Origin of the sequence: Streptomyces erythrochromogenes, from assembly GCF_040684695.1 — a bacterium.
Lineage (GTDB): Bacteria > Actinomycetota > Actinomycetes > Streptomycetales > Streptomycetaceae > Streptomyces > Streptomyces erythrochromogenes_C.
Map to the genome: position 1 here is coordinate 224,501 of NZ_JBFBGM010000004.1, position 54,737 is coordinate 279,237.

General features: G+C 72.0%; 57 protein-coding genes and 1 riboswitch (2 of these 58 running past the window's edge). Of the genes, 28 read left to right on the top strand and 29 right to left on the bottom strand.

Annotation, left to right across the window (positions count from 1 at the left end; all coding sequences use genetic code 11):
* A protein-coding gene (hisN, locus tag AB0O53_RS09965) for a histidinol-phosphatase (RefSeq protein WP_350987985.1) crosses the window boundary here: on the bottom strand, positions 1-638 show its 5' portion. Its footprint begins 166 nt before the window's first position; only the first 638 of its 804 coding nucleotides appear in the window; its start codon is at positions 636-638; the stop codon falls past the left edge of the window.
* Between the two features lie 156 nt (positions 639-794).
* Between hisN and AB0O53_RS09970 the strand changes: the two genes are divergently transcribed.
* Positions 795-1,337 carry a TetR/AcrR family transcriptional regulator gene (locus tag AB0O53_RS09970; protein WP_350987984.1) on the top strand — a complete coding sequence of 181 codons (543 nt, stop codon included), beginning with the start codon at positions 795-797 and terminating at the stop codon, positions 1,335-1,337.
* On the opposite strand, the gene AB0O53_RS09975 is transcribed toward AB0O53_RS09970, so the two are convergent.
* The 4 genes from AB0O53_RS09975 to AB0O53_RS09990 form a co-directional block, all read right to left on the bottom strand.
* On the bottom strand, positions 1,303-1,626 hold the full coding sequence (locus tag AB0O53_RS09975; protein ID WP_030658800.1) for a DMT family transporter: 324 nt from the start codon (positions 1,624-1,626) through the stop codon (positions 1,303-1,305). The two genes, AB0O53_RS09970 and AB0O53_RS09975, sit on opposite strands and share 35 nt — an antisense overlap.
* 101 nt (positions 1,627-1,727) lie before the next feature.
* Positions 1,728-2,738: a ribosome small subunit-dependent GTPase A gene (gene rsgA / locus AB0O53_RS09980; RefSeq protein ID WP_350987983.1), complete on the bottom strand. Its 1,011-nt coding sequence runs from the start codon at positions 2,736-2,738 to the stop codon at positions 1,728-1,730.
* Positions 2,739-2,746: 8 nt separating this feature from the next.
* Positions 2,747-4,105: a 3-phosphoshikimate 1-carboxyvinyltransferase gene (gene aroA / locus AB0O53_RS09985; RefSeq protein ID WP_350987982.1), complete on the bottom strand. Its 1,359-nt coding sequence runs from the start codon at positions 4,103-4,105 to the stop codon at positions 2,747-2,749.
* Positions 4,106-4,169: 64 nt separating this feature from the next.
* Positions 4,170-4,883, bottom strand: coding sequence for a M50 family metallopeptidase (locus AB0O53_RS09990; RefSeq protein WP_365194405.1), 714 nt, complete (start codon positions 4,881-4,883; stop codon positions 4,170-4,172).
* Between the two features lie 53 nt (positions 4,884-4,936).
* Here AB0O53_RS09990 and AB0O53_RS09995 point away from each other — a divergent pair, with 53 nt between their 5' ends.
* The 8 genes from AB0O53_RS09995 (at position 4,937) to def (ending at position 12,456) form a co-directional block, all read left to right on the top strand.
* On the top strand, positions 4,937-5,755 hold the full coding sequence (locus AB0O53_RS09995; RefSeq protein ID WP_350987980.1) for an SOS response-associated peptidase: 819 nt from the start codon (positions 4,937-4,939) through the stop codon (positions 5,753-5,755).
* A gap of 25 nt (positions 5,756-5,780) precedes the next feature.
* Positions 5,781-6,431: an alpha/beta hydrolase family protein gene (locus tag AB0O53_RS10000; protein WP_350987979.1), complete on the top strand. Its 651-nt coding sequence runs from the start codon at positions 5,781-5,783 to the stop codon at positions 6,429-6,431.
* Positions 6,432-6,725: 294 nt separating this feature from the next.
* Positions 6,726-7,370: a sigma-70 family RNA polymerase sigma factor gene (locus tag AB0O53_RS10005; RefSeq protein ID WP_030032333.1), complete on the top strand. Its 645-nt coding sequence runs from the start codon at positions 6,726-6,728 to the stop codon at positions 7,368-7,370.
* Positions 7,367-7,672, top strand: a complete 306-nt coding sequence (gene rsrA, locus AB0O53_RS10010) for a mycothiol system anti-sigma-R factor (protein WP_030032336.1) — start codon at positions 7,367-7,369, stop codon at positions 7,670-7,672. The genes AB0O53_RS10005 and rsrA overlap by 4 nt, the downstream gene beginning before the upstream one ends.
* Before the next feature lie 205 nt (positions 7,673-7,877).
* Positions 7,878-9,359, top strand: coding sequence for an HD-GYP domain-containing protein (locus tag AB0O53_RS10015; protein WP_365194409.1), 1,482 nt, complete (start codon positions 7,878-7,880; stop codon positions 9,357-9,359).
* Complete coding sequence (locus AB0O53_RS10020) at positions 9,356-10,615, top strand: HD-GYP domain-containing protein (RefSeq protein WP_365194412.1); 1,260 nt, start codon at positions 9,356-9,358, stop codon at positions 10,613-10,615. The genes AB0O53_RS10015 and AB0O53_RS10020 overlap by 4 nt, the downstream gene beginning before the upstream one ends.
* 120 nt (positions 10,616-10,735) lie before the next feature.
* Positions 10,736-11,728: a tetratricopeptide repeat protein gene (locus AB0O53_RS10025; protein ID WP_350987976.1), complete on the top strand. Its 993-nt coding sequence runs from the start codon at positions 10,736-10,738 to the stop codon at positions 11,726-11,728.
* Between the two features lie 83 nt (positions 11,729-11,811).
* On the top strand, positions 11,812-12,456 hold the full coding sequence (gene def, locus AB0O53_RS10030) for a peptide deformylase (protein WP_350987975.1): 645 nt from the start codon (positions 11,812-11,814) through the stop codon (positions 12,454-12,456).
* Here the strand turns inward: def and AB0O53_RS10035 are convergent.
* The gene (locus AB0O53_RS10035) at positions 12,432-13,433 is read right to left on the bottom strand and encodes a helix-turn-helix domain-containing protein (protein WP_350987974.1); all 1,002 of its coding nucleotides are present in this window, start codon (positions 13,431-13,433) and stop codon (positions 12,432-12,434) included. The genes def and AB0O53_RS10035 overlap by 25 nt on opposite strands.
* An 81-nt stretch (positions 13,434-13,514) precedes the next feature.
* Here AB0O53_RS10035 and AB0O53_RS10040 point away from each other — a divergent pair, with 81 nt between their 5' ends.
* The gene (locus AB0O53_RS10040) at positions 13,515-13,739 is read left to right on the top strand and encodes a hypothetical protein (protein ID WP_350987973.1); all 225 of its coding nucleotides are present in this window, start codon (positions 13,515-13,517) and stop codon (positions 13,737-13,739) included.
* A gap of 111 nt (positions 13,740-13,850) precedes the next feature.
* Here the strand turns inward: AB0O53_RS10040 and AB0O53_RS10045 are convergent, their stop codons facing one another.
* The 3 genes from AB0O53_RS10045 to AB0O53_RS10055 form a co-directional block, all read right to left on the bottom strand.
* Entirely contained in the window at positions 13,851-14,867 is a 1,017-nt protein-coding gene (locus AB0O53_RS10045) for a ribonucleotide-diphosphate reductase subunit beta (RefSeq protein WP_031151615.1), read from the bottom strand.
* On the bottom strand, positions 14,867-17,254 hold the full coding sequence (locus tag AB0O53_RS10050) for a ribonucleoside-diphosphate reductase subunit alpha (protein ID WP_365194416.1): 2,388 nt from the start codon (positions 17,252-17,254) through the stop codon (positions 14,867-14,869). The genes AB0O53_RS10045 and AB0O53_RS10050 overlap by 1 nt, the downstream gene beginning before the upstream one ends.
* Positions 17,255-17,389: 135 nt before the next feature.
* A riboswitch (cobalamin riboswitch) is annotated at positions 17,390-17,511 on the bottom strand.
* 51 nt (positions 17,512-17,562) lie between these two features.
* The gene (locus AB0O53_RS10055; RefSeq protein WP_365194419.1) at positions 17,563-18,060 is read right to left on the bottom strand and encodes a GNAT family N-acetyltransferase; all 498 of its coding nucleotides are present in this window, start codon (positions 18,058-18,060) and stop codon (positions 17,563-17,565) included.
* A gap of 78 nt (positions 18,061-18,138) precedes the next feature.
* On the opposite strand from AB0O53_RS10055, the gene AB0O53_RS10060 reads away from it, so the two are divergent.
* On the top strand, positions 18,139-18,723 hold the full coding sequence (locus tag AB0O53_RS10060; RefSeq protein ID WP_365194422.1) for a Uma2 family endonuclease: 585 nt from the start codon (positions 18,139-18,141) through the stop codon (positions 18,721-18,723).
* Positions 18,724-18,773: 50 nt separating this feature from the next.
* On the opposite strand, the gene AB0O53_RS10065 is transcribed toward AB0O53_RS10060, so the two are convergent.
* The 3 genes from AB0O53_RS10065 to AB0O53_RS10075 all read right to left on the bottom strand — a co-directional run bounded on the left by AB0O53_RS10065 (position 18,774) and on the right by AB0O53_RS10075 (position 22,121).
* Positions 18,774-18,971, bottom strand: a complete 198-nt coding sequence (locus AB0O53_RS10065; protein WP_350987970.1) for a YbdD/YjiX family protein — start codon at positions 18,969-18,971, stop codon at positions 18,774-18,776.
* Complete coding sequence (locus tag AB0O53_RS10070; protein WP_350987969.1) at positions 18,968-21,214, bottom strand: carbon starvation CstA family protein; 2,247 nt, start codon at positions 21,212-21,214, stop codon at positions 18,968-18,970. The genes AB0O53_RS10065 and AB0O53_RS10070 overlap by 4 nt, the downstream gene beginning before the upstream one ends.
* A gap of 142 nt (positions 21,215-21,356) precedes the next feature.
* Positions 21,357-22,121: a GntR family transcriptional regulator gene (locus tag AB0O53_RS10075; RefSeq protein ID WP_350988427.1), complete on the bottom strand. Its 765-nt coding sequence runs from the start codon at positions 22,119-22,121 to the stop codon at positions 21,357-21,359.
* A gap of 289 nt (positions 22,122-22,410) precedes the next feature.
* Here AB0O53_RS10075 and AB0O53_RS10080 point away from each other — a divergent pair, with 289 nt between their 5' ends.
* The 4 genes from AB0O53_RS10080 (at position 22,411) to AB0O53_RS10095 (ending at position 27,274) form a co-directional block, all read left to right on the top strand.
* Positions 22,411-23,691, top strand: coding sequence for an extracellular solute-binding protein (locus AB0O53_RS10080; RefSeq protein WP_350987968.1), 1,281 nt, complete (start codon positions 22,411-22,413; stop codon positions 23,689-23,691).
* 154 nt (positions 23,692-23,845) lie between these two features.
* Positions 23,846-24,865, top strand: coding sequence for a carbohydrate ABC transporter permease (locus AB0O53_RS10085; protein WP_350987967.1), 1,020 nt, complete (start codon positions 23,846-23,848; stop codon positions 24,863-24,865).
* 80 nt (positions 24,866-24,945) lie between these two features.
* Positions 24,946-25,764 carry a carbohydrate ABC transporter permease gene (locus AB0O53_RS10090; protein ID WP_350988426.1) on the top strand — a complete coding sequence of 273 codons (819 nt, stop codon included), beginning with the start codon at positions 24,946-24,948 and terminating at the stop codon, positions 25,762-25,764.
* A gap of 7 nt (positions 25,765-25,771) precedes the next feature.
* The gene (locus AB0O53_RS10095) at positions 25,772-27,274 is read left to right on the top strand and encodes a glycoside hydrolase family 3 protein (protein WP_350987966.1); all 1,503 of its coding nucleotides are present in this window, start codon (positions 25,772-25,774) and stop codon (positions 27,272-27,274) included.
* A 127-nt stretch (positions 27,275-27,401) separates the two neighbouring features.
* Here the strand turns inward: AB0O53_RS10095 and nagB are convergent, their stop codons facing one another.
* Entirely contained in the window at positions 27,402-28,187 is a 786-nt protein-coding gene (gene nagB, locus AB0O53_RS10100; protein ID WP_365194428.1) for a glucosamine-6-phosphate deaminase, read from the bottom strand.
* A 192-nt stretch (positions 28,188-28,379) separates the two neighbouring features.
* Positions 28,380-29,141 (bottom strand): SDR family oxidoreductase, encoded by a 762-nt coding sequence (locus tag AB0O53_RS10105; RefSeq protein WP_365194430.1) that lies wholly within the window; start codon positions 29,139-29,141, stop codon positions 28,380-28,382.
* A gap of 83 nt (positions 29,142-29,224) precedes the next feature.
* On the opposite strand from AB0O53_RS10105, the gene AB0O53_RS10110 reads away from it, so the two are divergent.
* A complete protein-coding gene (locus AB0O53_RS10110) occupies positions 29,225-29,815 on the top strand; it encodes a TetR/AcrR family transcriptional regulator (RefSeq protein ID WP_350987963.1) in 591 nt (196 codons plus the stop codon).
* Positions 29,816-30,171: 356 nt separating this feature from the next.
* Positions 30,172-31,641 (top strand): sensor histidine kinase, encoded by a 1,470-nt coding sequence (locus tag AB0O53_RS10115; protein WP_350988424.1) that lies wholly within the window; start codon positions 30,172-30,174, stop codon positions 31,639-31,641.
* 171 nt (positions 31,642-31,812) lie between these two features.
* On the opposite strand, the gene AB0O53_RS10120 is transcribed toward AB0O53_RS10115, so the two are convergent.
* The gene (locus tag AB0O53_RS10120) at positions 31,813-32,070 is read right to left on the bottom strand and encodes a WhiB family transcriptional regulator (RefSeq protein WP_003953983.1); all 258 of its coding nucleotides are present in this window, start codon (positions 32,068-32,070) and stop codon (positions 31,813-31,815) included.
* Between the two features lie 323 nt (positions 32,071-32,393).
* Positions 32,394-33,359, bottom strand: coding sequence for a diacylglycerol/lipid kinase family protein (locus AB0O53_RS10125; protein ID WP_030829342.1), 966 nt, complete (start codon positions 33,357-33,359; stop codon positions 32,394-32,396).
* An 84-nt stretch (positions 33,360-33,443) separates the two neighbouring features.
* On the opposite strand from AB0O53_RS10125, the gene AB0O53_RS10130 reads away from it, so the two are divergent.
* The gene (locus AB0O53_RS10130; protein ID WP_350987962.1) at positions 33,444-33,890 is read left to right on the top strand and encodes a hypothetical protein; all 447 of its coding nucleotides are present in this window, start codon (positions 33,444-33,446) and stop codon (positions 33,888-33,890) included.
* Positions 33,891-33,917: 27 nt separating this feature from the next.
* Here AB0O53_RS10130 and AB0O53_RS10135 read toward each other — a convergent pair whose 3' ends face one another.
* The 3 genes from AB0O53_RS10135 to AB0O53_RS10145 form a co-directional block, all read right to left on the bottom strand.
* On the bottom strand, positions 33,918-34,928 hold the full coding sequence (locus tag AB0O53_RS10135; RefSeq protein WP_350988422.1) for an RNA polymerase sigma factor SigF: 1,011 nt from the start codon (positions 34,926-34,928) through the stop codon (positions 33,918-33,920).
* A gap of 11 nt (positions 34,929-34,939) precedes the next feature.
* Entirely contained in the window at positions 34,940-35,353 is a 414-nt protein-coding gene (locus tag AB0O53_RS10140) for an ATP-binding protein (RefSeq protein WP_030012703.1), read from the bottom strand.
* Positions 35,354-35,558: 205 nt separating this feature from the next.
* Positions 35,559-35,819 (bottom strand): UBP-type zinc finger domain-containing protein, encoded by a 261-nt coding sequence (locus tag AB0O53_RS10145; protein ID WP_350987961.1) that lies wholly within the window; start codon positions 35,817-35,819, stop codon positions 35,559-35,561.
* A gap of 56 nt (positions 35,820-35,875) precedes the next feature.
* Between AB0O53_RS10145 and AB0O53_RS10150 the strand changes: the two genes are divergently transcribed.
* Positions 35,876-37,456, top strand: a complete 1,581-nt coding sequence (locus AB0O53_RS10150; RefSeq protein WP_350987960.1) for a Na+/H+ antiporter — start codon at positions 35,876-35,878, stop codon at positions 37,454-37,456.
* 68 nt (positions 37,457-37,524) lie between these two features.
* Here the strand turns inward: AB0O53_RS10150 and AB0O53_RS10155 are convergent, their stop codons facing one another.
* The 4 genes from AB0O53_RS10155 to AB0O53_RS10170 form a co-directional block, all read right to left on the bottom strand.
* Positions 37,525-38,418 carry a 1-aminocyclopropane-1-carboxylate deaminase/D-cysteine desulfhydrase gene (locus tag AB0O53_RS10155; protein WP_350987959.1) on the bottom strand — a complete coding sequence of 298 codons (894 nt, stop codon included), beginning with the start codon at positions 38,416-38,418 and terminating at the stop codon, positions 37,525-37,527.
* A gap of 95 nt (positions 38,419-38,513) precedes the next feature.
* Positions 38,514-39,104, bottom strand: a complete 591-nt coding sequence (locus AB0O53_RS10160) for an N-acetylmuramoyl-L-alanine amidase (protein ID WP_350987958.1) — start codon at positions 39,102-39,104, stop codon at positions 38,514-38,516.
* Positions 39,105-39,232: 128 nt separating this feature from the next.
* A complete protein-coding gene (locus AB0O53_RS10165) occupies positions 39,233-40,429 on the bottom strand; it encodes a globin domain-containing protein (RefSeq protein WP_350988420.1) in 1,197 nt (398 codons plus the stop codon).
* Positions 40,430-40,587: 158 nt separating this feature from the next.
* Positions 40,588-41,043 (bottom strand): RrF2 family transcriptional regulator, encoded by a 456-nt coding sequence (locus AB0O53_RS10170; RefSeq protein ID WP_350987957.1) that lies wholly within the window; start codon positions 41,041-41,043, stop codon positions 40,588-40,590.
* A gap of 237 nt (positions 41,044-41,280) precedes the next feature.
* Here AB0O53_RS10170 and AB0O53_RS10175 point away from each other — a divergent pair, with 237 nt between their 5' ends.
* From AB0O53_RS10175 to AB0O53_RS10195, 5 genes are all read left to right on the top strand, one after another.
* The gene (locus tag AB0O53_RS10175) at positions 41,281-42,687 is read left to right on the top strand and encodes a family 2B encapsulin nanocompartment shell protein (protein ID WP_350987956.1); all 1,407 of its coding nucleotides are present in this window, start codon (positions 41,281-41,283) and stop codon (positions 42,685-42,687) included.
* The gene (locus tag AB0O53_RS10180; RefSeq protein ID WP_350987955.1) at positions 42,678-43,736 is read left to right on the top strand and encodes a family 2 encapsulin nanocompartment cargo protein polyprenyl transferase; all 1,059 of its coding nucleotides are present in this window, start codon (positions 42,678-42,680) and stop codon (positions 43,734-43,736) included. Before AB0O53_RS10175 ends, AB0O53_RS10180 begins: the two co-directional genes overlap by 10 nt.
* 126 nt (positions 43,737-43,862) lie before the next feature.
* On the top strand, positions 43,863-44,456 hold the full coding sequence (locus AB0O53_RS10185) for a GNAT family N-acetyltransferase (protein WP_350987954.1): 594 nt from the start codon (positions 43,863-43,865) through the stop codon (positions 44,454-44,456).
* A gap of 99 nt (positions 44,457-44,555) precedes the next feature.
* Complete coding sequence (locus tag AB0O53_RS10190; RefSeq protein WP_350987953.1) at positions 44,556-45,140, top strand: dihydrofolate reductase family protein; 585 nt, start codon at positions 44,556-44,558, stop codon at positions 45,138-45,140.
* 36 nt (positions 45,141-45,176) lie between these two features.
* Positions 45,177-45,377 carry a hypothetical protein gene (locus AB0O53_RS10195; RefSeq protein ID WP_350987952.1) on the top strand — a complete coding sequence of 67 codons (201 nt, stop codon included), beginning with the start codon at positions 45,177-45,179 and terminating at the stop codon, positions 45,375-45,377.
* A 1-nt stretch (position 45,378) separates the two neighbouring features.
* Here AB0O53_RS10195 and snpA read toward each other — a convergent pair whose 3' ends face one another.
* The gene (gene snpA / locus AB0O53_RS10200; RefSeq protein ID WP_350987951.1) at positions 45,379-46,047 is read right to left on the bottom strand and encodes a snapalysin; all 669 of its coding nucleotides are present in this window, start codon (positions 46,045-46,047) and stop codon (positions 45,379-45,381) included.
* 210 nt (positions 46,048-46,257) lie between these two features.
* Between snpA and AB0O53_RS10205 the strand changes: the two genes are divergently transcribed.
* Positions 46,258-47,193 (top strand): LysR family transcriptional regulator, encoded by a 936-nt coding sequence (locus AB0O53_RS10205; RefSeq protein WP_350987950.1) that lies wholly within the window; start codon positions 46,258-46,260, stop codon positions 47,191-47,193.
* Between the two features lie 60 nt (positions 47,194-47,253).
* Here the strand turns inward: AB0O53_RS10205 and AB0O53_RS10210 are convergent, their stop codons facing one another.
* Positions 47,254-48,099 (bottom strand): hypothetical protein, encoded by an 846-nt coding sequence (locus AB0O53_RS10210; protein WP_365194439.1) that lies wholly within the window; start codon positions 48,097-48,099, stop codon positions 47,254-47,256.
* 147 nt (positions 48,100-48,246) lie between these two features.
* On the opposite strand from AB0O53_RS10210, the gene AB0O53_RS10215 reads away from it, so the two are divergent.
* Entirely contained in the window at positions 48,247-49,188 is a 942-nt protein-coding gene (locus AB0O53_RS10215; protein WP_031151651.1) for a DUF4097 family beta strand repeat-containing protein, read from the top strand.
* 1 nt (position 49,189) lies between these two features.
* On the top strand, positions 49,190-50,107 hold the full coding sequence (locus AB0O53_RS10220) for a PadR family transcriptional regulator (protein ID WP_365194442.1): 918 nt from the start codon (positions 49,190-49,192) through the stop codon (positions 50,105-50,107).
* 91 nt (positions 50,108-50,198) lie between these two features.
* Here the strand turns inward: AB0O53_RS10220 and AB0O53_RS10225 are convergent, their stop codons facing one another.
* From AB0O53_RS10225 to AB0O53_RS10240, 4 genes are all read right to left on the bottom strand, one after another.
* Positions 50,199-50,765, bottom strand: coding sequence for a Clp protease N-terminal domain-containing protein (locus AB0O53_RS10225; protein ID WP_365194445.1), 567 nt, complete (start codon positions 50,763-50,765; stop codon positions 50,199-50,201).
* On the bottom strand, positions 50,765-50,974 hold the full coding sequence (locus AB0O53_RS10230; protein ID WP_030013034.1) for a helix-turn-helix domain-containing protein: 210 nt from the start codon (positions 50,972-50,974) through the stop codon (positions 50,765-50,767). The genes AB0O53_RS10225 and AB0O53_RS10230 overlap by 1 nt, the downstream gene beginning before the upstream one ends.
* Positions 50,975-51,032: 58 nt before the next feature.
* Positions 51,033-51,995 carry a zinc-binding dehydrogenase gene (locus AB0O53_RS10235; protein WP_350987947.1) on the bottom strand — a complete coding sequence of 321 codons (963 nt, stop codon included), beginning with the start codon at positions 51,993-51,995 and terminating at the stop codon, positions 51,033-51,035.
* A 166-nt stretch (positions 51,996-52,161) separates the two neighbouring features.
* Positions 52,162-53,364 (bottom strand): NAD(P)-dependent malic enzyme, encoded by a 1,203-nt coding sequence (locus AB0O53_RS10240; RefSeq protein WP_031151655.1) that lies wholly within the window; start codon positions 53,362-53,364, stop codon positions 52,162-52,164.
* 526 nt (positions 53,365-53,890) lie between these two features.
* Here AB0O53_RS10240 and AB0O53_RS10245 point away from each other — a divergent pair.
* On the top strand, positions 53,891-54,737 hold the 5' portion of the coding sequence (locus AB0O53_RS10245; RefSeq protein WP_350987946.1) for an ABC transporter substrate-binding protein. It continues 116 nt past the right edge of the window; the window shows 847 of its 963 coding nt (coding positions 1-847); its start codon is at positions 53,891-53,893; the stop codon falls past the right edge of the window.

Genomic DNA, 54,737 nt, shown 5'->3' on the forward strand with positions numbered 1-54,737 from the left:
GGCTCGGCACACAGGTCCAGGGAGCCCTCCGCGACCATCATGTACGGCCAGAAGTCGCCGTAGCCGCGGGTGCGCCAGCACGCCCGGGTCAGGTCCAGGAAGCCGGGCAGCCGCCCCTGCTCCTCCCAGCCGCTCAGCGAGGAGTACGCGAACGAGGCGTCGCCCAGCCCGCCCACCCGGGACACGCCGATCGGGGTGGGCTCGCCGAGCGCGCCGCCCGAGTACGCGCCGGCGCCCTGCGCGGCCCACCAGCGGCGGCCCAGCGCCGGCGCGGACACCACGCCGACCACGGGGCGGAACACGCCGTCCTCGCCCTCCGCCATGAGGGAGATCAGGGTCGCCCAGACGGGTACCCCGCGCACGTAGTTCTTCGTACCGTCGATCGGGTCCACGACCCAGCGGCGCGGGCCGCTGCCCTGGAGCCCGTACTCCTCGCCCAGGATGGCGTCGTCGGGCCGGGCCGCCGTGATGCCGGCGCGGACGACCTCCTCCGCGGCCTTGTCCGCCTCGCTCACCGGGGTCATGTCCGGCTTCGTCTCGACCTTCAGGTCGAGGGCGCGGAACCGCTCCATCGTGGCGACGTCCGCCGCGTCGGCGAGTTCGAGGGCAAGGCGCAGGTCATCGTCATACTCGGGCATGCCCGAACAGTAGCGAGACTCCCCGACCCCGGCCAACGAGGTCCACAGTGCGGCCGGGCGGGAGCGGCCGGACGCGCCCCTTGACAGCCGGTGCGCCCTTGACAGGGTCTGGCGCCCCGTCAACTCTGGCCGGAGAACCGAGGCGGGGAGGCACGGATGCCGGCAGCCCGGGAGTCCTTGCTGGACGCGGCGGCAGCGGCGCTCTCGGCGCGCCCCTGGCCCGACGTCCGGATGGTCGACGTGGCCGCCGCGGCCGGGGTGTCGCGGCAGACCCTCTACAACGAGTTCGGCGGCAAGGCGGGCCTGGGCCGCGCCCTGGTCCGGCGCGAGGCCGACCGGTACCTGGACGGGGTGGACCGGGTCCTGTCCAGCCCGGTCCGGGCCCCCGAGCGGCTCGCCGCGGTCGCGGAGTGGACCGTACGGGCGGCCCGCGCGCACCCCCTCGTACGGGCCCTGCTCACCGGCAGCTGGGAGCCGGGCCTGCCCGCGGCGGGCCGGCGCGAACCGGGGCCCGGCGAACTCGCCCGGACGGTGCGCGACCGGGCGGCCGCCGCGCTCACGCCGGGGGAGGGCCCGCAGCGGTGCGAGCTCGCGGTGCGGCTCGCCCTCTCCTACGTGATCGCGCCGGGCGAGGAGCCGGGGCCGGGGGAGCTGATCGGGCTGCTCAGTGCGCCGACCCGGACAGCTGGAGCCCGATGACCCCCAGGATGACCAGCGTGATCGAGACGAGTTTGAGGGTGGAGACCAGGTCGCCGAGGAAGACCATGCCGTAGATCGCGGTACCGGCCGCGCCGATGCCCGTCCACACCGCGTACGCCGGACCCACGTCCAGCTTCTTCAGGGCCAGCGTCAGCAGGCCGAAGCTGCCGAGCGCGAAGCACGCGAAGGCGACGGTCGGCCAGAGCCGGGTGAATCCGTGGGAGAGCTTGAGGCAGACCGCGAAACCGGTCTCCAGGAGTCCGGCGACGACGACCAGCAGCCACGCCATGGCGAATGCCTCCCCGCGTCATGTGACATCGCGTCACTTGGTGCGATTATGCACTTATCCAGACACGTCCTCCGACAAACACGGCGCACCCGCCGGGTCGGTCAGTCGCCCTCGCGGCGCTCCCGCGTCGCCAGCAGCCGCCGCAGCGAATAGAGCCGCGCCGGATCCGCGTGGCCGTCCTCCACCCACTTGTCGAGCGCGCAGTCCTGCTCGTCGTGGCTGCACGCGCGCGGACACTCCTCCGTACCGGGGACCAGGTCCGGGAAGGCCAGGATCACCCGGGAGGGGTCCACGTGGTGCAGGCCGAAGGAACGCACGCCCGGGGTGTCGATGACCCAGCCGTCGCCCGAGGGCAGCGGCAGCGCGAGCGCCGAGGTGGTCGTGTGCCGGCCGCGGCCGGTGACCGCGTTGACGTGCCCGGTGGCGCGCTGGCGGCCCTCGGCGACCAGCGAGTTCACCAGGGTGGTCTTGCCGACGCCGGAGTGGCCGACGAAGGCGGTGATCCGGCCGGTCAGACGCTCGCGGACCCGTTCGGCCGCGCTGCCGGCGGCCAGCTCCTCGCGGTTGGTGACCACGTAGTTCAGGCCGAACGTCGAGTAGATCTCCAGGATCTTGTCCGCGGAGGTCAGGTCGGACTTGGTCAGCACCAGCAGCGGCTCCAGCCCGGCGTCGTACGCCGCCACCAGGCAGCGGTCGATCATCCGCGGCCGCGGCTCCGGATCGGCCAGGGCGGTGACGATCGCCAGCTGGTCGGCGTTGGCGACGACGACCCGCTCGTACGGGTCGTCGTCGTCCGCGGTGCGCCGCAGGACGGACTTGCGCTCCTCGATCCGCACGATGCGGGCCAGGGTGTCCTTCTTGCCGGACAGGTCACCGACGATCCAGACCAGGTCGCCCACGACCGCTGCCTTGCGGCCCAGCTCCCGGGACTTCATCGCGGTGATCGTGCGCCCGTCGACCAGGCAGGTCAGCCGGCCCCGGTCGACGGTCAGGACGAAGCCCTCGGAGGCGTCCTCGTGCTTGGGGCGGATGCTCGTCCTCGGCCGGTTGCCCTTGGGGTTCGGGCGCTGGCGGATGTCGTCCTCGTCGGTGTGCTTGCCGTACCTGCGCATGACGTGCCCTACGCTCCCGCACCCGCTTCGGGTCCCGCGTCCCCGGCCAGCATGTCCGTCCACATCTTCGGGAAGTCCGGCAGGGTCTTCGCGGTCGTGGCCACGTTCTCGATCTGCACGCCCTCCACGGCCAGGCCGATCACCGCGCCCGCGGTGGCCATCCGGTGGTCCTCGTAGGTGTGGAACACTCCGCCGTGCATCCGGCGCGGCCGGATGCGCAGGCCGTCCTCGGTCTCGGTGACGTCGCCGCCGAGCGCGTTGATCTCCTTGGTCAGCGCGGCCAGCCGGTCCGTCTCGTGCAGCCGCAGGTGGGCGACCCCGCGCAGCACCGACTCGGAATCGGCCAGGGCCGCCACCGCGGCGATGCCCGGGGTGAGCTCGCCGACCTCGCTCAGGTCCACGTCGATGCCGTGGATCTTGCCGGTGCCGGTGAAGACCAGGCCCGCGTCCGTCAGTTCGCAGGAGCCGCCCATCTCGGTGAAGATCCGGCGCAGCGCGTCACCGGGCTGGGTGGTGCGGCGCGGCCAGTCGGGAACGGTGACCGTGCCGCCCGTGATCAGGGCCGCGGCCAGGAACGGCTGGGCGTTGGACAGGTCCGGCTCCACCACCATGTCGCGGCCCAGCAGGGCGCCGGGGGAGACCCGCCACACGTCCTTCTCGCCGCCGGCCTCGGGGGTGTCCACCTGGGCGCCCGCCGCGCGCAGCATCTCCACGGTCATCCGGATGTGCGGCATCGACGGCAGCTTGCCGCCCACGTGCCGGACCTCGACGCCCTGGTTGAACCGCGGGGCGGACAGCAGCAGGGCGGAGACGAACTGCGAGGAGTTGCTGGCGTCGATCTCGACCGTGCCGCCCTCCAGGGCCCCGCCGCCCTGGACGGTCATGGGCAGCGCGCCCCGGCCGTCGTCGTCGATCCGGGCGCCGAGCGTGCGCAGGGCGGTGATGACCTGGCCGAGCGGGCGCTCGTAGGAGCGGGGGTCGCCGTCGAAGCGGATGTCGCCGTCGGCGAGGGTGGCGACGGGCGGCAGGAAGCGCATGACCGTGCCGGCGTTGCCGACGTCCACCGTCGTCGGGCCGTGCAGGGCCGCCGGGATGACCCGCCAGGCCTCGCCGCTCGCGCCGGCGCCGGCGGAGCTGGAGGAGACGGTCTCCTCGATGCCCACGCCCATCGCGCGCAGCGCGTCCGACATCAGCTGGGAGTCGCGCGAGCGCAGCGGGCGGCGCACCCAGCCCGGCTCGGAGGCGAGGGCGGCGAGCACGAGGGCGCGGTTGGTGACCGATTTGGACCCCGGCACCGTGACGGTGGCGTGGACGGTCCCATCGGCGAGCGGAGCGGGCCAGAGGGCAGGGGCGGGGGTCTCGGTCATGGCCCCCACTTTAGTGGCTTCCTCCGGGCCCGGATCTTGATCGCCTTCCGGTCTCAGAGGGTGGTCACAGGCCGAGCAGCCAGCGGCCGCCGCCGACCAGCGAGCACAGCGCGACGACGTGGAAGAACAGCAGCCACACCACCGGGTGCAAGTGGGTGAGGCGCCCCAGCTGGTCGGCGTCGGAATCGGGCGCCCCGCCGCCCCGCCGCTTGGCGCCGAGCTCGAAGACCGGCCGGACCCCGCCCAGCAGCAGGAACCAGACGACGAGGTAGGCGAAGCCCGCCTGCACCTCGGCCGGAGCCAGCCAGGACACCAGCAGGAAGGTTCCGCCGGTCAGCACCACCGTCAGCGCCCCGTACGCGTTGCGGATCATCACGAGCATGACCACCAGCAGGGCCGTGGCCGCCCACAGCAGCAGTGTGATCCGGTGCGCCGACAGCAGGGCCGCCCCGCCGAGGCCGAGCAGCGAGGGCGCGGTGTAGCCGCCGGCCGCGGTCAGGATCATCCCCAGACCCGTCGGCCTGCCCCGGCTGACGGTGACCCCGCTGGTGTCGGAGTGCAGGCGTATCCCGCTCAGCCGGCGCCCGGTCAGCAGTGCCAGCAGGCCGTGCCCGCCCTCGTGGGCGATGGTGATGGCGTTGCGCGACAGCCGCCAGAGCGGGCGGGGCCCCACGGCGGCCAGCGCGACGACGCCCGTCGCGATCACCAGCCACTGCTCCGGTGCGGTCTGTATGCCCGTGAGCCGGTCCCACAGGCCGGCCGTCGTGCTGCTGTCCATGAGGTGGCGGACTCCTTGCGGTGGTGTGCGGTGGACATGGCAGTGTGGCAGCCATGTGCGGACGGTATGCAGCGAGTCGTGGACCGCAGGACCTCGTGGAGGCCTTCGGCATCGAGAAGTGGGAGCCGGAGGAAGCCCTGGCCCCCGACTTCAACGTGGCGCCGACGAAGGAGGTCCACGTCGTCCTCGACCGTCCTCTGAAGGACGCTTCGCACCCGCGTCCGGTTCGCCAGCTGCGCGTCCTGAAGTGGGGACTCGTGCCCTCCTGGGCCAAGAACCCCGACGGCGCCGCCCGGATGATCAACGCCCGGTCGGAGACCCTGCACGAGAAGCCGTCCTTCCGCCGCGCGTTCGCACAGCGCCGCTGCATCATCCCCGCCGACGGGTACTACGAGTGGGTCACCGCCCACGACGAGCGGCAGCTGGAGGTGGAGGGCAAGAAGAAGCGGGCCCGCAAGCAGCCCTACTTCGTGCTCCCCTCCGACGGCTCCCTGTTCGCCATGGCCGGCATATACGAGTTCTGGCGCGACCGGACCCTGCCCGACGAGCACCCCCTGGCCTGGTGGGTGACCTGCTCGGTGATCACCACCGAGGCCGAGACCGGGCCGCTGGGCGTCGCCCCCGCCGAAGGACCGCGCTCGCTGTCCGAGATCCACCCGCGGATGCCGCTGATGCTCACCCCGGACCGCTGGGACGCCTGGCTGGACCCCGCGAACACCGACACCGCAGGCTCCCTGCGGGAGCTCCTCGCGCCGCCGCCGGGCGGGCTGATGCGCGCCTACCCGGTGTCCACCGCCGTGAGCAGCGTGCGCAACAACGGACCCGAACTCCTGACGGAGCTGGCCGCGCCGGAGGAGGGCACCCTGTTCTGACCGGCCGGGACGGCACGATGGGGGCATGACCACGCGTACCGAGAGCGTCGACACCCCGGCGGGCGAGGCCCGCATCACCTGGCACACCGCCCCCGGGGCCCGGCTCGTCCTCGCCGTGAGCCACGGCGCCGGCGGCGGCATCGAGGCCCGGGACCTCCAGGCGCTGGCCGCCGCCCTGCCCGCCCGCGGGATCACGGTGGCCCTCGTCGAACAGCCCTGGCGGGTCGCCGGGAAGAAGGTGGCGGCCGCGCCCAAGGTGCTGGACGAGGGCTGGCGCGGGCTGTGGCCGGCGCTCACCGGACCCGGGCTGCCGGTGGTCGCGGGCGGGCGCAGCGCCGGGGCCCGGGTGGCCTGTCGCACCGCCGCGGAACTGGACGCCGCCGGGGTACTGGCCCTGGCGTTCCCGCTGCACCCGCCGGGCCGGCCGGAGAAGTCCCGCGCCGAGGAGCTCACCGGGGCGGGCCGCCCCGCCCTCGTGGTCCAGGGCGGCCGGGACCCGTTCGGCCGTCCCGAGGAGTTCCCGGCGCCGGCCGGGAGGCACCCGTACGAGCTCGTGGAGGTGGCCCACGGCGACCACGGGTTCGCCGTGCCGAAGAGGGCCGCCACCACCCAGGAGCAGGCCCTCCTGACGATCACCGACGCGGTCGGGGAGTGGCTCGCGCGGCTGCCCGGGTGACGCGGGCCACACCCGCCGGCCCCGCCCCCGAGGAGGCCGAAAACCCATGGCGCACCGGGGAATGCGCCGCCGCGCCACTTGGTTGTCTCGGATGTCGGTACGTACGGAACGTCGGAGGAGAGGGAGCGCATGACCCAGGTCATCAGCCAGAACCGTCCGCAGGCCGCTGACCTGGACTGGACGGTGCTGCCCGCCCCCAAGCGCAGCCCGCTTCGGGCGGCGGGGGGCCGGGAAGGTCGACTATTCTCCGATTCGAGCGGATCCGCTTTCGGAGCCGCCACGCAGTCGGAGGAGGTGGGTCCTGTCGCTGGGACCGACGAAGGCCACGCGGAGGAGACGACCCTGGAGCGCAACGCGCGCTTCGAACGGGACGCCCTCGGCTACCTCGACCAGATGTACTCGGCCGCGCTGCGCATGACGCGCAACCCGGCCGACGCCGAGGACCTGGTCCAGGAGACGTACGCGAAGGCATACGCGTCCTTCCACCAGTTCCGCGAGGGCACCAACCTGAAGGCGTGGCTGTACCGCATCCTGACCAACACGTTCATCAACTCCTACCGCAAGAAGCAGCGCGAGCCGCAGCGCAGCGCCGCGGAGGAGATCGAGGACTGGCAGCTGGCGCGCGCCGAGTCGCACATGTCGACCGGACTGCGCTCGGCCGAGTCGCAGGCGCTCGACCACCTGCCCGACTCGGATGTGAAGGAAGCGCTGCAGGCCATTCCGGAAGAGTTCCGCATCGCGGTCTATCTTGCAGACGTAGAGGGCTTTGCGTACAAGGAGATCGCGGACATCATGGGTACACCCATCGGAACGGTCATGTCGCGACTGCACCGTGGCCGCCGTCAACTCCGCGGAATGCTGGAGGACTACGCCCGTGAGCGCGGGCTGGTTCCCGCGGGCGCGGGCGAGGCGAACGACCGGAAAGGCTCGGGCTCATGAGTTGCGGAGAGCCGCACGAGACAGAGTGCTCTGAGGTCCTGGACCACCTGTACGAGTTCCTCGACCATGAGATGCCCGACAGCGACTGCACGAAGTTCGAGACCCACTTCGGCGAGTGCAATCCCTGTCTGGAGAAGTACGGCCTGGAACAGGCCGTGAAGAAGCTGGTCAAGCGCTGCTGCGGGTCGGACGACGTGCCGAGCGACCTGCGGTCGAAGGTGATGGGCCGGATCGAGCTGATCCGGTCGGGGCAGGCGGTGCCCGACCACGACGTCACCGCCGACAATCCCGCGCCCGGCTGACCGCTCCGGTATCCGTCGAACAGCTGAACAACCGCCCCCGGAAGATCAGTTCATTCACCCGAATGTGCTAATCCGGGGGCGTCCGCATGGCGCAATACGAAAATGTGGCCCGCCCCGCTCGGGGCCCGACCTATTCTCCCCAATCGGTACCGGTTCGATTTCGGCACCGGCACCCGGCTTGCCCGGCCCAGGGGAGGAGAGCGCCATGCGGGGTCTTCCGCCGGCCGCGCGCGGATTGGTCCTGAGTGCCGTCCTGGCCGCGCTCGCCTTTACCGCCCCGGCCCTGACGGATCCCGCCACGCCCTGGCCGGCCGTCACCCTCCTGGCCCTGCTCTGCCTCGGCTGCGAACTCGTGAAGCTCTGCCCCCTGCCCGGCGGGCGGGCGGGCGAGGGCATCGGCCCCTTCCTCCCCGTGGTGCTCGCCGCCGTCTTCCTGCTGCCGCCGGCCGCCGCCGCGCTCGTCGCACTGCCCGGAGGACTCGCCGCCGCCGTGGTCCAGCGGCCCGCCACGGTGCGCCGGGTGTGGCACGGAGCCCAGCAGGCCATCGGCGCATGGGCGGCGGGACAGGCGTTCCGCCTGCTGGAGGGCCCGGCCGCGCTCGGCGCAGGACCCTCCGCCGGGACCGGGCACCCCGCGTGGCCGGCCGACTTCCCCTACGCGATGCTCCCCGCGACGGCTGCGGCCGCCGTCTTCTGCCTGGTGGTCACCGCCCTCGACGCGGGGATCCTGGCCGCCGCCGAGCGCAGGCCCGCCGCCACCGCCCGGCACGGCCTGGTCACCGGCTCCCTCGCCCCGCACTGCGTCCACGGCCTCGTCGGCCTGATGATGGCCGTCATGTGGCGCAGCCCGTACGGGGTCCCGGCCGCGCTGCTCGTGCTGCTGCCGATGTACGTCTCCTGCTGGGTCTTCGCCCAGTACCAGCGCGAGCGCGCCGCCCACCAGTCCACCATCCGGGCCCTCGTCCAGGCCGTCGACATCAAGGACCGCTACACGCGCGGCCACAGCGAACGGGTCGGCCAGGCCTCCACGATGATCGCCCGCCAGCTGGGGATGGCCGAGGACCGCCTCGAAGTGGTGCGCATCGCGGGCATCCTGCACGACGTCGGCAAGCTCGGCGTCCCGACCCGGCTGCTGCGCAAGGACGGGCCGCTCACCCCGCAGGAGCGCCGGACCATCGAACTGCACCCCGAGTACGGGCACGAGATGGTGCGCGGCATCGGCTTCCTGGGAGAAGCCCGGTCCGCGATCCTGCACCACCACGAACGGGTCGACGGCACCGGCTATCCGTACGGGCTGACCGGCGAGCAGATCCCGGTGCTGGCCCGGGTGGTGGCGGTGGCCGACGCCTTCGACGCCATGACCTCGACCCGCTCGTACAGCCGGGCCCGGCCGGTGCCCACGGCCCTCGCCGAGCTGGAGCGGTGCGCGGGGGCCCAGTTCGATCCGGCGATGGTGCGGGCCCTGACGGACGCGATCGGCCGGCACGGCTGGCACCCGGTGGTCACCTCCGACGACGACCTCCAGGTGATCAGTTCTCCCGGCTCCTCGCCCGGCTCCTCGCCCGGTTCCGGTTCGGCTTCCGGTTCGGCTTCCGGTCCGGGCCACGGGGTCCCTGCGGGCCGCCGGGCCGGTGCGGGGCCGAGCGGTGCCGAAGGACCGTTGCCGCCCGCCCGGGGCGGGCGGTGAGGGGGGCCGCCGCCCGGGCCGTGCACGGGGCGGCCGCCGCGCTCGCCGCCGTCGCCCTCGCCCACACCCTGTGGCACGGACTGGCCGAGCCCGGGCTCGCCCTGGCCTTCGGCACCCTGGTCGCCGTCGGCGAGTTCGCCCGCAGGGAGCAGCCGGGCGCCCCCGCCCACCAGGGCGCGCCGCTCGGGGCGGCCGGCGCCCTCGCCTACGCCCTGCTCGGCCAGAACGCCGGCCGGCCGACCCACCACGGGGTGCTGGAGGCCGTGGCCGTCGTCGCCGCGGCCGCCCTCGCCGGGATCGTCCCGCACGTGGCCCGCGGCTGCGGTCCCGCCGCCGGCCACCTGGCCCGCCGGGTGCTCACCGTCGCCTTCGCGGCCGCCTGCTTCCAGCCGCTCCACCACGCCGGCCTGCTGGAGGAGCGGGTCGGCCGGGGCCCGTACCTGGTCCTCCTCCTGCTGCTCCTGCTGTGCCTCGTCGCCCTGTGCGACGCCGTCCTCGCCACCGCCCTCGGCGGGGCCCGCACGGGCCGGCCGTACGGGCCCCTGCTGCGCGACGGGCTCCGCGCCCAGCTCGGCATCGGCCCGGCGATCTGCGCCACCGGCGCCGTCATCGCGCTCGGCGCGGCCGTCGCGGGCCTGTGGGCCGTCCCCGTCTTCAGCCTGCCGCTCCTGCTGACCCAGCTCTCCTTCCACCGCATCACCGCGATCCGCACCACCTACCGCCAGACCATCGCCTCCCTGGCCCGCGCCACCGAGATCGCCGGGTACACCCCGCCGGGCCACTCCCGCCGGGTGGCGGCCCTGAGCTGCGCCGTCGGCCGGGAGCTGGGCCTGTCGGAGCGGGAGCTCACGGTGCTGGAGTACGCCGCCCTGATGCACGACATCGGCCAGCTCTCCCTGGTCGACCCGGTGCCGGACGGGGCCACCGCCGAGCTGCCGACCGACGAGGCCCGCCGGATCGCCGGGCTGGGCGGGGAGGTGGTCCGGCAGACCGGGGTGCCCGCCGAGGTCGCGGTGGTGGTGGAGCGGCAGGCGGACCCCTACCGGGAGCAGCCCCCGCTCGCCCGCATCGTGCGCGCGGTGAACGCGTACGACGACCTCGTGGGCGGGAACCGTCACCCGGGCGGCTCACTGGCGGCCCTGGAACGGCTCCGGCTGGGCACCGGGCACGATTACCAGCCGGAGGTCGTGGAATGCCTGGCGAGGGTTCTGGCCAGCGGCGGACGTGGCAGAGTGGTGCCCGTCCCACCGGGGTAACCCATGGGTAATGAGCGGCCGTCCGAGTGGGCATGGTTGGATGCCAGTAAGAGTGTCCGCAAGGCTGCACCGTAGTCCCCCAGCCACCGCTGGGAGGGTGCCCCCAGGCAGGCGGGAATCGTGAGGATCTTCGGGAAGGTACGGCATCGGCCCTCCGCCTCGTGGCGGCAGGCCACCGACCGCGCGTTCACGCTGATCGGCGACGGGCGGTACGAGGACGCCGGCGCGCTGCTGACCAGAGCCGCGGACCTGGAGCCCTGGCTCTCCGAGTCCTGGTTCAACCTGGCCCTGCTGCACAAGTTCCGGCACGACTGGGAGCAGGCGAGGGCCGCCGGACTGCGCGCCGTGGCCCTGCTGGACCGCGAGACCGGCGCCCCGGACTGGTGGAACGTCGGCATCGCCGCCACCGCGCTCCAGGACTGGCCGCTGGCCCGCCGGGCCTGGCAGGCGTACGGCCTCAAGGTGCCCGGCGACCCCCGCGGCGGCGGGAACGGCGAACCGGTCGGCATGGAACTCGGCAGCGCCGCCGTGCGGCTCTCGCCGGAGGGCGAGGCCGAGGTGGTGTGGGGCCGCAGGCTGGATCCGGCCCGCCTGGAGGTCCTGTCGATCCCGCTGCCCTCCTCGGGGCGGCGCTGGGGCGAGGTCGTGCTCCACGACGGGGTCCCGCACGGCGAGCGGGTGACCGCGGCCGGCCCCTCGTACCCGGTGTTCGACGAGATCGAGCTGTGGGCGCCCTCGCCGGTGCCGACCTGGGTGGTGCTGCTGGAGGCGGCCACCGAGGCGGACCGCGACGCGCTGGAGCAGCTGGCCTCGGACGCGGGTTTCGCCGCCGAGGACTGGTCCTCGTCGGTGCGGCTGCTGTGCCGGACCTGCTCGGAGAGCGAGATGCCGAGCGACGAGGGCGACGGCGAGCACCTGGATCCGCACGACCACAGCGAGCCGGGACACCCCGGGCCGCTGGGGCACCGTACGGCCGGCTCCGGATCGCTGTGGGTGCCCGAGCGCGAATGCGGCATCGCGGCGCCGCCCGGACTCGTGCGCGGACTCCTCGACGGCTGGGTCGCCGACAGTCCGGACAGCCGCGAGTGGCGGGATCTCGAAGAAGTCTGCTGAAACGGGGCCGTAGGCTGTACGGGCACATCGGTGGCCATCGGCGACCACCGGTGACCGGGACTTACGGAAGGCGTACGGCGGACATGGCGCAGCAGGAGAACCAGGTGGTCGACGGTGGCGATGTCGTGAACGACGGGTACGTCGTGGACACCGAGGACTGTGAGGCGCGCGAACTGGCCCACCGTGAGCGCGGCACCGCCCGCCCGATCACGGTCGTCGGCAACCCGGTCCTGCACCGCGAGTGCAAGGACGTCACCGAGTTCGGCGACGAGCTGGCGCAGCTGATCGACGACATGTTCGCCAGCCAGAAGGCCGCCGAGGGCGTGGGTCTGGCCGCGAACCAGATCGGCGTGGACGCCAAGGTCTTCGTCTACGACTGCCCGGACGACGAGGGCGTGCGCCACACCGGTGTCGTGGTCAACCCGAAGCTCGTCGAGCTTCCGGCCGGCTCGCGGGTGCTGGACGACTCCAACGAGGGCTGCCTGTCCGTCCCGACGGCGTACGCCTCGCTGGCCCGCCCGGACTACGCCGAGGTCGAGGGCCAGGACGCCCAGGGCAACCCGATCAAGGTCCGCGGCACCGGCTACTTCGCCCGCTGCCTGCAGCACGAGACCGACCACCTGCACGGCTACCTCTACATCGACCGGCTCTCGAAGCGGGACCGCAAGGACGCCCTGCGCCAGATGTCCGAGGGCACCCCGCGCTACGAGACCGTCCCCAACGCCTGACGCGCCCCGTCCCCAGCGGCCTGCGGGCCCCGGAAGGCACGCCTGAAAGCGTTCGGCGTGGTGCCCAGGGTCCGCAGGAAGTGGTGGCGCAGGGCCGCCGCGTTGCCGAAGCCGGAGCGGCCGGCGATCGCGTCGACGGTGTCGTCGGTGGACTCCAGCAACTCCTGCGCCAACAGGACGCGCTGGCGCAGCACCCACTGGTACGGGGTGGTGCCGGTCTCCTGGAGGAAGCGGCGGGCGAAGGTCCGCGGCGACATGTGCGCGCGCTCCGCGAGCTGCTCGACGGTGATCTCCTGCGCCAGGTGGCGGCCCATCCACTGGATCACCTCGCCCACCGTGTCGCAGGACGTGCGCGGTAGCGGCCGCTGGATGTACTGGGCCTGCCCGCCGTCCCGGTGGGGCGGTACGACCATCCGCCGCGCGACGGCGTTGGCCACCTCGGCGCCGTGTTCCTGGCGGAGCAGGTGCAGGCAGGCGTCGATGCCGGAGGCGGTGCCGGCCGAGGTGATCACCGGTCCCTCGTCGACGTAGAGCACGTCCGGGTCCACCAGCGCCCGAGGGAAGCGCCGCGACAGGGTCGCGGCGTGCATCCAGTGCGTGGTGCAGCGCCGGCCGTCCAGCAGCCCGGCCGCGCCCAGGACGTACGCCCCGCTGCACACGCTGAGCACCCGCGCGCCGCGCTCCACGGCGCGGCGCAGCGCGGCCAGGAGCGGCTCCGGAAAGGTGCGCCGCGAGGCGTTGCGGAAGGCGGGCACGCAGATCAGGTCGGCGCTCTCCAGCCGCTCCGGCCCGTGGGCGGGAGCGAACGTGAAACCGGTCCCCGACATGGTCAGGGGGCCGTCCTCCGCCGCGCAGACGGCGTAGTCGTAGACCGGCAGCCCGTGGTCGCTGCGGTCGATCCCGAAGACCTCGCAGAAGATCCCGAACTCGAAGGGGGCGACTTCGTCGAGGAGGGCCACGGCCACGTTGTTCAGCATGGATCCAGTGTGGCAGTAATTCACTCTTCCATGACAGTCCTGCCACTCGCGAGGTGGGGCGGACGGAGGGACAGTGGATACATGAACACGTTCCTGAGCTACCTCGCCGTCCTCGCCGTCGCCGCCCTGCTGCTCGCCCCCGGCCTGTACGGGGCCCTGCGCGAGCGGCGGATCGACCGGCAGCTGCGGGCCGTCGAGACCCGGCTCGTGTGGCTGCCCCGGCAGAAGGCGGGCGGCATGCCGCCCACCCCGCGCCGGCACGGCCCGCGGGCTGCGGCCTGGCGCCGCGGGCGGCTCGCCCACTGAGCCCCGCCGACGCCCCCGCCGCGGGCGTCCCGACCGCCCCGGAACGCGAAGAGCCGGGACGCGATCACCTCGCGTCCCGGCTCTCGGTGCACCCGGGGGTGCGCGGTCGGACTAGAAGTCCTCGTCCAGGTCGACCGTGCCCTCGACCGCGACCTGGTAGGCCGACGGGCGGCGCTCGAAGAAGTTCGTCAGCTCCTGCACGCCCTGCAGCTCCATGAAGGAGAACGGGTTCTGCGAGCCGTACACCGGCGGGAAGCCGAGACGGACCAGGCGCTGGTCCGCGACGCACTCCAGGTACTCGCGCATCGACTCGGTGTTCATGCCCGGCAGGCCGTCGCCGCACAGGTCGCGGCCGAACTGCAGCTCCGCCTCCACGGCCTCCTTCAGCATGTCGGTGACCTGCTGCTGGAGCGCGTCGTCGAAGAGCTCGGGCTCCTCCTTGCGGACCGTGTCCACGACCTCGAAGGCGAAGTTCATGTGCATGGTCTCGTCACGGAACACCCAGTTGGTGCCGGTGGCCAGGCCGTGCAGCAGACCGCGCGAGCGGAACCAGTACACGTACGCGAAGGCGCCGTAGAAGAACAGCCCCTCGATGCACGCCGCGAAGCAGATCAGGTTCAGCAGGAAGCGGCGGCGGTCGGCGGCCGTCTCCAGGCGCTCGATCTTCTCGACCGAGTCCATCCACTTGAAGCAGAACTGCGCCTTCTCGCGGATGGAGGGGATCTCCTCGACCGCGTCGAAGGCGGCCGCGCGGTCGTCCGGGTCGGGCAGGTAGGTGTCGAGCAGCGTCAAGTAGAACTGGACGTGCACGGCCTCCTCGAACAGCTGGCGCGACAGGTACAGGCGCGCCTCCGGGGAGTTGATGTGCTTGTAGAGCGTCAGCACCAGGTTGTTCGAGACGATCGAGTCGCCCGTCGCGAAGAACGCGACCAGACGGCCGATCATGTGCTGCTCGGCGGGCGTCAGCTTCGCGAGGTCCGCGACGTCCGAGTGGAGGTCGACCTCCTCCACCGTCCACGTGTTCTTGATCGCGTCCCGGTAGCGCTCGTAGAAGTCCGGGTAGCGCATCGGGCGGAGCGTGAGCTCGAAGCCCGGGTCCAGGAGGTTCTTGTTGTCGGTGGAGCTCATTACTGGCACGCCTCGCAGGACTCGGGGTTCTCAAGGGAGCAGGCCAGCGCGTCGGCGTCGACGGCCTGCGGGAGCGCCACCGGAGCGGCGGTGGCCGCCTGCGCGGCGCGGGCGATCTTCGTCGCCGGGCGCGAACGCAGGTAGTACGTGGTCTTCAGGCCCTGCTTCCAGGCGTACGCGTACATCGAGCTGAGCTTGCCGATGGTGGGCGTCTCCAGGAACAGGTTCAGCGACTGCGACTGGTCCAGGAACGGCGTACGGGCCGCCGCCATGTCGATCAGGCCGCGCTGCGGGATCTCCCACGCCGTGCGGTACAGCTCGCGCACCTCGGCCGGGATCCAGCCGAAGCCCTGGACCGAGCCGGAGGAGTCGCGCAGCGCCTCACGGGTCTGGGCGTCCCACACGCCGAGCTGCTTGAGCTCCTCGACCAGGTAGCCGTTCACCTGGAGGAACTCGCCCGACAGGGTCTCGCGCTTGAACAGGTTGGAGACCTGCGGCTCGATGCACTCGTACACGCCGGCGATCGAGGCGATGGTCGCCGTCGGGGCGATCGCGAGGAGCAGGGAGTTGCGCATGCCGGTCTCGGCGACGCGGGCGCGCAGCGCGTCCCAGCGCTCCGGCCAGTTCAGCTCGACGTCGTAGTGGTCCGGGTGCAGGACGCCGCGCGCGGTGCGGGTCTGCTCCCAGGCCGGGAGCGGGCCGCTGCGCTCGGCGAGGTCGCAGGAGGCCTCGTACGCGGCGAGCATGATGCGCTCGGAGAGCTTGGTGGACAGGGCCTTCGCCTCGGGGGAGTCGAAGGGCAGCTTCAGCTTGAAGAAGACGTCCTGGAGGCCCATCGCGCCCAGGCCCACCGGACGCCAGCGGGCGTTGGAGCGGCCGGCCTGCTCGGTCGGGTAGAAGTTGATGTCCACCACGCGGTCGAGGAAGGTGACGGCCGTGCGGACGGTCTCGTCCAGGCGCTCCCAGTCGATCTCGCCCGTCTCCGTGAGCACGAAGGCACCGAGGTTGACCGAGCCGAGGTTGCAGACGGCCGTCTCGCCGTCGTTGGTGACCTCGATGATCTCGGTGCACAGGTTCGAGGAGTGGACGACGGTGCCCGGCTCGGCGGTCTGGTTCGCCGTGCGGTTGGAGGCGTCCTTGAAGGTCATCCAGCCCTGGCCGGTCTGCGCGAGGGTGCGCATCATCCGGCCGTACAGGTCGCGGGCGGGCATGGTCTTGCGGGCCAGGCCGTCGGCCTCGGCCTTGCGGTAGGCGGCGTCGAAGTCGTCGCCCCACAGGTCGACCAGCTCGGGCACGTCGGCCGGGGAGAACAGCGACCACTCGGCGTCGGCGTTCACGCGGCGCATGAACTCGTCCGGCACCCAGTGCGCGAGGTTCAGGTTGTGGGTGCGGCGCTGGTCCTCACCGGTGTTGTCGCGGAGCTCCAGGAACTCCTCGATGTCCGCGTGCCACGTCTCCAGGTAGACCGCGGCGGCGCCCTTGCGGCGGCCGCCCTGGTTCACGGCGGCGACGGAGGCGTCGAGGGTCTTCAGGAACGGAACGATGCCGTTGGAGTGGCCGTTGGTGCCGCGGATCAGCGAACCGCGGGCGCGGATGCGGGAGTACGACAGGCCGATGCCGCCCGCGTGCTTCGACAGGCGCGCGACCTGGTGGTAGCGGTCGTAGATCGAGTCGAGCTCGTCCAGTGGGGAGTCCAGCAGGTAGCAGGAGGACATCTGCGGGTGCCGGGTGCCGGAGTTGAAGAGCGTGGGGGAGGAGGGCAGGTAGTCCAGTCGGCTCATCAGCCGGTAGAGCGAGGCCACTTCCTCGACGGCCTGGACGCTCTCGTCCGCGGCGAGGCCGCAGGCCACGCGCAGCATGAAGAACTGCGGGGTCTCGATCACCTGACGGGTGATCGGGTGGCGCAGCAGGTAGCGGCTGTGCAGGGTGCGCAGGCCGAAGAAGCCGAAGCGGTCGTCGGCGCCCTCGGCGAGGGTGTGCTCGACCAGCGCGTCCAGGCGGGCCGCGTGCGCGCGCACGAACTCGGCGGTGCGGTCGGCGATCAGGCCCTCGCGGTGGCCGACCTCGATGGAGGCGGAGAACGAGGTGGAGCCCTGGCTCGCGGCCTCGTCGCGCACGGCCAGCGTCAGCAGACGGGCGGCGAGCTTGGAGTACGCGGGGTCCTCGGAGATGAGGCCGGCGGCGGACTCGGTGGCCAGCCCGCGCAGTTCGGCCTCGTCGGCGGCGGAGCTGCGGCCGCGCAGCGCGGCGGCGGCCACGCGGCCGGGGTCGGTGTCGGGGAGGTCCGCCGTCAGTTCGGTGAGGGTACGCAGCAGCGTGGCCCCCGGGCCCTCGGTGTTGTCGCCAGAAACGGACTCGGCGCGCGGTGCGGAAGGCGCGATGGTCACGGCGGGAGCTCTCCCTCGCTCGGCCCGGTCATCGGCGGGCGGGCGCGGGCGCATGCGGGCGTGGCAGGAGGGCACACCGCACGGCGTCCACCGGCCCAACCGCGAGGCCCGGACGTGTCGGCGCCCGGGTCGGTCGATCCGGGCGCGCTGCCGGCAGGTCATCGGACTTGGCGTCCGGATGTCGGACACTTCATACCGTTGCGGGACAGTTCCGGATTCCCACCGGATTCCCCTGCGGCGACAGCAGGCATGAGCATACATGTGGGGGCGCCCTTGTGCGGCAACCCCCACATGTAGTGTCGGCGTGGCTACAGCTTGAGTCGATACGTGAGGAGTGTCAGGCCCTCGATGGGCGCCCAGTCCCGCTCCGGAGTGCGTGCGAAGCCCAGGCGCACGTAGATCCGGTGGGCCCCGGTCATGCTGCGCTGGGTCGAGAGGACGACGCCCGTGACGCCCTCGACGGCCCGTGCCCGTTCGACGCACGCCCGCACCAGGGCCTCGCCGGCGCCCCGGCCGCGGGCCGCGTGGGCCACCGCGAGCATCCGGAACTCGGCCTCGTCCGGGCCGGCGATGTCGGCGAGCGGGCTGCCGGGTGCGGCGAAGGTCACCCCGCCGAGCACCTGCCCGTCGCGCTCGGCGACGAGCACCTCGGCCAGGGCGGCCCGCCCGGCCACGTCGCGCAGCACGTTCAGGTAGGCGTCGTCCTCGTTGAAGTCCAGGTGCCCGTCGGCCAGGTAGGCCTGCGCCGTGATCTCGCCCAGCACCTCGTAGTCGGCGGGCACCGCCGTTCTGATCACCATGTCCATGCGGTCGAGTGTGCAGGACGCCCCCCGGCGGCCGGCGCTATCGTCGGAGGCAGCACCGTCGAGGAAGGTGAGCGAGGCATGACCGTGATGGCCGACCGCCCCCACATGCTGACCGAGGACTTCGAGGCCGTGGCGCGCATAGGCGCCAGAGAGGTCGAAGGTCTGCGGCTGGAGTTCATCGACGGGGTCATCAGGAGCAAAGCAGTGCCGGACGGGGACCACGGGCGGATCATTGTCTGGCTGAGCCGGATCTGCATGCAGCACCACCCGGACCTCTGGCTGCACGCCGGGCAGGGGGTCAAGGTGGAGCAGTACCGGGAGGGCCGCGCCATCCCGGACGGCGTCTTGGCGCATGAGGATGCCTTCGTCGGCCAGGGCGACTGGGTGGATCCCGGTCCGATCCTGATGGCCGTCGAGGTGACCTCGTGGGACTCCGACACCGAGCGGCGGGACCGGATCGAGAAGCCGCGCGCGTACGCGTCGACGGGTATCCCCGTCTACCTGCTCATCGACCGGCTCGAATGCCAGGTCCTCGTCCACAGCGACCCCGACGGCCAGCGCTACGAGACCGTCCGCACCGTTCCTTTCGGCAAGGACGTCCGCCTTCCCGACCCGGTCGGCATCGTCCTCCCGACCGAGCCCCTCAAGGACTGGGTGCGCTGAGCAACGCCGAAGGGCCCCGCCGCGGGGTGCGGCGGGGCCCTTCGTGTGTGTCAGCAGCAGCGGAAGCCCTCGCGGGGGTCCGCCTCGCGGGCGTCGGTGCGGGCGCGTTCGAAGGCGCGGCGGGTGAGGACCTCCGCGTCCGGGTCGTGGGCGCGGGCGTGGGCCACGTACCGGTCGTACGCGGCCTCGCCCGAGAACTCCCGTACGTAGTACCTGGCCCGGGCCAGCACGCTCCGTACGGTGCTCACCCCACCGGCTCCTTGACCTGCCCGCCGCCCGCGTCGCGGTCGGCCGCGGCGGCCAGCTCGGCCCGCTCCTCGGGGGTGGCGATCAGGCCCGCCGGGGCGACGATCTTCGACTCGGTCCACGGAACCTCGGAGAGCTTCGCCGACCCGGGGTCGCGGACGGCCTTGACGCAGGTGCGCAGCGCGTCCGCGAGGACCACGATGATCAGGGCGGCGAAGAGGGCGCACAGCACGCCGTCCACCGTGGCGTTGGTGACGATCGTGTGCATGTCGTCCATGTTCTTGGCCGGGGCCAGGACCTTGTCGGCGTCGATGCCCGCCTGGTACTTGTCGCGCTGGGCGAAGAAGCCGACCTTCACGTCCTCGGAGAAGACCTTCTGGTAGCTGGCGGTAAGGGTCACCGTCGCGTCCCAGACCAGCGGCACGCCCGTCACCCACGCCCACTTGAGCCGGCCGGACTTCACCAGCAGCGTGGTGCAGACGGCCAGCGCCACCGCTGCCAGCAGCTGGTTGGCGATGCCGAAGAGCGGGAAGAGCTGGTTGATGCCGCCGAGGGGGTCCTTGATGCCGACCCACAGGAAGTAGCCCCACGCGCCGACCACGATCGCGCTCGCGAACCACACGCCGGGCTTCCAGCTGACGTCCTTGAAGGACTTGTGGACGTTGCCGAGGGTGTCCTGGAGCATGAACCGGCCCACGCGGGTGCCCGCGTCGAGCGTCGTCAGGATGAAGAGCGCCTCGAACATGATCGCGAAGTGGTACCAGAAGGCCTTCATCCCGGCGCCGCCGATGACGGAGGAGAAGATCTCCGACATTCCGAGTGCGAAGGTCGGCGCGCCACCCGTGCGGGACAGCAGGCTGGCCTCCTCGACGTCCTTGGCGGCCTGGGCGAGCGCCTCGGGCGAGATGGCGAAGCCGAAGTTCGTCACCGCCTGCGAGGCGGACTCCACCGTGGTGCCGATGATGCCGGGAGGGGAGTTGACCGCGAAGAAGAGGCCGGGCTCGATGATGCAGGCCGCGATGATCGCCATGACGGCGACGAACGACTCGGTCAGCATGGCGCCGTAGCCGATCATGCGGACCTGGGTCTCCTTCTGGATCATCTTCGGGGTGGTGCCCGAGGAGACCAGGGCGTGGAAGCCCGAGAGCGCTCCGCACGCGATGGTGATGAAGACGAAGGGGAACATCGACCCGGCGAAGACCGGGCCGTCGCCGCGGGCCGCGAAGTCGGTGATCGAGGGCATCTTCAGCGTCGGCATCGCGATGACCACGCCGATCGCGAGGAGCGCGATGGTGCCGACCTTCATGAAGGTGGAGAGGTAGTCGCGGGGGGCCAGCAGCATCCACACCGGGAGGACCGACGCCAGGAAGCCGTAGACCACCATCCAGATGACCAGCGTCTCCTTCTCCAGGGTGAAGGTCCCGGCGAAGGAGGACTCGGCGACCCAGCCGCCCGCGACGATCGCGAGCAGCAGCAGGGCGACACCGATGAGGGACACCTCGGTGACCCGGCCCGGCCGCAGGACGCGCAGGTAGAAGCCCATGAAGACGGCGATCGGGATGGTCATGCCGATGGAGAAGACGCCCCAGGGAGAGTGCGCCAGGGCGTTGACGATGACCAGCGCCAGCACCGCCAGCAGGATGATCATGATGGCGAACACGGCGACCAGGGCGGCGGCTCCGCCCACGGGGCCGATCTCGTCCCGCGCCATCTGGCCGAGCGAACGGCCGTCGCGGCGGGTGGAGAAGAACAGCGTCACCATGTCCTGGACGGCGCCGGCGAAGATCACGCCGGCGACGATCCAGATGGTCCCGGGCAGGTAGCCCATCTGCGCGGCGAGCACGGGACCGACGAGCGGGCCGGCGCCGGCGACGGCGGCGAAGTGGTGGCCGAAGAGCACCCGGCGGTCGGTGGGATGGAAGTCGACACCGTTGTCGAGGCGTTCGGCGGGGGTGGCCCGCGTCGCGTCGACCTTCAGTACGCGGTGTGCGATGAAGCGCGCGTAGAAGCGGTAGGCGATGGCGTACGAGCCCAGGGCCGCGGCGAGCAGCCAGGCCGCGGAGATCTCCTCGCCGCGCGAGAGCGCCAGTACGCCCCAGCCGATGGCGCCGACGAGCGCGACGAGCACCCATACGGCGATGGACTTGGGGGAGGGCGAGCCCGATGGGGTTGCCGGGCTCGCCGTGTCCCGTTGTGTGCCTGTTGCTTCCGGTTCGGGCATGACGCTGGTCCCCTCGTCGATCATCTGCGTAAGGACGCGGAATCTACGGGGGATGGCCCGGTGAACGTAAGACCCCGTCCGCATTCCGGTCGCGGAATTCCGGTGCGCGGGGCGGGGTCCGGGTGGGGCGGGCGGCTGCCGGACGGCGGCTGCCGGAGGGCGGCTGTCAGACGGCCGGGCGCTTGAGCCTGGCGACGAACTTGTAGCGGTCGCCGCGGTACACCGACCGCACCCACTCCACCGGTTCGCCGTCGGCGTCCAGGGAGTGCCGGGAGAGCATCAGCATCGGCAGCCCGACGTCGGTGCCGAGCAGGCCGGCCTCGCGCGGGGTGGCCAGCGAGGTCTCGATCGTCTCCTCGGCCTCCGCCAGGTGGACGTCGTACACCTCGGCGAGGGCGGTGTAGAGGGAGGTGTACTTGGCGAGGGAGCGGCGCAGCGCGGGGAAGCGCTTGGCCGACAGGTGGGTCGTCTCGATGGCCATCGGCTCGCCGCTGGCCAGGCGCAGGCGTTCGATGCGCAGGACCCGCCCGCCGGTGTTGATCTTGAGCAGTCCGGCGAGGGTGTCGTCGGCGGTCACGTAGCCGATGTCGAGGAGCTGCGAGGTCGGCTCCAGGCCCTGGGCCCGCATGTCCTCCGTGTAGGAGGTCAGTTGCAGGGCCTGGGAGACCTTGGGCTTGGCGACGAAGGTGCCTTTGCCCTGGATCCGCTCCAGACGTCCCTCTACGACCAGTTCCTGGAGGGCCTGACGGACCGTGGTCCGGGAGGTGTCGAACTCGGCCGCGAGCGTGCGCTCCGGCGGTACCGGCGTCCCGGGCGGCATGGTTTCGGTCATGTCGAGCAAGTGCCGCTTGAGTCGGTAGTACTTGGGTACCCGGGCCGTGCGGGTGGCTGCCCCGCCGTCCGGCTCCGTGAGTGCCCCTTCGGTGGCCATCGCCGCCCGCCTTCCCGACTCCAGTTTCGCTGCCGTCACCGGCTCCTCCGATATGTGCGGTCACATGGTGACACGACTGGGGGTACAGGCCTTCTCTCTCCCCAGGTGTCGGTCCGATAACGGACCGGGCACCCGCTCATTAGACCCTTGACACCCCTAAAGGTCTAGGCCAAGCTCCAGCTACTGGTCTACACCAATATGGATCAGATCCCAGCCCCACGGCAGTACTTCGCGTATGTCACCGCGGCGGGCAAGGGAAGTGCAGGCAGGCATCCCTGAGGAGGGTGGCGTGAAGCGCAAGCTCATCGCGGCGGTCGGTGTCGCGGGCATGATGGTCGGTCTCGCGGCGTGTGGCAATGGGGACGACGACAAGGCCAAGGCCGACGCGGGTCCCAAGGAGATCACCGTCTGGGTCATGGACGGCTCCGCGCCGAAGGCCTGGATCGACGAGGTCAACAAGGAGTTCTCGGCCAAGCACCCCGGTGTGACGGTCAAGGTCGAGGAGCAGAAGTGGACCGGCATCCAGGAGAAGGTCACCACGGCCCTCTCCGAGAACACCCCTCCGGACGTCCTTGAGCTCGGCAACACCCAGACCGCCGGCTACGCGGTCACCGGCGGTCTCGCCGACCTGACGAAGGACAGGGCCGCGCTCGGCGCCGACGCCTGGCAGAAGAGCATGCTCGCCTCGGCCGAGGTCGACGGCAAGCTCTACTCCGCCCCCTGGTACGCCGCCAACCGCGTCGTTGTCTACGACAAGAAGGCCTTCGCCAAGGCCGGTGTCACCCCGCCCACCACCCGCGACGAGTGGATCGCCGGCCTGGAGAAGCTGAAGGCGGCCGACCCGGCCACCCAGCCCATCTACCTCCCCGGCCAGAGCTGGTACGTCCTCGCCGGCCTGATCTGGGACGAGGGCGGCGACCTCGCCGTCAAGGACGGCGCCAAGTGGAAGGGCGGCCTCGGCACCCCGCAGGCCGGCGCCGCGATGGAGTTCTACAAGAAGCTCCAGTCCTACTCCACCGCCCCCAAGGACAAGGACGAGGCCAACCCGCAGCAGTCCACCGACATCGTCCCCAAGGGCGGCGTCGCCTCCTGGATCGGTCTCGGCTGGGAGGCCGGCGGTGCCGAGAAGGCGCTGAAGGACGCGGGCAAGGAAGCCGACTTCGGCTACTTCCCGATCCCGGGCAAGACCGCGGACAAGACCAGCACCGTCTTCCTGGGCGGCTCGAACCTCGCCGTGGCCGAGCGCTCCAAGAACAAGGAGCTCGCCAAGGAGTGGCTGGCCCTCGCCGCCGGCAAGGACCAGATGACCAAGTACGCCGCCGAGACCAAGGGCGCGCTGCTCCCGAACCAGGCCGCGGCCAACTTCACCCCCGCCGCGGGCTCCTTCGCCGAGGCCATGGGCAAGGGCGGCGTCAACGGCAAGATCACCCCGGTCACCGCGGGCTGGGCGAACGTCGAGACCGAGCCGAACCCCATCAAGGAGTTCATGACCAAGGTCCTGAAGGGTGAGGACGCGGCCAAGGCCGGCGCCGAGGCGGACGCGGAGATCGCCAAGCGCATCAACAAGTAGTCCCGCCCCGCAAGACCCGCAAGACCCGCAGGACCCGCAGGACCCGCACGACCCAGCAGTGTGCACGCACCGGGGAGTGCGGCAGGTGCCCGGACACCCGCCGCGCCCCCGGTCGCGCATTTGACTCCACAGTCAACCGCGAGGAAGCCAAGCCATGACCGTGCACTCCCAGGGAGCGGTGACCAGCGCTCCACAGGACGCACCACCGAAGTCCGCCGGACTGCCCGAGACGCCGGCCCCAGCAACCGGCGCCGGCCATAGGCCGCCTCGCGGAGGCAGAAAGCCGCTCCCCTCGGGGTGGCTGCCCTACCTGCTGGTCGCGCCCGCGGTGCTCGCCCTCGCGACGCTCCTGCTGTACCCGCTGATCAAGAACGTGATCCTGTCCCTCCAGGACATCAACAAGGTCGAGTTCATCCAGCGGAAGTACCCCTTCGCCGGACTCGACAACTACACCGAACTCCTCGGCGACTCTGCCTTCTGGACCGTCGTCGTCCGCAGCTTCGCCTTCACCCTGGCCAACGTCGCGCTGATCATGGTGCTGGGAAGCCTCATCGGCATCCTGCTGAACAAGCTCGGCACGAAGATGCGCCTGGTCCTGTCGATGGCGCTGGTGATGGCCTGGGCCATGCCGATCGTCGCCTCGGTACAGGTCTTCCGCTGGCTGTTCGACGAGCAGTTCGGCGTCATGAACTGGGTCATGCGCACCGCCGGCTTCTCCGGCTACGAACAGCACAACTGGATGGAGACCGGCCTCTCCACCATGGTGATCGTCACGATCCTGGTGGTCTGGGGCTCCATCCCCTTCGTCGCCCTCAACATGTACGCCGGCCTCACCACGGTCGGCGCCGAGCTGTACGAGGCCGCCCGCATGGACGGCGCCAACGGCTGGCAGACCTTCTGGAAGATCGTCTTCCCGAACCTGAAGCCCTTCTTCCTCATCACCACCTTCCTTGAGGTGATCTGGGTCTTCAAGGCCTTCACCCAGGTCTACGCGATGAACAAGGGCGGCCCGGACCGCGGCTCGGAGATCCTCCCCGTCTTCGCCTACGTCGAGGGCCAGAGCCAGGCCCACTACGGCCTCGCCGCCGCGATCTCCGTCTTGACGATCGTGATCCTCGTGGTCGTCATGTCCTTCTACTTCCGCCTGATCCTGAAGCAGGAGGAGGAGCAGTGAGCACGAGCACGAGCACGACCACCGCCCCGAAGCCCGCGGCTCCCGAGAGGCCCGCACAGCAGCTCCGTACCCGCCGCCCGGTGCGCCCCGCGGCCGTGGCCAAGAACCTCGGCGCGCTGCTGCTGGCCCTGGTCTTCGTCTTCCCCGTGTACTGGATGTTCTCGTCGGCCCTCAAGCCGGCCGACCAGATGCTGACCAAGGACCCGGTCTTCGTCTTCACGCCGACGCTGGACAACTTCGGCAAGGCCACCGGGGTCGAGAACTTCTGGACGTACGTCACCAACAGCGTCCTGGTCACCGTCGGCGCCGTGGTGCTGGCCCTGCTCGTCGCCCTCGCCGCGAGCTTCGCCATCGCCCGCATGAGGTTCAAGGGCCGCAAGGGCCTCGTCCTGACCGTGATGATGGCCCAGATGGCCCCCTGGGAGGTCATGGTCATCGCGATGTACATGATCGCCCGCGACGGCGAGCTGCTGAACAGCCTCCCGCTGCTGACGGCCATCTACTTCGTGATGATCCTCCCCTTCACCATCTGGACCCTGCGCGGCTTCATCGCCGCCGTCCCGGTGACGCTGGAGGAGGCGGCCCAGATCGACGGCTGCACCCGCGGCCAGGCCTTCCGCAAGGTGATCTTCCCGCTGCTGGCCCCCGGCCTGATGTCCACCTCGCTCTTCGGCTTCATCACCGCCTGGAACGAGTTCGCCATGGTCCTGATCCTCAACAAGGACAAGACCGCGCAGACCCTGCCGCTGTGGCTGACCGAGTTCATGTCCGCCTTCGGCAACGACTGGGGCGCCACCATGGCCGCTTCCTCGCTCTTCGCGGTCCCGGTCCTGCTCATCTTCATCTTCCTCCAGCGCAAGGCCGTCGGCGGCATGACCGCCGGCGCCGTGAAGGGATGACGCCGTCATGACTGTCCTTGCGCACCGCGCCACGGCCTCCGACGAGGTGACACGCGACGCCCTCGCCGTCCTCCAGCCCGGCTTCGAGGGCACCACCGCCCCGGCCTGGCTGCTCCGCAGGATCGGCGAAGGCCTCACCTCGGTGGGCCTGTTCGGCCGCAACATCGCCTCGCCCGAGCAGCTCGCCGCGCTCACCGCGCAGCTGCGGGCCGAGCGCGACGACGTACTCGTCGCCATCGACGAGGAGGGCGGCGACGTCACCCGCCTGGAGGTCCGGGGCGGCTCGTCCTTCCCCGGCAACCTGGCCCTCGGCGCCGTCGACGACACCCGCCTGACCCGGGACGTCGCCCACGAGCTCGGCCGGCGCCTCGCCGAGTGCGGGGTGAACCTCAACTGGGCCCCCTCCGCCGACGTCAACTCCAACCCGGACAACCCGGTCATCGGCGTACGGTCCTTCGGCGCCGACACCCACCTGGCGGCCCGGCACACCGCCGCATACGTCGAAGGCCTCCAGGCCGCCGGCGTCGCCGCCTGCACCAAGCACTTCCCGGGCCACGGCGACACCAACGTCGACTCCCACCACGCCCTGCCGCGCATCGACGTGGACCTCGACACCCTCGCCGCACGCGAACTCGTCCCCTTCAGGGCCGCCATCGAGGCCGGGACGAAGGCCGTGATGAGCGCGCACATCCTGGTGCCCGCCCTCGACCCGACCCGCCCGGCCACGCTCAGCCCGCAGATCCTGACCGGCCTGCTGCGCAAGGAGCTCGGCTACGAGGGCCTCATCGTCACCGACGGCATGGAGATGCACGCCATCGCCGGGACGTACGGGATCGAGCGCGGCTCGGTCCTGGCCATCGCGGCGGGCGCCGACGCCATCTGCGTGGGCGGCGGACTCGCCGACGAGGACACCGTCCTGCGGCTGCGCGACGCGCTGGTGGCGGCCGTGCGCGAGGGCACGCTCCCGCAGGAGCGGCTCGCCGACGCCGCCGCCCGGGTCCGCGCGCTGGCCGCGTGGACGCTGGGAGCCCGGCCGGACGCGCGGCCGGAGGGGAGCCGCGCGTCCGGCATCGGCCTGACCGCCGCCCGCCGCGCCCTCCTCGTCACCGGCTCGGCGCCCGCGCCGGCCGGCCCGTACGTGGCGACCCTGACCCCGGTCGCGAACATCGCCGTCGGCGACGAGACCCCGTGGGGCCCGGCCGCGGAGCTGGCCGAGCTGCTGCCCGGCACCGCCTCGGAGCTCTATCCGCAGGGCGCCACGGCCGGGGAGATCCTGGCGGCCGCGGGGGAGCGCACCGTCGTCGCGGTGGTCCGGGACGCGCACCGCCACCCGTGGATGACCGAGGTGCTGGACGACCTGGTCCAGGCCCGGCCCGACACGGTGGTCATCGAGATGGGGCTGCCGCGCGCCGAGCCGCGCGGAGCCCTGCACATCGCCACGCACGGTGCCGCGCGCGTCTGCGGTCGCGCCGCTGCCGAGGTCGTCGCGGGGGCCGTCACGGGGGTGTGACGCGCCGCGGAACCGGAGCCGGGCACCTTGTCACAGGGGTGGTGCCCGGCTCCGCCGCGTATACGGAAGGGCCGGGCACCCCCGAGGGGGTGCCCGGCCCTTCGCGCGCTCCGGGGTCCTGCGGTCCCTACAGACCCTGCCAGGACGGCTTGTTGGCGTAGGCGTGGCGGAAGTAGTCGGCCAGCTTGAGCTTGGAGGCGGCGGCCTCGTCCACGACGACGGTCGCGTGCCGGTGCAGCTGCAGCGCGGACGCCGGTACCAGGGCGGACAGCGGACCCTCGACGGTCTGCGCGACGGCCTCGGCCTTGCCCTCGCCGGTGGCCAGCAGCACCAGGTGGCGGGCGTCGAGGATGGTGCCGATGCCCTGGGTGATGACGTGGTGCGGCACCTGCTCCAGGTCGTCGTCGAAGAAGCGCGCGTTGTCCACGCGGGTCTGCTCCGTCAGCGTCTTGATGCGGGTGCGCGAGGCCAGGGAGGAGCAGGGCTCGTTGAAGCCGATGTGCCCGTCCGTGCCGATGCCCAGCAGCTGGAGGTCCACGCCGCCGGCCCCGGCCAGGGCCCGGTCGTAGGCCTCGCACGCGGCGACGAGGTCCTCGGCCGAACCGTCGGGGCCCATGAAGGAGGCCTCGGTCAGCCCGAGGGGCTCGACGACCTCGCGCAGGACGACCGCGCGGTAGGACTCGGGGTGCCCGGCCGGCAGGCCGACGTACTCGTCGAGCTGGCATATCCGGGCCCTGGAGGCGTCGACCTCACCCGCCCCGACCTTGCGCGTGAGGGCCTCGTAGACGGGCAGCGGGGTAGAGCCGGTCGCCACGCCGAGCAGGGCGTCGGGCTTGCGGCGCACCAGGGCCGCCATGGCCTCCGCGATGAGCTCGCCGCCTGCCTTGGCGTCCGGGACGATGACAACTTCCACGCGGGGCCTGCCGATCTGGAGTGGGTGATGTGGTATAGACCAATCTAGCAGAGCGGGCCGGGTACGGCGGGGGTCCCGCCCACTTTCCATGCTGATCCCGACCCGGCCCCGCGGCCTCCCGGGCACCGGTCCGCCGCCGGGGCGGTACCCGACCCGCGACGGGCCCCGCGCGGCCCCCGGGGGCGCGTCCGGCTAGGCCAGTGCCAGCTGCAGGCCGCCCGTGGCGTCCAGGTGCTGGCCCGTGACCCAGCGGGAGTCCGCCGAGGCCAGGAAGGCCACCACGTCCGCCACCTCCTGCGCCGTGCCCACCCGGTGGAAGACCGAGCGGGAGGCCAGGTGGGCCCGGGTCGCGGGATCGGCGAGCAGGGCCGCGTTCAGGTCCGTCTCGGTGATCCCCGGTCCGACCGAGTTCACGGTGATCCCCCGCGGGGCGAGCTCGGCGGCCAGCGAGCGCGTCATGGCGTTCGCCGCACCCTTGGCCATGACTGTCGCGAGGATCGCCGGCAGCGCGAGGTCCGGGGTGCCGGTCACGTTCACGATCCGGCCGCCGTCGCGCAGCCGCGCCAGCCCGTGCCGGATCACGAAGAACGGCGCCTTGGCGTTCAGTGCGTGCGCCCGGTCGTACGCCTCCTCGTCCGTGTCCCCGATCCCCGCGAAGACCGCCGCCCCCGCGTTGTTGACGAGGATGTCCACGGCCTCGGTGTGCGCGGGGTGGGCCTCGTACGCCACCCAGAGGGCCTGCGCGTCCCCCGGCACCCCGAGCTCCGCCCCGATCGCGAATGCGCGTCCGCCGGCCGCCCCGATCGCGGCCACGGTCTCCTCGGCCGCCGCCGCGTTGCGGCCGTAGTGCACCGCCACCAGTGCCCCGTCGCGTGCCAGCCGCTCCGCCACGGCCCGGCCGATGCCCCGGCTGCCGCCCGTGACCAGTGCCGTCTTCCCCTTGAGCACGCCCATGACGCGCCCCCCTCCGAAATCGCTAGTGGTCGCTACAGAAAGGACCGTACCAGATTCTCTAGCGCCCGCTATAGAATGTGCGGATGGTGACCGGACAGCGCGGCAGGCCCCGCTCCTTCGATCGTGACGCCGCCCTCGACAAGGCGATGACGGCCTTCTGGGAGCGCGGCTACGAGGCGACCTCCATCGCCGACCTGACCGCCTCGATCGGCATCAGCGCGCCCAGCCTCTACGCGGCCTTCGGTGACAAGCGCAAGCTCTTCGACGAGGTCGTCGTGGTCTACGGGAGCCGGTACGGGGACTTCGCCGGCGTGGCACTGGCCGAGGAGCCCACCGCCCGCGCCGCCGTCGGGCGCATCCTGCGCGAGGCCGCCGAGGTCTACACCGACCCGGCCCACCCGCCGGGCTGCATGGTGATCAGTGCGGCGATCAACACCACCTCGGACGAGGTGGCCCAGGCGCTGCGGGAACGGCGCAACGCCAATCTGGTGCTCTTCGAGAGCCGGATCCGCGCCGACATGGCCACCGGGGTGCTGCCCGCGGACACCGACGCGCGGGCGCTGGCCCGGTACGCCGGGGCCGTGCTCCAGGGGATGTCCCAGCAGTCGCGCGACGGGGCGACCCGGGAGGAGCTGGAGGCGGTGGCGGAGCGGGCCCTGCTGGCCTGGCCGTGAAAGGCCCCGAACATTCCTCTGGGCCACGGTGCAGGACGGGACCCTCAACCCGTCCGGCACCGTAGCCCGGAGTACTTACGGCCGTCAGGTGTGCGGTTCCCGGCGGCCGGTGAGAGGTGCCTGCGCGGTCAGGGCAGAGCGCGCGGCTACCTCGATCCGTCCTCCTGTGCGGGGAGGGCGGAGACTCTAAGTCAATTCTGGACTAGACCATTCTGTTCTGTCCATCCAATGACGGTAGCTGGAAACCCGTCACTTCCTCCAACAGTACGCGGCCCGTGCCCCTCCTGGATACTCCTGAGTACCGGCGTGGGGAAAGTCATCGTGCGTACCCGGGGTACGCTCGCAACGTGCCCTCCATGAACGACCTCGTACGCCAGCACACCGCTCTCGGAGAAACCGACCTGGAGTGGCTCCACCTGCTGGTCTCGGAGTGGCAGCTGCTCTCCGACCTGTCCTTCGCCGACCTCGTGCTGTGGGTGCCCACCCTCGACGGCACCCGGTACGTCTCGGTCGCCCAGATGCGCCCGAACACCGGCCCCACCTCCTACCAGGACGACATGGTCGGCCACCTGGTGCCGCGCGGCCGCCGCCCGCTGCTGGACGCCGCGCTCGACGAGGGCCGCATCGTGCGCGAGGGCGACCCGGAGTGGCGCGAGGAGGTGCCGGTCCGCGTCGAGTCGATCCCCGTCCGCCGCGAGGGCCGGGTACTGGGAGTGATCGCCCGCAACACCAACCTGCTCACTGTGCGTACACCCAGCCGGCTGGAGCTGACCTACCTCCAGTCCGCCTCGGACCTCGCGCAGATGATCGCGGCCGGCGCCTTCCCCTTCCCCGGCCAGCAGGTCGACATGGACGCCTCCCCGCGCGTCGGGGACGGCCTGATCCGGCTCGACGCCGACGGCGTGGTCACCTACGCGTCCCCGAACGCGCTCTCCGCCTACCACCGCCTCGGCCTCGCCTCCGACCTGGTCGGCCAGGACCTCGGCGCCACCACCGCCGAACTCGCCCCCTCCCGCGGCCCGGTCGACGAGGCGCTGGTCAAGCTCGCCAGCGGCTGGGCCCCCCGCGAGACCGAGGTCGAGGGCAACGGCGGCGTCATCCAGCTGCGCGCCATCCCGCTCAAGCCGAAGGGGATCCGGATCGGCTCCCTGGTGCTCTGCCGCGACGTCACCGAACTGCGCCGTCGCGAACGTGAACTGATCACCAAGGACGCCACCATCCGGGAGATCCACCACCGGGTGAAGAACAACCTCCAGACCGTGGCCGCCCTGTTGCGGCTCCAGTCCCGCCGAATGGATTCGCCCCAGGGCCGCGAGGCGCTCAACGAAGCCGTGCGCCGCGTCGGTTCGATCGCGATCGTGCACGAGACGCTCTCTCAGAACCTCGACGAGCGGGTCGAGTTCGACGAGATCGCCGACCGCGTGATCGCGATGGTCTCGGAGATCTCACCGGGCCGGGTCGACTGCCGGCGCACCGGCCGCTTCGGGATCCTGGACGCGGAGGTCGCCACCCCGCTGTCGATGGTGCTCACCGAGATCCTGCAGAACGCCCTGGAGCACGCCTTCACCCAGGGGGAGCGGGGCACCGTGGAGGTGTCCGCGCTGCGCAGCGGAACCGGCCGCAAGGACGGGCGGCTGCTGATCACCGTGCTCGACGACGGCAACGGCCTGCCCGAGGGCTTCGACCCCCAGCGGGCCGGCAACCTCGGGCTGCAGATCGTACGGACCCTCGTGGAGGGGGAGCTCGGCGGCACCTTCGACATGGTCCGGGCCGAGCCGCGCGGCACCAAGGTCGTCCTCGACCTGCCGTCCAGCCCGCAGAAGTAGCAGCCGGACGGTGACTCAACGTGAGCGGCGGCCTGCGGGCCGCGCACACGGAGAGTAGCCCCGCAGCAGCACTGAGCCCCGGACCGAATGCTTCGGTCCGGGGCTCAAGAGCACGTTGCTGAGCGCTTCTTCGGTTACTGCGCGCTGCGCGTCGAGGCTCGAAAGTCGTTGTCAGGCGCTGGCGTTGCGCGCCCGGTTGCGAGCGGCGCGGCGCTTCATGGCGCGGCGCTCGTCCTCGCTGAGACCGCCCCAGACGCCGGAGTCCTGACCGGACTCGAGCGCCCACTGCAGGCACTGCTCCATGACGGGGCAGCGGCGGCAGACGGCCTTGGCTTCCTCGATCTGCAGCAGCGCAGGACCGGTGTTGCCGATGGGGAAGAAGAGTTCCGGGTCTTCCTCGCGGCAAACGGCGTTGTGACGCCAGTCCATGGCTGCTCCATCTCCTTGTATTGCGGGCACTTTGCTTGTGAATGTGAACGCTTTCACGAATCCCCCCGTGAGGGAAGGGCGACCGCCCGGTTTCACGCGGGTGATCAGTCAGAGATTCGTGGAGGGGTTCTGGCGGTCTGTGTGGGTGCCGGTTCTGCGGGCTGTCCCGATCGCCATGAAGAGATTCGCAAACCTCGGACGGGGATACAACCCCTTCCGGAAAGTTTTTTTTGATTCGTCGGTGTCTACTAGGTCACAGCCCTACATCGTGAGGGTGGACCGGCGTGTAAACGTTCGAGTGAAAGGCTCGCGGGCCCTTCCACTCACACAATCACACGCAGTGCACGGCGTACGCCTGTGAACCGAACGCTGGTGCGCAGTCCGAGGTGATCGCCGTCCATCTGGAACGGGAGGGGAACCTTCGAATGCAAGGTGAAGTCGGTCAGATCGTGCAGAGACACCGCATGCTTGCCGTGCGGACCCCGCTCAGGAGTGGAGGTCAGGAGCTGTGTCGCGTACCGGGCGACGGCCGGAGTTGACAAACGGTTGAGTGCCAATACGTCAAGTGCGGTATCGAACGACGCCTCCGGGGAGGCGTAAAGCGGACGATTCCCCAGATACGTCCACGGCGAGGTGTTGCACACTATCGACAGCACCAGGTCCGTCACCGGATCGGCCCCGGGGCGCTCCAGGGTGACCGTCCCGTGCCGGCGGTTGGGCTCCTCCCAGAACTGGCGCATCAGCTGTCGTACGTACAGGGCGTGCGTCGAACGCTTGCCGCGTTCCCGCTGCTGCTCGACCCGCCCCACGACGCCCGCGTCGAACCCGAAGCCCGCGCAGAAGGTGAACCAGCGCGCCGGAACCGACTCGTCCTCCGTGCCGGGGGTGCCCGCCGCCAGACCCAGGCCGACCGTCCGCTCGCGCTCCTCGCGCAGCGCGTCCAGCAGTGCGCCCGTCGCCTCGACCGCGTCGTTCGGCAGCCCCAGGGCGCGGGCGAACACATTGGTGGAGCCGCCGGGGACCACCGCCAGCCGGGGCAGCCGGTCCGGATCGGGCCCGTTGTGCAGGAGCCCGTTCACCACCTCGTTGACCGTGCCGTCGCCGCCCAGGGCGACCACCAGGTCCAGCCCCTCGTGCGCGGCCTTGCGCCCCAGGTCCCGGGCGTGCCCGCGGTACTCGGTGGTGACCGCCTCCAGCTTCATCTCGCTGGCCAGGGCATGGATCAGGACGTCGCGCGTGCGCGCACTGGTGGTCGTCGCTGCTGGGTTGGCCACGAGAAGTGCACGCATGAGCGCCAGACTACCCACCCCTTCACGAGCCGACCCTACTGCCCGTCCCCTCCGGCTCCCGGAGGGCGCCGTTACCCTGCATGGGTGAGTAAGAAGCAGCCCGCGAAGGCCCCCGCCCCCACCGTCGAAGCGCCCACCGCGCTGCCCCGCCGGCTGACCGCCGCGGCCGCGCTCACCGCCCTGGAGGGACTGGCCCTCGCCGGCCTGGGCGTGTACATGCTGTTCGTCGGCATCGCCGGCGACCCGGACTCCCCGCAGCAGGCCGAGACGGGTGGCATCACCCTGCTCGCGCTGGCCGCGCTGCCGCTCGTCGCCGCCCGCGGACTGCGCCTGGGCCGCCGCTGGAGCCGCGGCCCGGCACTGATCACCCAGCTGATGGCGCTTCCGGTGGCCTGGACGCTCTACACCACCGGCGGTGCCATGACCGCAGCCGCCGCGGCCCTCGCGGTGGCCGCGGTGGCCGTCGTCGCACTCCTGGTGAACCCGACGGCGACCGAGGCGCTCGGCATCGGCGGACCCTCGTCCTCCTGAGGCCCGCCCACTCCTCCTGAGGTCCGCTCACTCCTCCACGAGGAGCTTCTCGCGCAGCTGGGCCAGGGTGCGGGCCAGCAGCCGGGAGACGTGCATCTGGGAGATGCCGACCTCCTGCGCGATCTGCGACTGCGTCATGTTGCCGAAGAACCGAAGCAGCAGGATCCGCTTCTCCCGCGGCGGCAGCCCCTCCAGCAGCGGCTTGAGGGACTCGCGGTACTCGACGCCCTCCAGGGCCTCGTCCTCCGCGCCCAGGGTGTCCGCGACCGCCGGCGACTCGTCGTCGGTGTCCGGGACGTCCAGGGAGAGCGTGCTGTAGGCATTGGCCGATTCCAGCCCCTCCAGCACCTCCTCCTCGGAGATGCCCAGCCGCTCGGCCAGCTCGTGCACCGTCGGGGAGCGCCCGTGCTGCTGGGACAGCTCGGCCGTGGCGGTCGTCAGCGAGAGCCGCAGCTCCTGCAGGCGCCGAGGCACCCGCACCGCCCAGCCCTTGTCCCGGAAGTGGCGCTTGATCTCGCCGACCACCGTGGGCGTGGCGTACGTGGAGAACTCGACCCCGCGGTCCGGGTCGAACCGGTCCACCGACTTGATCAGGCCGATCGTCGCCACCTGGGTCAGGTCGTCCAGCGGCTCGCCGCGGTTGCGGAAGCGCCGCGCCAGGTGCTCGACCAGGGGCAGGTGCATCCGTACGAGCCGGTTGCGCAGCTCCGCCTTCTCCGGCGAGCCGTCGGGCAGTGCCCGCAGCTCGACGAACAGGGCCCGCGCGCTGCTGCGGTCGCGCGGATCGGGCAGCGCCGCAGGCGCCGAAGACACCGGGAACCCCGCCGCCGGGGCCGGCGCAGCGGCCTCCGGTGGCTGTACCGGCTGTGATTGGTCGTGCTGGTTCTCGCTCATAGGGCCCGCCCGTCGCTCCGCCGAGTCCAAAAAGCCGTCTTCCGCATCCGCGTCAGCCGGGTGCGGCCGGGCGTGCTGCTGCTCCGGGATGCCGCCGTCGACCTCGTGCCGTACCCGGGGCCGATCCCCGCCCCGCACCGGGATCTCCCCGCCGCTCACGCCGGGCCTGGTCCCGCGCCGCGTTGTTTGTAGAGGCTGATGCTCACCGTCCGGTTCTCCTCGACCGTGGCCTCGACCTTGCCGGCCAGCGCCGACAGGACCGTCCACGCGAACGTGTCGCGCTCCGGCGCGCGCCCGTCCGTGGTCGGTGCCGAGACGGTCACCTCCAGCGAATCGTCGATCAGCCGGAAGACGCAGGAGAGGACGGAGCCCGGCACGGCCTGCTGGAGCAGGATCGCGCAGGCCTCGTCCACCGCGATGCGGAGATCCTCGATCTCGTCGAGGGTGAAGTCCAAACGTGCCGCGAGGCCGGCCGTGGCCGTCCGCAGCACCGACAGGTAGGCACCCGCAGCGGGCAGCCGGACTTCCACGAAGTCCTGAGTCCCGGGCTCGCCTGCGATCTGGGACACCCTCACCTCCAAGGTGGTACGAGCTCTTTTCGCCGGTGACGCTACCGCGATCCGGGCGATCGTGTCGCGGCACCCCTCGTGACGCCCGTTGTGAGCACCCTGCCCTGCGGCCAGTGACTGATGGTAAGCCCATGGGTACGCACAGTGGCTAGGGGTCTGCGGGGGTCAAATCGGTGGAACCGGCGGAGGGTTGAACTACCCCGCCTCAGACGATCGAACCGTCCACGAAACACCATCGCCAGGTCTCTCCCGGCTCGAAGCTCCGCATGAGCGGATGGCCGGTCTCGTGGTGGTGCGCCGTCGCGTGCCGGAACGGCGAGGAATCGCAGCACGCCACGTGCCCGCACCCCAGGCACATCCGCAGCTGCACCGGATGGCTGCCGACCGCCAGACATTCGGCGCAGGTCTGTGCAGAGGGGACCGGCTCGGGGCGCGGCAGTTCGGCAACGTGGGTGCACTCGCTCATGATGGCCAGCGTACGGCCAGGGTGGGGGGCGGGCGACGACGGAGGATGGATCTTCGATGGACGTATTGCAGCTGGTGGCGCTCGTCGCGGGCAGCGCGGCCGTGGCGGGACTCGCCCGTCGCACGCCGGTGCCCGCGCCGCTCCTGCTGGTCGCCGCCGGGCTCGCGGCCTCGTACATCCCGGGCGTGCCGGACTACACCCTCGACCCGCACATCGTGCTGCCGCTGCTGCTCCCGCCGCTGCTGTACACGGCGGCGGTGGACAGTTCGTACCTGGACCTGCGCGCCAACATCCGGCCGATCGCGATGCTGTCGGTCGGCTACGTGCTCTTCGCGACGGTCGTCGTCGGGTACGCGGCGTACCTGGTGGTGCCCGGGCTGTCCCTGCCGGTGGCGCTGGTGCTGGGCGCGGTGATCGCGCCGCCCGACGCGGTCGCCGCCACCGCGATCGCCCGCAAGCTGCGGCTGCCGAACCGGCTCACGACCATCCTGCAGGGTGAGTCCCTGGTCAACGACGCCACCGCGATCACCGCGTACAAGGTGGCGCTGGCGGCGGCCGTCGGGGTGAGCGCCGGCTGGGCGGGCGGCATCGCGGAGTTCCTGCTGGCCTCGGTGGGCGGGGTCGGGGTCGGCCTGCTGCTGATGGTGCCGATCCACCAGCTGCGCAAACGGATGAAGGAGCCCCTGCTCCAGAACACCCTCTCGCTGCTGATCCCCTTCGTGGCGTACGCGGCGGCCGAGCGGGTGCACGCCTCCGGTGTGCTCGCGGTGGTCGTGGTCGCGCTGTACCTCGGGCACCGCAACTGGCAGGTCGACTTCGCCACCCGGCTCCAGGAGGAGGCGGTGTGGAAGATGGTCGGCTTCATCCTGGAGTCGGTGGTCTTCGCGCTGATCGGCCTCCAGCTGGCGGTGGTCCTCACGGGGCTGGGGGAGTACCAGGGCATGGACGCGGCCTGGTACGCGATCGCCGTCTTCCTCGTGGTGGTGGTGGCCCGCTTCGTGTGGGTGTTCCCGGCGACCTTCGTGCCGCGCTGGATGTCGCCCCGGATCCGGACGCGGGAGCCGGAGACCGACTGGAAGTCCCCGGTGATCGTGGGCTGGGCGGGGATGCGCGGTGTGGTCTCGCTGGCCATCGCCTTCTCCGTGCCGATCTCGGTGCCGCACCGGAACCTGATCCTCTTCCTCACCTTCACGACCGTCATCGGGACGCTGGTGGTCCAGGGGCTGACGCTGCCGCCGCTGATCAGGGTGCTGAAGCTGCCGCCGAGGGACGTGCAGGCCGAGACGCTGGCGGAGGCGCAGGCGCAGAGCGAGGCCTCGCGGGCGGCGGAGGAGCGGTTGGCGGAGCTGCTGGAGGAGCCGGAGAACTCCACGCTGCCGCCGCCGCTGGCGGACCGGCTGCGAACGGTGCTGGAACGGCGGCGCAACGCGGTGTGGGAACGGCTGGGCGAGGTCAATCCGCTGACGGGGGAGTCCGCGGACGACATCTACCGGCGGCTCGCGGGGGAGATGATCGAGGCGGAGCGCGAGGTCTTCGTCGCCCTGCGGGACGGCCGGCGGATCGACGACGAGATGCTGCGGGTGCTGCTGCGCAGGCTGGACCTGGAGGAGGCGGCGGCGTACCGCGAGGCGACGTAGCCCTTGCGGGGTGCTCGGCGGGGGCCGGTGCCGGGGCCGGTGTGTCCGGCGGGCCCCGGCGGCTGTCGCTACGGGCGGCCGGTGATGATCGCGGTGACGGTCGTGCCGGGCGGGAAGGCGCCGGCCCGGGTGAGGGCGGTCAGGGCCCAGAGGAGCTTGGCGACGTAGATCCGCTCCACCGGGAAGCCGTGGCGGGAGGCGAAGTCGGCGGCGAAGGACTCCAGGGCGGCCGGGACGCGGGCGTACCCGCCGTGGTGGAAGTCCTCGGCCAGGGACCAGTCGCCGACCGGGCCGCCGTACGCGGCGCTCTGGAGGGAACGTATCTCCTCGGACAGGAAGCCGCCGGCCAGGACGGGGACCCCCAGGGCCCGCTGCCCGGGGGCCAGGCCCGCGGCCAGGCCGGCCAGGGTGCCGCCGGTGCCGCAGGCCACCGCGGCCACGTCGGTGAGGCCGCGGAGCTCGCGGCCCAGCTCGGCGCAGCCCCCGAGGGCGAGGGCGTTGCTGCCGCCCTCCGGCACGACGTACGCCCCGCTCGCGCCCGCCTCGTCCAGCAGCAGGGCCCGGGCCTGCGGATCGGCCTTGGCGCGGTAGCGCGAGCGGGTGACGAAGCGCAGGCGCATGCCGTCCGCGGCGCAGCGGGCGAGGGAGTCGTTCAGGGGCCGGCCGGCCAGCTCGTCGCCGCGCACGATGCCGATGGTCCCGAGGCCCAGCAGCCGTCCGGCGGCGGCGGTGGCCCGCAGGTGGTTCGAGTACGCGCCGCCGAAGGTGACGAGCCGGTCGTGCCCCGCCTCCAGGGCCGCGCGCAGGTTCGGGGCGAGCTTGCGCCACTTGTTGCCGGGCAGCTCGGGATGGACGAGGTCGTCCCGCTTCAGCAGCAGCCGCACGCCGTGGGCGGCGAACCGCTCGTCCACCGCCTCGACGAGCGGGGACGCCGGCCGTGCCTGCAGTTCGGGGTGGTCCACCCGTCCATTGTGGGCCGCCCCGCGTCGCCGCACGGGCGGGGGCTACGTCTCGCGGGTGACGAAGTGGCGGTCGGCCGCCACTTCGTCGGTGACGGCTACTTCAGGCGTTCGGCGATGCGGTCGCGGAGGGAGTCCATCGTGAAACCGCGGGGGTCGACCTTGCCCGGTTGCCATTCGCGGTGGCCGATGACCGACCGGGCCGTCCAGCGGTGGACCCGGCACAGGGCCGCCGCCGCGCGGGCGATGGCGTCGATCTGGGCCGGGGGCCACGGGTCCTCGCCGTCTCCGAGGTTCACGCATTCGAAGCCGTAGAAGTGGCGGTTGCCGTCGGTGGTCGCCTCGTTGTCCGGGGGGAGCCGCCGTTCGGCGATCACCGCCGCCAGGACGTCGGGGTCGCCCAGGCCGGCGTGGTTGGCACGGCCGTAGCCGACCAGGTGGACGCGGCCGTCCTTGCCGATCACCCCGTGGCAGAGGGGTCCCGGGAGGGCGCTGTGGCCGTCCCGGCAGAGCTCGACGGAGTACGCCGTGCCGCGCGTGACGGTGTGGTGGATCATCACCCCGTGCAGCGGCCCCCAGGGCCCCTTGTGGTTGCGGTTGTGGGTGCGCCAGGCGCCGACCTCGACGACGGTCAGGCCTTCGTTCCGCAGTGCGTTGATGAACCGGTCCGCGGACATGGGTGCGGCCATGGCCGCCTCCCTTCGTGCGGTGCGCGACGGACACCCCATGTGTCCGAATCGTCACTCTCCGGTTTAGTGGAGGCGGCCCTTCCGCGGCTAGTGTTTTCGTACGGCGAGCGAGCGGATCCGGACAGCCGTCACACGGAGGCGAGCCACAGGTCGGGGCCGAACACCTCGTAGTGGATGTCGGCGGCCGGCACGCCCTTGGCGATCAGCTGCTCGCGCACGGACCGCATGAAGGGGAGCGGTCCGCACAGGTAGGCCCGGGTGCCCGGGCCGACGGCCACGTCCGAGAGGTCCATCAGGCCCGTGGCGTCGCCCGGCTCCGCCCCCTGCTCGTACCAGAACCGGGCCGAGGCGTCGGCCAGCTTGTGGGTCAGGGCCCGGTGGTCGGCCCGCAGCGGGTGGTCGGCGGGCGAGCGGTCGGCGTGCAGCACCGTCACCGGCGCGGTGTGCCCGGTCTCGGCCAGGTGCTCCAGCATCGAGAGCATCGGCGTGCAGCCGATGCCCGCCGAGGCGAGCAGGACCGGGGCCGCGGAGTCCTCCAGGACCAGGTCGCCGTACGGTGCGGAGACCCGCAGGGTGTGGCCCGCGTGGACGCCGGCGTGCAGGTGGTTGGAGACCTCGCCGTCGGGGCCCGCGGCGGCCGGGCCGTGGACCCGCTTGACGGTGATCGCGCGGACCGCGGAGCCGGGGGCGCCGGACAGGCTGTACTGGCGGATCTGGCGGGCTCCGTCGGGGAGTTCGACCTGGACGGAGACGTACTGGCCGGGCAGGTGCGCGGGCGCGGGGGCGCCGTCGGCGGGGGTGATGCGGAAGGTGGCGCAGTCGGCCGTCTCCTCCGAGCGGCCCGTGACGGTCCACTCGCGCCACACGTCGCCGGCGGCGATCCTGTGCCCGGCGTAGAGCCGCTCCTCGATGGCCGCGAGGGCGTTCGCCATCAGCCAGTAGACCTCGTCCCAGGCCCGGGCGACCTCGGGTGTGACGGCCTCGCCGAGGACCTCGGCGATCGCCTCGAAGAGGTGCAGGTGGACGACCGCGTACTGCTCGCGGGTGACGCCGAGGCTGGCGTGCTTGTGCGCGATGCGGCCGAGCATCACGTCGGGGCGGGTGTCCGGGTGCTCGACGAGGTGGGTGGCGAAGGCGGCGATGGAGCCGGCGAGCGCCTGCTTCTGGAGGCCCGCGTTCTGGTTGCCCCGGTTGAAGAGGTCGCGGAGCAGCTCCGGGTGGGCCGCGAAGAGCTTCGCGTAGAAGAGCTCCGTTATGTCGCCGATGGCCGCTCCGACGGCGGGCAGGGTGGCTCGGACGGTCGCGGTCGACTTCTCGGACAGCATGGGGAACTCCTCGCGTGGTGGAACCATTAATTGGCATCTTAGATGCGTATTTTTGATCGCAGCGGCCTGCGGCGATGCGGACTTGCGTTCGAACTGCCGTCGTGGGTGAGGCTATGGGCTCCGACGGGTAGTGATAACCGGCCATTCGGCCCTGGGGGTCAGGGCCCTTCGGCCCCGGTGGGCGCCCTGCCCGAAATGCCCAGGAGGAGCGGGCCGGTCGGGGCCGCCACCAGGTCGTTCACCGTCAGTGGGTCCAGTTCGGCGAAGAACGCCTCCTGGGCCCGGCGCAGCGCGCCGCGCAGCACGCAGGCGCCGCGCAGCGGGCAGGGGGTGGCGCCGTCGCAGTCGACGACGTCGCCGGCGCCCTCCAGCTCGCGCACCACCGCGCCCACCGAGGCGGCCCGTCCGGCGGAGGTCAGGGCGAGCCCCCCGCCGCGGCCGCGCCGTGCCTCGACCAGGCCGAGATGCTGCAGCCTGGCGACCACTTTGGCCGTGTGGGTGTACGGGACCTCCATCGTCGCCGCCACGTCGCGCGTGGTCGGGAGGTCCGTCTCCTCGACGGCCAGGCGCATCAGGGTGCGCAGCGCCAGGTCGGTGAATCGGGTCAGCCGCATGGGGCCACCGTAGAAAATTCGCATCCCAGATACAAATTAAAGCTCGGCCGGGTTCACGGCTTGGCCGAAAATGATGGGTCGTGAAGGCCTCCCGCGGCCCGTGGGCGGGGAGTTCGATCCGAGAGGGTGCCCCACCCTCGGACGGAGTAGTCCCACCCTTTTGTGTAATGGTCCCACCACGTTGCGTGCTGAAAGGCTGCCTCCCGCAGACCCATGGAGTGATCGAAAGGGAGAGACATGTCGGTCCAGGCAGGTTCCGAGTCCGAGGCCCAGACACCGCAGCGCAGTCTGGGGACGGCGGCCGCACGGAACTTGGCAACCACGACCAAGTCCGCGCCGCAGATGCAGGAGATCACTTCGCGGTGGCTGCTGAAGGCGCTGCCGTGGGTGTCGGTGCAGGGTGGCACGTACCGGGTGAACCGGCGGCTGAGCTACTCGGTCGGCAACGGCATCGTGGAGTTCGTCAAGACCGGGACCCAGGTCCAGGTGATCCCGGCCGAGCTGGGCGAACTCCCGCTCCTGCGCGACTACGAGGACCTCGACGTCCTCGGCGAACTCGCCCAGCGCTGCCGCCAGGTCGACTTCGAGGCCGGCCAGGAGCTGACCTCCTTCGGCAGCCCCTCCGACGAGGTCTTCCTGCTCGCGCACGGCCGCATCGACCAGATCGGCCCGGGCCCCTACGGGGACGACGCCGTCCTGCGGACCGTCGCCGACGGCGCCTACTTCGGCGAGGACGCCCTCGTCGATGAAGAATCGATTTGGGAGTACACCGCCCGCGCCGCCACCCCCGGCACCGCCCTCGCCCTGTCCCGCCAGGACTTCCAGCTGCTGGCCGACCGCGTCCCCTCGCTGCGCGAGCACCTGGACCGCGTACGCTCCATGCCCGCCCAGCGCACCAACAAGTACGGCGAGGCGGAGATCGACCTCTCCGCCGGCCACCAGGGCGAGGCCGTCCTCCCCGGCACCTTCGTGGACTACGAGGGCCGCCCGCGCGAGTACGAGCTCTCCATCGCCCAGACGGTGCTGCGCGTGCACACCCGCGTCGCCGACCTCTACAACCAGCCGATGAACCAGACCGAGCAGCAGTTGCGGCTCACGGTCGAGGCGCTGCGCGAGCGCCAGGAGCACGAGATGCTCAACAACCGCGACTTCGGCCTGCTCCACAACGCCGACTACGACCAGCGCATCCAGCCGCACGACGGCGGCCCCACCCCCGACGACATGGACCAGCTGCTCAGCATGCGGCGCGGATCCAAGCTCTTCCTGGCGCACCCCAAGGCGATCGCCGCCTTCGGCCGCGAGTGCAACAAGCGCGGCATCTACCCGGAGACGGTGGACGTCGACGGCACCCGGATCACCACCTGGCGCGGAGTGCCGATCTTCCCGAGCAACAAGATCCCGATCAGCGACGCCCGCACCACCTCCATCCTGTGCATGCGCACCGGAGAGGACGAGCAGGGCGTGATCGGCCTGCACCAGCCGGGCATCCCGGACGAGATCGAGCCGAGCCTGTCGGTCCGCTTCATGGGGATCAGCGAGCAGGCGATCATCTCCTACCTGGTCACCGCCTACTTCTCCACGGCGGTGCTGGTGCCGGACGCGCTCGGCGTGCTGGAGAACGTCGAGATCGGCCGTTGGCGCTGATCACGGTGAACGCGATCGCGACCGGCGAGGGCCAGGAGGCCGCGGCCCTGCTGGAACGGACGAGGGAAACGGTCAACCCGGAACTGCGCCGCACCGTCGAGAGCCTGCCGGGCGGGATGCGGCGCGTGGCGATGTACCACTTCGGCTGGGAGCACGCGGACGGCACCCCGGCCGAGGGCAGCCCCGGCAAGGCCATCCGGCCCGCCCTGGTGCTCGCCGCCGCCCAGGCCCTGCAGGGCCCCGGCGGCGGCCCGGTCGACCACGCCGTACCGGCCGCGGTCGCGGTGGAGCTGGCGCACAACTTCACGCTGCTCCACGACGACGTCATCGACAAGGACGTCCGCCGGCGCGGCCGGGCCACCGCCTGGACGGTCTTCGGGACACCGGACGCGATCATCACGGGCGACGCCATGATGGCGCTCGCGCAGCGACTGCTCGCGGACGATCCGCACCCCGCCGCCGCGGCGGCCTCCTCCCGGCTCTCGGCCTGCATCATCGAACTCTGCGCGGGCCAGCAGGCCGACTGCGCCTTCGAGCAGCGCCCGGACGTCACGCTCGACGAGTGCCTGACCATGGCGACGGCCAAGACCGGGGCGCTGCTGGGCTGCGCCTGCGCCCTGGGCGCGCTGTACGCGGGAGCCGGACCGGACGAGGTCGACGCCATGGACGCCTTCGGCCGGGAGGCGGGGCTGGCCTTCCAGCTGATCGACGACCTGATCGGCATCTGGGGGGACCCCGGGCACACCGGCAAGCCCGCCGGCGCCGATCTGATCGCCCGCAAGAAGTCCCTGCCGGTCGTGGCCGCCCTCACCTCGGGCACCGCGGCGGGCCGGGAACTGGCCGACCTGTACGCGGGTCCCATGACCGGGGACGACGTGCTCAGGGCGGCCGACGCGGTGGAGCGGGCCGGCGGGCGCGACTGGGCCCAGGCCCAGGCCGCGGACCGGATGGGCCGCGCGGTCCAGCAGCTGTCCCGGGCCGTTGCGGACCTCGGGGCGGCGGGCGGACTGCTGGCGCTGGCGGAGTTCGTGACGCGCCGTACGAGGTGATCACCGGCAGGAGACGGGGGGAGGCCCGTTCCGGCACCGCACGGTGGCGGAACGGGCCTTACCGCATGGGCGCGCCAACTCTAGGATCACTGGCGGTTGTTGATCGTCGAGTGAAGGGTGTGACCAGTGGCGCTGGAGATACGTCAGGCGGATCAGTCGGACCGGGACGCGGTGGCGCGCCTGCTCGACGAGGCATTCCGCACCGACCCGGTGAGCGCTTGGGTCTTCCCGGACCCCGAGCACCGGGCCGCCGTGCACGGGAGGTTCCTGGGCGTCTTCGTGGACGTCGCGCTGGCCGAGGGCCGGATCGACTACGCGGTGGACGGTTCGGCGGCGGCGCTGTGGCTGCGGATCCCGGCGGGCGAGCCGGAGGGCGAGGACGAGGTCCCGGCGAAGATGCGGGCCGTGGCCGACCCGGACAACGAGCGGTGCGAACTGGTGGGGCGGCTGACGGGAGCGGTGCACCCGACGTCCGAGGAGCACGAGTACCTGCTGATGATCGCGGTCGACCCGGGCCGGCAGGGGGAGGGGCTGGGCACCGAGCTGATGCGGCCGGTGCTGGAGCGCTGCGACCGCGAGGGCGTGCCGGCGTACCTGGAGGCGAGCAGCGAGCGCAGCAAGGGGCTGTACGAACGGCTCGGCTGGGAGTTCACCGGCGAGGCGGTGCGTCTGCCGGACGGGCCGCTGATGTGGCCGATGTGGCGCAAGCCCAGGGGCTGACGGCCGCCGGGGGTGCGGGAGCTTGCGTAACCACTTCACCTGAAGTACTTTGCTCGGCGTGCCCCGGTGCGGTGGCACGGGCCGACGAAAGAGAATCGCTTGCGCAAGCTCACGTACTTCATCGCCACCACCGTCGACGGGTTCATCGGTGCCCCCGACGGCGACGGCGACTTCTTCTACAGCCACCTCGACGCAGAGTTCGTCGAGCACCTCAAGGCCGAGTACCCGGAGACCATCGCCGCCCAGGGGCGCGCGCAGCTCGGGATCGCCGACACCCCGCCGAAGCGCTTCGACGCGGTCCTCATGGGGCGCGCCACCTACGAGCCGGGCCTGAAGGCGGGCATGGCCAGCCCCTACGGCCACCTGCCCGAGCAGTACGTGGTCTCGCGCTCCCTCACCACCCCGCCCGACCCGCAGGTGCGGCTGATCAGCGGCGACGTGGCGGCCCGGGTCCGTGAGCTCAAGGCCCTCGACGGGCTCGGCATCTGGCTCTGCGGCGGCGCGGACCTGGCCACCCAGCTGATCGACGAGATCGACGAGTTCGTCGTCAAGACCTACCCGGTCCTCGCGGGCACCGGCATGCCGATGACGCGCGCCGGCTTCGGAGTGCGACCCCTGGAGCTCACCGGGGTCACCACCCTCGGCGGCGGCCAGATCGTCAGCACCTACGCCGTCCGGCGCTGACCCGCGGACATGCGAAAACCGGCCTACCGTGGAGGTATGGCCGGTGAACAGCAGCACGCGCACGAGACCGTGGCCCCGCAGGCCGGGCACGAACAGCAGACGTGCCCGGCGTGCGGGCTCCGCGTCGACACGGTGGTCAGGCGGCGCAAGTCACTCGGGGTCTTCATCCCGGTGTGGAGCCGGGGTCCCTGCCGGAACCCCGACTGCACGGACTACCTGGAGCGCGCGGGGCGGTGACTCAGCCCGCGGGGGCCAGCTCCTTCGTCCCCAGGCCGGAGGCGAAGCCGTTGGCCCACAGCTGGTTGACGCGCGACCGCTCGGCGGAGTTCGGGGTGGCGTTGGTGCACGAGGTGCCCGGGCCGCCGCCCGACATCAGCTCGCTGCACGGACCCGAGTAGTGGTCCGGCAGACCCAGCACGTGGCCGGTCTCGTGCGAGGTCACCCGGGTGGAGTTGTACTGCTGGTTCTGCCGGTAGTCGAGGAAGATGTAGCCCCGGCCGTGCCCGTCCGTGCTCGCGTAGGAGCCGCGCGAGTCGTTGCCCTCGCGGTAGGAGAAGTTCCCGCCGGAGGACACCTCCTGCAGCTTCACGTTGCTGACCGAGCTGTTCCAGATGCGGGTGGAATTGGCTATCTGGGTACGGAAGCTGGGCGCGCTGCGGGTGTTGTACGTGACGGTGACGGCGAGGGCGCCCGGGTTCGCGGCACGCTGCTCGGCGACCGAGCGCTGAACGGCCTCGAAGAACGCCTTGTTGGCGGCGGCGTTCTCCGGCGAACGCTCGTACGCCGCGAAGCTCGCGGCATTGCCGACGGGGGCGGGCGCGGCGGCGGCGGTGGGGACGGCGCCGAGGGTGGCGGCGAGACCGATGCCGACGGCGGTCGCCAGCAGGGCCTTACGGGAGTGGCGCATGTGGGGGAGCTCCTACTCATCCGGTGCGGTGGGGGGTGGGTCGTTCGGTACCGGAGTCTGCGGGAGCGGAACGGGTCGGCGGATGATGTCACTGGCCGATAGCACCGGCCTATCGGGAAGATTTCGACAGCCCAACTAGCGTGAGAATGGCGGGATTCGGGGGGCTATCGGTGGCTGGTGCGGTCCACGGGCCCGGCCTACCCTCGGGGCATGGAGCTTGAGGTCAGGCACCTGCGCGCGCTGTGCGCCATCGCCGACGCCGGCAGCCTGCACAAGGCCGCCCGGCAACTCGGCGTGAGCCAGCCCTCGTTGACGACCCAGTTGCGCCGTATCGAACGGGCCCTGGACGGCGAGCTGTTCCTGCGCGAGCGGACCGGCTGCCGGCCCACTCCTTTCGGCCGCACCGTACTGGGCCGGGCCCGGCCGCTTCTCGCCGACATGGCCGCGCTGGTGGCCGAGGCCCGCGCACAGGCCCACGGGCCGCGGCTGCGCATCGGCTCGACGGCCAGCCGGGCACTGCCGGGATGGCTGCGGCGCCTGCACCGGCGGCTGCCGGACACCGAGACCTCCCTCCTGGTGGACGTCTCGGCGAACGCGCTGCTCAGGATGGTCGCCGCGGGGCAGCTGGACGTGGCCTTCGTGCACGAGGTGGAGGGCAGCCCGCTGCGGGTGCCCGAAGGGCTCCAGACGCACGTGCTGATGGAGCGGGAGCCGCAGTTCGTCTCCATGCCGAGGGACCATCCCGCCGCGACCCAGGAGGTCGTCTCCTTACGGGACCTGGCCGCGGACCGCTGGGCGGTGGATCCGTCGGTCGACGGCGAATGGGACGGCCTGCGCAGGGTCTTCGCCGGGGCCGGGCTCGACCCGCCGGTGCTGCACACCGACTACCACACGGCCACCTCGCTGATCATCTCCGGCGAGGCGGTCGCGCCCTGCCAGCCGACGTCCGGGCCGCGCGAGGACATGGCGATCCGGCCGCTGTGCGGGGACCCCCTGGCCGTGCGGCTGCTCCTGGCGACCCGCCCCGGCGCGCACGCCGAGGTCTACGAGGACCTCCGCGCGGCCTACCGCGAGGCGGCCCTGCGCACGCCCCCGTACCGGGCCTGGCTGCACCACCACGCGAGCCCCCTGCTGGAAGCGGCCTGATCCCCTCCCGGAGGGTGGTTCCTTCCGGGAGGGCATCCGCTCCCGCAGAGCCTCCGCGGGTCAACTCCGGGCGCGCGCCCGGTCGTAGGCCAGCGAGAGCGCTCCCTGGGCCAGCAGGAAGGCACCCGCCGCGGCCCACGCGGGGCTGCGGCGCCGGGCCGCCCACACCAGGAGCGGAGCCCCCGCGGCGACGTGGGCCGCGCCCAGCCGCCGGGCCCTCGGGCCGCGGACCCACGGGCCCAGCGGGCCCGCCTCCGCCGCGTCGAGCCGGGCCCGCATGGCGTCGCTCCGGCCCGGCCGCTCCAGCTCCTCGACGCCCGGCGCCATCCGGGCCGCGCCCCGCAGCCGGTCGGCGGGCTCGCCCGGCGTCAGGCCGGGCGGCAGGGCCAGCCCGGCTCTGATCAGCAGCGCGGTCAGCGCGCGCAGCCGGTCCGGGCCATCCGTGTCCGGCCCGTCGGCGTCCGGCCCGTCCGCGTCCGGCCCGGAGCCGGGGCGGGTGAGCCGCTCCAGCTCCTCCAGGTCGAGTACGGGGTCCAGTCCCAGCCGCGCCGCCAGGGTCCGCATCGCATCGGGGTCGCCGCAGGCCCGCCCCGCCGCGTCCCACTCCTGGGAGACCGTCCTGCGGAAGCCGCCGGCCAGCGAGAAGCCGGCCCGGCCGCCCTCCCACCACAGGCCCAGCACCGGCCGGTCGGCGGCGACGGCGATCGCCGAACCCCAGCCGGAGAACACCTCGGCCGCGCCCTCCCCGCCCGTCAGCCACGGCTTGTCCTCGGGAACGAGCACGGTCCACGCGCCGGCCGGGGCGAGCAGCAGGCGTACGCGCAGCAGGTGCGCGGGGGAGCGGGCGGCGAGCGGTTCGGCACGGCAGAGGAGCATCCCGCCGGTCGGGGGTCCGGAAATTGACATGCTCACACGCTAAGGCAAATCACCCCCAAATGGCGGATTGCGACACGACGCTTGACTTCACCCGACCGCGATATATCGTGTTCTCAGAAGACGCGATATGTTGCGTGCGTCGAGCCTGTCCGTGAACGCACGAGGAGGATCAGCACCATGTCAGAGCAGTCGTCCCAGCCGTCGCGGTCGACGTGGCACTTCGCCGAGCCGCAGAAGCTCACCTTCGAGGAGCCGGTGACCGAGCTCCGCGTACGCGTCGTCAGCGGAACCGTGAACGTGGTCGCCGCCGAGGAGGGCCCGGCCCGCCTGGAGGTGACCGAGGTCGACGGTCCGCCCCTGTACGTGGTGCAGGAGGGCGGCACCCTCACCGTCTCCTACGAGGACGTGCCCTGGAACGGCTCCCAGGGCCTCAAGCAGTGGTTCGAGGACAAGCCCTGGAAGGCCTGGTCCGGTTCCTCCTCCTCCGGCCGCAAGGTGTGGGAGCGCCGCGCGGCGGTCACCCTCACCGTGCCCGCCGCCACCCGCGTCCACGTCGCCACGGTCGACGCCGCCGCCTTCGTGTCCGGGATCTCCGCCGAGACCGACGTCAAGGGGGTCTCCGGCGACGCCACGCTGGTCGGACTGTCCGGCCGGGTCAAGGCGCACACCGTCTCCGGCAGCGTCGAGGCCCAGTCCGTCACCGGCGACCTCGGCTTCCACTCGGTCTCCGGCGGCCTGACCGTCGTCGACGGCGCGGGCGTGAGCGTGCGTGCCGACTCGGTCAGCGGCGACATGCTGATCGACCTGGATCCCGGCCCGGACGCCGAGCGCCCCGTGGACATCGCCCTGAACTCCGTCTCCGGCCAGGTCGCCATCCGCCTCCCGCACCCGGCCGACGCCCGCGTCGAGGCCAACACCGCCACCGGCGGCGTCTCCAACGCCTTCGAGGACCTGCGGGTCTCCGGCCAGCTCGGCGCCAAGCGGATCACCGGCACCCTCGGCTCCGGCGCCGGCACCCTGCGGGCCACCACGGTCTCCGGCGGCATCGCCCTGCTGCGCCGCCCGCAGGCCGACCCCGACGCCCCCGCCCCGCTCGCGCTCGACAAGAAGGTGCTCTGAGATGCCGCCCGTCTTCGCCCACGGCCGCCTCCGCCTCTACCTGCTCAAGCTGCTGGACGAGGCGCCGCGCCACGGCTACGAGGTGATCCGCCTGCTGGAGGAGCGCTTCCAGGGCCTGTACGCCCCCTCGGCGGGCACGGTCTACCCGCGCCTGTCGAAGCTGGAGGCGGAGGGCCTGGTCACGTACGCCACCGAGGGCGGGCGCAAGGTGTACTCCATCACCGAGGCGGGCCGCGCCGAACTGGCCGACCGCAGCGGCGAGCTGGCCGACCTGGAGCTGGAGATCCGCGACTCGGTCAGCGAACTGGCCGCCGAGATCCGCAGCGACGTCCGGGGCGCGGCGGGCGACCTGCGGCGCGAGATGCGGGCGGCGGCCTCCGCGTCGGCGACCCGGGTGGGCGAGGACGACTCCTGGAAGGCGGCCAAGGAGGAGCTGCGCAAGGCCAGGCAGGAATGGAAGGAGCAGGCCCGCCGGGCGAAGGACGAGAGCCGCAGGGCCCGCGAGGAGGCGCAGACCGCCCGTCGCCAGGCCAAGGAGGCCCAGGACCGGGCCCGCGAGGAGGTCCAGCGCATCGCGGGGCAGCTCCAGGAGCAGTTCGCCAAGTCCGGCGGAGTCCTGGGCGGTCTGGCCGGTGCCTGGCTCGGCGGCGGCACCCAGGGCGCCGGAGCGCCGGGCGGGTCCGACGCGTCGGGCAGGTCCGGAGCGGCGGACGCGGGCCCGGTGCCGGACTGGGCCGCGGACCTGACGCCGACCGGCGATCCGGCCCGTGACCTGGACCGGCTCCTGGACCGCTTCCGCGACGAGGTGCGCGACGCCGCGCGGGACCAGGGGGTGACCGCGGCCCGGGTGGCCGAGGCCCGCGACCACCTCGCGGCCGCCGCCGCCCGGCTGGGAACCACGTTCGCCCCCAGGCCGTAGCCCAGCCGTCCCACGGCCGCCGGGGCTCCGCCCCGGACCCCGCGCCTCAAACGCCGGCGAGGCTGGAGGGTGCGGGAGCGGTCCCGGTCCGTCAGTCGCGGGTCTCGGCCGTCGCGTACGTGATGCCGTGGTCCGCCAGGACCTCGGAGACCGTGCCGGGATGCGAGAGCAGGGCCAGCAGCAGGTGCAGGGTCCCGATGTGGCGGTCCTTGCGGCCCAGCGCGATGCGCAGGGACTGCTCCAGCACCTTCTTCGAGCCCTCCGTGAAGGGGACGTGGCGGCTGCCGCCGCCGTCGTCCGCCTCGGCCCGGCCCAGGGCCGAGCGGAGCGAGGAGCCCAGCGTCCGGCGGCGCGGCGCGGGCGCCGCGAGGACGCCCTCGCCGTGGGTCTCCTCGATCCGGGAGACGATCTCGGTGAGGTCGATGCCGAGCCCGGCCAGGGCCTCCTCGTCCGCCCGGGACATGCCGCCCCGGCGGCGGGCCGCCGCGAGATCGGCGGCCACCGCCGCCCGGTCCACGCCGAGGGGGTCCAGGGCGCCCAGGGCCAGCAGGGAGAGCAACAGGTGCTCCTCGGTGACGGTGGCGGCCCGGGCCTGCCGGGCCTCGGCCACCGCCCCGGTCACGGTCGACCGGGCCTCACGGGTGAAGCGTTCGAACATCACAGCCTCCCGTACTTCTTGTGCACGGCCTGCCGGCTCACGCCGAGCTCGGCCGCGATCTCCTGCCAGGACCAGCCCTGCGCGCGGGCGCTGCGCACCTGTACGGCCTCCAGCTGCTCCAGCAGCCTGCGGAGGGCGGCCACGGCGCGCAGGCCCACGCGCGGGTCCCGGTCTCCGGCCCGCTCGGCGAGATCAGTGGCTTCGGTCATGCATGTCAATGTAGGTTGACGCGGGAGGCTCGTCAACCCCGGTTGACACGGGTGGCGGTCAGGGCTTGAGGACGATCTTGCCGAAGAGGTCGCCCGACGCCAGCTTCTCGAAGCCCTCGCGCGCCCGGTCCAGCGGCAGGACCTCGTCGATCACCGGCCGCAGCCCGGTCGCGGCGCAGAAGGCGAGGAGGTCCTCCAGCTCGTCCTTCGAGCCCATCGTCGAGCCGACCACCTTCAGCTCCAGGAAGAAGATCCGCGTCAGCTCGGCGTGCGCCGGGCGGTCGCCGCTCGTGGCGCCGGAGATCACCAGGGTGCCGCCGGGGCGAAGGGACTTCACCGAGTGGGACCAGGTGGCGGCGCCCACGGTCTCGATCACCGCGTCCACCCGCTGCGGCAGCCGCGCACCCGGCTCGAACGCCTCCACCGCGCCGAGCTCCACAGCCCGCTTGCGCTTGGCCTCGTCACGGCTGGTGGCGAACACCCGCAGCCCCGCCGCCTTGCCGAGGGCGATCGCGGCGGTCGCCACCCCGCCGCCGGCGCCCTGCACCAGGACGGAGTCCCCGGGGCGCACCCCGGCGTTGGTGAACAGCATCCGGTACGCGGTCAGCCACGCCGTCGGAAGGCAGGCGGCCTCCTCGAAGGACAGCTCGGCGGGCTTGCGCAGGACGTTCCAGGCGGGCACGGTCACCTGCTCGGCGAAGGTCCCCTGGTAGCGCTCGGTCAGGATCGAGCGGGGCTCGTCCGGGCCGACCCCGTGGCCGCTCTGGCCGATCACGGAGTGCAGGACGACCTCGTTGCCGTCCTGGTCGATCCCGGCCGCGTCGCAGCCGAGGATCATCGGGAGGCTCTCCTCGCCGAGGCCCACCCCGCGCAGCGACCACAGGTCGTGGTGGTTGAGGGAGGCGGCCTTGACGTTCACGGTCACCCAGCCGGGACGGGCCTCGGGGGCGGGGCGGTCGCCCAGCACAAGGCCGTTCAGCGGCTGGTCACGGTCGATTCGGGCGGCATAGGCAGCGAACATGCGGCGACGCTACCGCTCGGTAGGTCCCCGGTTCCAGACCTCCGGCGAGCGTGCCGGTGAGGCCTTCGTCGCACCGGGGCGCCCGCCCGGGCCGGGCCGCCTACGCGAAGAGGCCCGGCCGGAGGGGATCCGGTCGGGCCTCTTCGCGTACTGCTCGGGTCCGTGATCAGACCAGGCGGGCCACGCCGTCGGCCTTGGCCGCGGCGGCGACGGCCGCGGCGACGGCCTCCGCGACGCGCTCGTCGAACGGCGAGGGGATCACGTAGTCGGCGGCGAGCTCGTCACCGACGACACCGGCGATGGCGTCGGCGGCGGCGATCTTCATGCCCTCGGTGATCCGGGTGGCGCGCACCTTGAAGGCACCCGCGAAGATGCCCGGGAACGCCAGCACGTTGTTGATCTGGTTCGGGAAGTCCGAACGGCCCGTGGCCACGACCGCCGCGTACTTGTGCGCGACGTCCGGGTGGACCTCCGGGTTCGGGTTGGCCATCGCGAAGACGAACGCGTCCTTCGCCATGGTGGCCACCGCCTCCTCGGCGACGGAGCCGCCGGAGACGCCGATGAACACGTCCGCGCCGGCCAGGGCCTGCTCCAGCGAGCCGGTCTGGCCCGTCTTGTTGGTCAGGCCCGCGATCTCCGCCTTGACGTCCGTCAGGTCGGAGCGGTCCGCGGACACGACGCCCTTGCGGTCGGTGACGCAGACGTCGCCGATGCCCGCGTCCACCAGGATCTTGGCGATGGCGATGCCCGCCGCGCCCGCGCCCGCGATCACGGCGCGCAGGTCGCCGAGGGTGCGACCGGTGAGCTTGGCGGCGTTGCGCAGGGCGGCCAGCGTCACGATGGCCGTGCCGTGCTGGTCGTCGTGGAAGATCGGGATGTCCAGCGCCTCCTGGAGGCGCCGCTCGATCTCGAAGCAGCGGGGCGCGGAGATGTCCTCCAGGTTGACCCCGCCGAAGGACGGCGCCAGACGGATGACCGTCTCGACGATCTCGTCCGTGTCCTTGGTGGCCAGCGCGATCGGGACCGCGTCGACACCACCGAACTGCTTGAAGAGGATGGCCTTGCCCTCCATCACGGGGAGGGAGGCTTCCGGGCCGATGTCACCGAGGCCGAGCACGGCCGTGCCGTCGGTGACGACGGCGACCACGTTCGACTTCCAGGTGTACTCGTTCACCAGCTCCGGCTGCTCGGCGATGGCGGTGCACACCTTCGCCACGCCGGGGGTGTACGCCAGGGACAGGTCGTCCTTGTCGTTCACCGGAACGGTCGCCTGGATGGCCATCTTGCCGCCCCGGTGCAGTGCGAACACCGCGTCCGGGTTGTTGTCCGTAGCACTGTCGCTGCGAGGGTTGACGATCTCCGCTGCCACTTCGTGTGACCCCTTAATTCCTTTTGTTCGTTGAGGGTGGCCACTCCTGGTTAAGGGGTGGGCGGGCACCGCGTCCGTACTCCGCATCGACGGTTGGCCCGTCTCCGCGGAGGGGAGGTTCGTACGCGCGGGCGCGCCGCACGCGCGCCCTGAGCCCCGGATGAGGGGTGTAAGGATCTGTTCTACCCGAAGAACACTCGCTCAGACGAGTCGATTCCGGCTCAACCGTAGGCCACCTGCCCGCCTTTTGGCGAAAAGTCCAAACCTTCCCGTCCGGTGGGCGAGACGCCCCGGAGAAACTGCGCTCAAAAGGCCTGGTCACGGCAGTATCTACGGCCTCGAACCCCCTTGCCCGCAGTCCTGTTGGCCTACCCCGGTCGCCCGTTATGCGATTTTGACCTGACGGGCACCCTGAATGTCTCAGTCCGAATGGCAAGATGCCGTAATCACACAAGGTCGCGACACTCGATGGTGCGTGTCCGACCGTTTTTCGTTGCTTTTCCACCAGTGCCGGAGGAACCAAGCCATGACCGCTAGCACCACCCGTCGTACGACCGCCGCACGGTCCCGGATCGCCGCGGTCGGCGCGATCGCGGTCGCCGGCGCCCTGATCCTCACCGGCTGTGGCGACCAGACCGACAAGGCGACCTCGACCCCGTCGGGTGCGGCGAACAACAGCAGCGCGCCGCTCTTCTCGAAGCTCCCGAAGAAGATCCAGGACGCCGGTGTGATCAAGGTCGGCACCGACGCGACCTACGCGCCGATGGAGTTCACCGAGGGTGGCAAGATCGTCGGCGTCGACCCCGACGTGGCCGCCGCCCTGAGCAAGCAGCTCGGCGTCCAGTTCAAGTTCGAGTCGGGCACCTTCGACACGCTGATCGGCAGCATGCAGACCGGCCGCAGCGACCTGGTCATGTCCTCCCTCACCGACACCAAGGCCCGTCAGGAGGGCCTGGACGACAAGGGCGCCAAGACCGGTGCCGGCGTCGACTTCGTCGACTACTTCTCCGCCTCGACCGGCATCCTGGTCAAGAAGGGCAACCCGCAGGGCATCAAGACCCTCGACGACCTGTGCGGCAAGACGGTCGCCGTCCAGCGCGGCACCACGTACGAGGAGTCCGCGAAGACCCAGGCCGAGAAGTGCAAGACGGACGGCAAGGGCGAGCTCAAGGTCGAGTCCTTCCCGACCGACGCCGAGGCCCAGACCCGCGTGAAGGCCGGTGGCGCCGCCGCCGACCTGAACGACTCCCCGGTCGCCGCGTACATCGCGCAGACCGCCGGCGGCGGCAACGACTTCGAGGCCATCGCCAACCCGACCGACGCCGGCCTCTTCGGCATCGCGGTGGACAAGAAGAACACCGAGCTGCGCGACG

Coding starts and splice junctions, on each gene's coding strand:
- AB0O53_RS09970 (WP_350987984.1), top strand. CDS start 795: ATGCCGGCAGCCCGGGAGTCCTTGCTGGACGCGGCGGCAGCGGCGCTC.
- AB0O53_RS09975 (WP_030658800.1), bottom strand. CDS start 1,626: ATGGCGTGGCTGCTGGTCGTCGTCGCCGGACTCCTGGAGACCGGTTTC.
- rsgA (WP_350987983.1), bottom strand. CDS start 2,738: ATGCGCAGGTACGGCAAGCACACCGACGAGGACGACATCCGCCAGCGC.
- aroA (WP_350987982.1), bottom strand. CDS start 4,105: ATGACCGAGACCCCCGCCCCTGCCCTCTGGCCCGCTCCGCTCGCCGAT.
- AB0O53_RS09990 (WP_365194405.1), bottom strand. CDS start 4,883: ATGGACAGCAGCACGACGGCCGGCCTGTGGGACCGGCTCACGGGCATA.
- AB0O53_RS09995 (WP_350987980.1), top strand. CDS start 4,937: ATGTGCGGACGGTATGCAGCGAGTCGTGGACCGCAGGACCTCGTGGAG.
- AB0O53_RS10000 (WP_350987979.1), top strand. CDS start 5,781: ATGACCACGCGTACCGAGAGCGTCGACACCCCGGCGGGCGAGGCCCGC.
- rsrA (WP_030032336.1), top strand. CDS start 7,367: ATGAGTTGCGGAGAGCCGCACGAGACAGAGTGCTCTGAGGTCCTGGAC.
- AB0O53_RS10015 (WP_365194409.1), top strand. CDS start 7,878: ATGCGGGGTCTTCCGCCGGCCGCGCGCGGATTGGTCCTGAGTGCCGTC.
- def (WP_350987975.1), top strand. CDS start 11,812: ATGGCGCAGCAGGAGAACCAGGTGGTCGACGGTGGCGATGTCGTGAAC.
- AB0O53_RS10035 (WP_350987974.1), bottom strand. CDS start 13,433: ATGCTGAACAACGTGGCCGTGGCCCTCCTCGACGAAGTCGCCCCCTTC.
- AB0O53_RS10040 (WP_350987973.1), top strand. CDS start 13,515: ATGAACACGTTCCTGAGCTACCTCGCCGTCCTCGCCGTCGCCGCCCTG.
- AB0O53_RS10045 (WP_031151615.1), bottom strand. CDS start 14,867: ATGAGCTCCACCGACAACAAGAACCTCCTGGACCCGGGCTTCGAGCTC.
- AB0O53_RS10055 (WP_365194419.1), bottom strand. CDS start 18,060: ATGGACATGGTGATCAGAACGGCGGTGCCCGCCGACTACGAGGTGCTG.
- AB0O53_RS10060 (WP_365194422.1), top strand. CDS start 18,139: ATGACCGTGATGGCCGACCGCCCCCACATGCTGACCGAGGACTTCGAG.
- AB0O53_RS10070 (WP_350987969.1), bottom strand. CDS start 21,214: ATGATCGACGAGGGGACCAGCGTCATGCCCGAACCGGAAGCAACAGGC.
- AB0O53_RS10075 (WP_350988427.1), bottom strand. CDS start 22,121: ATGGCCACCGAAGGGGCACTCACGGAGCCGGACGGCGGGGCAGCCACC.
- AB0O53_RS10085 (WP_350987967.1), top strand. CDS start 23,846: ATGACCGTGCACTCCCAGGGAGCGGTGACCAGCGCTCCACAGGACGCA.
- AB0O53_RS10095 (WP_350987966.1), top strand. CDS start 25,772: ATGACTGTCCTTGCGCACCGCGCCACGGCCTCCGACGAGGTGACACGC.
- AB0O53_RS10105 (WP_365194430.1), bottom strand. CDS start 29,141: ATGGGCGTGCTCAAGGGGAAGACGGCACTGGTCACGGGCGGCAGCCGG.
- AB0O53_RS10110 (WP_350987963.1), top strand. CDS start 29,225: ATGGTGACCGGACAGCGCGGCAGGCCCCGCTCCTTCGATCGTGACGCC.
- AB0O53_RS10115 (WP_350988424.1), top strand. CDS start 30,172: ATGAACGACCTCGTACGCCAGCACACCGCTCTCGGAGAAACCGACCTG.
- AB0O53_RS10120 (WP_003953983.1), bottom strand. CDS start 32,070: ATGGACTGGCGTCACAACGCCGTTTGCCGCGAGGAAGACCCGGAACTC.
- AB0O53_RS10125 (WP_030829342.1), bottom strand. CDS start 33,359: ATGCGTGCACTTCTCGTGGCCAACCCAGCAGCGACGACCACCAGTGCG.
- AB0O53_RS10145 (WP_350987961.1), bottom strand. CDS start 35,819: ATGAGCGAGTGCACCCACGTTGCCGAACTGCCGCGCCCCGAGCCGGTC.
- AB0O53_RS10150 (WP_350987960.1), top strand. CDS start 35,876: ATGGACGTATTGCAGCTGGTGGCGCTCGTCGCGGGCAGCGCGGCCGTG.
- AB0O53_RS10160 (WP_350987958.1), bottom strand. CDS start 39,104: ATGGCCGCACCCATGTCCGCGGACCGGTTCATCAACGCACTGCGGAAC.
- AB0O53_RS10165 (WP_350988420.1), bottom strand. CDS start 40,429: ATGCTGTCCGAGAAGTCGACCGCGACCGTCCGAGCCACCCTGCCCGCC.
- AB0O53_RS10170 (WP_350987957.1), bottom strand. CDS start 41,043: ATGCGGCTGACCCGATTCACCGACCTGGCGCTGCGCACCCTGATGCGC.
- AB0O53_RS10175 (WP_350987956.1), top strand. CDS start 41,281: ATGTCGGTCCAGGCAGGTTCCGAGTCCGAGGCCCAGACACCGCAGCGC.
- AB0O53_RS10195 (WP_350987952.1), top strand. CDS start 45,177: ATGGCCGGTGAACAGCAGCACGCGCACGAGACCGTGGCCCCGCAGGCC.
- snpA (WP_350987951.1), bottom strand. CDS start 46,047: ATGCGCCACTCCCGTAAGGCCCTGCTGGCGACCGCCGTCGGCATCGGT.
- AB0O53_RS10205 (WP_350987950.1), top strand. CDS start 46,258: ATGGAGCTTGAGGTCAGGCACCTGCGCGCGCTGTGCGCCATCGCCGAC.
- AB0O53_RS10210 (WP_365194439.1), bottom strand. CDS start 48,099: ATGTCAATTTCCGGACCCCCGACCGGCGGGATGCTCCTCTGCCGTGCC.
- AB0O53_RS10215 (WP_031151651.1), top strand. CDS start 48,247: ATGTCAGAGCAGTCGTCCCAGCCGTCGCGGTCGACGTGGCACTTCGCC.
- AB0O53_RS10220 (WP_365194442.1), top strand. CDS start 49,190: ATGCCGCCCGTCTTCGCCCACGGCCGCCTCCGCCTCTACCTGCTCAAG.
- AB0O53_RS10225 (WP_365194445.1), bottom strand. CDS start 50,765: ATGTTCGAACGCTTCACCCGTGAGGCCCGGTCGACCGTGACCGGGGCG.
- AB0O53_RS10230 (WP_030013034.1), bottom strand. CDS start 50,974: ATGACCGAAGCCACTGATCTCGCCGAGCGGGCCGGAGACCGGGACCCG.
- AB0O53_RS10235 (WP_350987947.1), bottom strand. CDS start 51,995: ATGTTCGCTGCCTATGCCGCCCGAATCGACCGTGACCAGCCGCTGAAC.